Genomic DNA, 57,671 nt, shown 5'->3' on the forward strand with positions numbered 1-57,671 from the left:
GCCCGTATCTACGAAGAAGAAGCGTATTCCTCAGCCTTACGATACGCCAACGTCCATCGGCACGAAGTGGCAGATGGATGTAAAGTACGTTCCGAAGGCCTGCTATGCGGGTAGAGATGGAAAGTCAGTCTACCAGTACACAGTCATAGAAGAGGCCTCCAGAAAACGATTCCTCTATGCCTATGAAGAGCAAAGCAGCTACTCTACTTGCGATTTTATTCGCCGCGCCATCGCATTCTTCCGATATCTGCCGAAAATGATCCAGACAGATAACGGCGCGGAGTTCACCCACATCACTAAGACGGAGCGTATCCATCCCATGGATGCCCTTTGCGGAAAGCTAGGCATCGAACATAAGTTGATTCGTCCGAGAACGCCACGTCACAATGGCAAGGTGGAGCGCAGCCACAGGAATGATCAAGAGCGTTTCTACAATCATCTGCACTTCTACTCATTGGAGGATCTGAACCTGCAGATACGCCGTTATCTGACACGCTCGAACGACATTCCCTCAAAGGTCCTTGGGTGGGATTCCCCGAAAGAGCGGCAAAAAGCATTATCCCTTGTATTTCAACCGAGAAAAGCCCCCAAAAATCCAAGGCGATATTATGGATTACATCTATGGAAACGCCTCATAATTGATAACGTTTATCGGCCTCACATCATTGACAAACCTACAATTTTTGCAAACGATCTTCTAAAGCCACATAATCAGACATATCTATTATCAGCGGTGTTACCGAAATAAATCCTGCCTCAGTTGCATAAATATCAGTAGCACTTCCTTTATCGGAATCATATATTTCCCCAGCAATAGTATAATAGGTTTTTCCAGCTTTCATTTCTTTTTTGAACGCATTTATATAATCACGTTTTCCTTGCCGTCCAAAAACATACTGAGCCTGACCATCTTTAAGTCGTTTAGGAAAGTTTATGTTATAAAAGCAAAGTTTCTTATTTTCATGATCCAAAAATTTTGGCAAATCATCAGCAAAAATAGCAGCTCCAACTGTCCCTGAATATAGTATATCAGTCGCTAAATTGGCACCATGATTTATACCAGATACGACTAAATCCGGCTTAGCATCTCCAGCTAAGGCTTCTAAATATATTTTTACCGCATCTGTCGGCGTTCCTGCAATGGCTAGTGCTTTTATACCATATTTCTTCTGCAACCTCTATTGGCGCTCCTACAGTTAAAGCATGGGCCATACCACTTTGCTGATGCATTGGCGCAGCCACTATCACTTCATGATCTTTATAAAGTGCTCTTACTAAAGCCTCAATGCCCTCAGCCTCAATACCATCATCATTAGAAAGTAAAATCCGCAAATATATCTCTCCCATTAAATTAAATTTTTAGATAATGAAAAAGCTGCCGGTCAAAAACCTGACAGCTTTTTCTAACTTACGTGATTATATTATAACCAATTATTTATTCTTTGCCAATAGTCATGCTTAATTACAATTTAAATTTATTGGTTGCATTCTGAAGCTCAGACGCCATCTTAGCCAAAGAATCCGAAGACGATGCTATCTCCGCCGAAGAAGCTGATTGCTGTTCCGCTGCCGCCGAAATAGTTTCTGTATGCGAAGCTGTTTCACGGCTAACCTCATCAATCGAATCAACTGCACCAACTATTCGTTCTGCACCATTAGTAATTCGGCTCGAAGCTGCATGGAAGGCATCAATCTGCGTCTTAATATCCGATACCTTTTGCATAATATCTTTAAACTGTCTGCCAACTTCATTAATAGCCTCAGTTCCAGCCTGTACTTCAACAGTACCTTCTTGCATCGCAATAACCGCCTGATTTGTATCAACCTGAATAGAGGATATTTTCTCTTTAATCTTTTCAGCTGATGTCTGCGATTCAGCAGCCAATTTACGAACTTCTTCAGCAACTACGGCAAAACCTTTGCCGGCTTCGCCAGCTCTAGCAGCTTCAATAGCCGCATTAAGTGCTAGAAGATTTGTCTGGTCAGCGATAGCAACAATAGTTTCAACAATCGCGCCAATTTCTTTGGAATTTTCACCCAAAATACGAACCGTATCAGCTGATGACATAACGCTGCTTTCGATATGCTCCATCTTTTGCATAGCATTATTCATTAGCTGTTCACCAGTTTTAGCTGCTATTGCCGTATCATTAGAGGTATCCGCCATTAATTTTGTATTGTCAGTCATAGCCTGCATTTCAGTAAATACCGCATCGACTTCCTTCTTAGCCTCATCGATACTGTTATTCTGATTTTGCATACCTTCAGCAATTTTAGTAATAGTCTCAGCAACATTAGTCGAAGCCTCCGCTGACTGATGTGCTCCTGCCGTCAGCTCCTCCGATGCCGCTGCTACCTGCTCTGAGACACTGCTCATCTGCTTGATAAGAGCGTGCAAATGAGCTTTCATTGTATTAAAGGAATTTGTCAAATCGCCAAGCTCATCATTGCTGGTAACTTCCAAATCAGCTACGGCAAGATTTCCTTGCGAAAGCTCAACTGCATGGTTTTTTAGACGAACCACTACTGAAGTTATCTGTTTGGTAAAAATCGCACCACCTATAGTAATTAAAATCAAGCCTAACAAACACAGAACAGTATAAACTATTTTTAGCTTAGTAAGCGAAGCAAATACATAATCCTTGGGCACAAACAAACCAACAATCCAGCCAGGACGCTCCAAAGTAGTATAAGCAAACATTTCTGTCTCGCCACCGCGGCTTATTTCAAAATAACCAGTTGGCTGCGCCAGCATGGCATCATAATGCGATGTCAGCTCCTTATCATCATGAATTAAACTCATGACCTTTTCCTCGCCAGAGCTAGCAATAATCTGACCCTTTTTGTCAATTATGATACCAGTACCTTGACCTTCGTAATTGACCTTTTTTACAACATTTTCAAGCACACTAAGGTCGATGTCTTCACAAAGCGCACCAATAGTTTTCCCCGAATCAGCCTTTAAAGGTACAGCGTAGGAAATAACTATCTTGCCATCAGATGAGCCGCCTAACGATACGTATGCCTCAGTAAATAGTGCATTGCCCGTGTTTTTGGCATCTTTGTACCAGTCACGGGTACGCGCATCGAAATCATTGGTAATATCACCATCAACATAACTAAAGGAATTACCGCTATCGGAACCACTGGTCAAATCAAGAATTTCTTTATCCCCAGCAATCGCCCCTAAATACGGCAAAGTCTGCTTGGTAGTTGAAACCTCTGCTGACTGCTTAGACAGGGCATTGCCGACACCATCTAAAATTGCAGCCTTGCTTTCAATCCAGGTGTCAAGCTGGCTGCCTTGATCCTTAACTATTGCTGTCAGCTGGCTTTTTACACTGTCAGACAAAATCGACTGTGCCATGTAATAGCCTATACCGGACACTGCTGCCAGCAATAGTACCACCAGACCAATCATCACCATAAAACGCTGTTTTATCCCCATAAAACCACTTCTCCTTATTCCCATAATCTCCACATTGTCAGTCAAACCAGCACACTCCCCCTTATTTTATGCACTAATTTGTATACTGACAACACTTCAGCAAGTTTACTGTATTTACAAAGTAACACATGCTTTATAATAAGCATATCATATCAAGTTGGCTTATACAATACATTTTCCTAGGAAACAGCATATTATATTGTAGGTTTACAATATATGTGAGACTGGAGGGATATACAAAAGCGACCGAATCCCGTAGAATATTGGTTGCAACAAACTTCTACAAAAGGAGACCCGATCGCCATGTCTATCATACCACATCAGAAGCGTTATTTGCCACATGAAATTGGGACGCGCATTCACGCCGTCACCCTCTATCGCTCAGCCAAGGATATCGAGTTCGTCTGTCGTCGCTATAAAATTTCAAAAGCATCCCTCATGCGCTGGAACAAGCGTTATGATGGTACGCCAGAATCTCTCGCTGACCGATCGCATCGCCCCCATACCGTACATCCCAGAGCACATACCAACGAAGAAATCATGTGGGTATTGAACCTTGTCCGTCGAAACCCTGACATAACCCCCTGCGAACTCTACGGAAAGCTCAGGCGTAAACACGGATATACGCGCCCCCCCTCTCTTTATACCGGCTCTTCGTGCGTCTTGGATTGCGCAAGAAGCCCGTATCTACGAAGAAGCGTATTCCTCAGCAAGACGGAGCGTATCCATCCCATGGATGCCCTTTGCGGAAAGCTAGGCATCGAACATAAGTTGATTCGTCCGAGAACGCCACGTCACAATGGCAAGGTGGAGCGCAGCCACAGGAATGATCAAGAGCGTTTCTACAATCATCTGCACTTCTACTCATTGGAGGATCTGAACCTGCAGATGCACCGTTATCTGACACGCTCGAACGACATTCCCTCAAAGGTTCTTGGATGGGATTCCCCGAAAGAGAGGCAAAAAGCATTATCCCTTGTATTTCAACCGAAAAAAGCCCCAAAAATCCAAGGCGATATTATGGATTACATCTATGGGAATGCCTCATAATTGATAACTTTTATCGGTCTCACATCATTGACAAACCTACATTATCATCATTTAATCCAAAAAATCCTTGAGCTTGCGGCTGCGGCTCGGATGGCGCAGCTTGCGCAGAGCCTTGGCTTCGATCTGGCGGATGCGCTCGCGTGTGACGCCGAAGTTCTGGCCAACTTCCTCGAGCGTACGCGCACGGCCGTCGTCGAGGCCAAAGCGCAGCCGCAGTACCTTCTCCTCCCGGGGAGTCAAGGTATCCAGAACTTCTTCCAGCTGCTCTTTCAGCAGCATAAACGAAGCAGCGTCAGCCGGAGCCGGCGCATCCTGATCCTCGATGAAATCGCCGAGATGGGAATCTTCCTCTTCACCGATCGGCGTCTCAAGAGAAACCGGCTCCTGAGCAATTTTCATAATCTCGCGTACACGCTCCACGCTGATGTCCATCTCTTTGGCAATTTCTTCCGGCACCGGCTCGCGTCCCAGCTGCTGCAAAAGCTGACGGGATACGCGAATCAGCTTATTAATAGTCTCCACCATATGAACGGGGATGCGAATCGTGCGCGCCTGATCAGCGATAGCACGCGTAATCGCCTGACGGATCCACCATGTGGCATAGGTGCTGAACTTATACCCCTTCGTATAATCGAACTTTTCCACAGCCTTGATCAGGCCAAGATTACCTTCCTGAATCAAATCCAGAAACAGCATGCCGCGGCCAACATAACGTTTGGCAATGCTGACCACCAGACGAAGATTCGCTTCTGCCAGCCGTTTTTGCGCTTCTTCATCGCCATCCTGCATGCGCTTTGCCAATGCCACTTCCTCTTCGGCGGTCAGAAGAGGAACCCGGCCAATTTCCTTCAGATACATACGCACCGGATCATCGATGCTCACACCTTCAGGAACAGAAAGATCGATCTCGACTTCCTCGTCCTTATCCTCTACCTCATCATCCTGCTGATCCTCACTATTGGAATCGTCGATGATCTCGATACCCTTTCTGCTGAACGTATCATACATGCTGTCGATTTCATCAGGGGACAGATCCTGTGTCTGCAATGCCTCAACCAGTTCTCCATAAGTCAGAGTCCCGCCGTTCTTTTTCCCTTTGGACAGCAGGCTCTCCACAATTTCCGAGCTGCGGTTTTTGCTGTCAGTTTCAACCTGTTTTTTCTTAGACTCAGGCATCCAGCATCCCCCTTTCACAAAAATCCATTTCTGATATTCTATCCAATTTACAAACCATCCATTTCATTCTTTATTTTCATTACCTCATGTAGTTCTTCAACATACGCATGATTCCCTGCCTGCATATACTCATCAGCCCTTCGGGAATGTTCCAAAAACAATGCGTTGAGGTATGCTTTTCTGAGCACTTTCAGGGAGTCATTGTACGCCTCAGTGTCCACACGTCCGCCCAAATCTTCTATTAAAGCACGCGAGAGTTCTGCCGCCGCGTCCTCGCTGAGGTGTTCCGCGGCCGTTACGTCATCGGGAGCTTCTCCCCGGCTGCTCAGATCCTGCAGGAACAACAGGATCTCTCGCTGGACCGTGTCGTTTATGCCAGTAAGCGGCAGGACGGAAATCACATGCTGCAGCAGCGAAAGATCCTGCCAGACCATGTGAATGATAATGCGGCCGGCTCGTCGGACCGCTCCATCCTGCTGCTTCACTGCCTGACGAATCGGAGCATGCTCCAATACCGCCGGATCGCCCTCCGGTTTTCTGGCATAACGCTGAAGCTCATCGCGCACGACGCCCTCGTCCAGCAGCAGGGTCTGCGCCAGCTTCTTACTGTATTCACTTCGTATTGCCGGTTCACGAATGCTGCCGAGCACTGGCAGCATAGCATGAAGCGCTTTCACCTTTCCTTCCAAGGTACTGTAATCTACATGCTTCAGAACATACTGCAGACGATATTCCACCAATGGCAGTGCCTGACGGACCAGCTGCCGGAACGCGTCCGCTCCATGACGGCGGATGTATTCATCCGGATCCTTTCCATCAGGAACTACGATCACTCTGACCACAGCCCCTGTGTCCCGCAGGATGGATAAGGCCCGGATCGTGGCGTTCTGTCCAGCTTCATCGCTGTCGTAGCAGAAATAAATCTCCGACGCATACCGAAGAAGCAGCTTGCAATGATCGGTCGTAAAAGAAGTGCCAAGCGAGGCCACAACGTTGTGGATTCCAGCGCCGAATACGGAAATCGCATCCATATACCCTTCCACAACAATGGCATATCCTTGTTCTTGAATAGCCCGATGCGAGCGATCCAGTCCGAAGAGAATCCTGCGCTTATTAAATAAGATGGTTTCCGGCGTATTGAGATATTTTGGCGTACTGGCATCAAGAACACGCCCGCCAAAACCGACTACCCGGCCGCGTTCATCCGCTATAGGAATGACAACGCGATTGCGAAAACGGTCGTACAGACCGCTCCCATGACTGCGCTGCACCGTCAGACCGCTCGCCAACAAAAGCTCCTGTTTTACCCCTCGCTTTTGAAAAGCAACCGACAGTTTATCCCATGCGTTCGGAGCATAACCCAGCCGAAATTCCTTGATGGTTTCTGGGGAAATACCGCGGCCGGCAAAATAAGCGCGGCCAGTCTCGCCCATCCGTGTCATTGTCAGACAGTTATGAAAAAAATCCCGCGCCATCTCATTCACCTTGCGCAGATCGGAAATCTCTCTCTGACGGGCGATCTCCTGCGGCGACTGCTGACGTTCCGGCAGGGGAATCCCCAGCTTCTCTGCCTGAAGCTTAATCGCTTCGAAATAGGAAACGTTCTCTATCAAAGAAAGAAATTTAAAGACATTTCCGCCGGCATGGCAGCCAAAGCAATAAAAGAATCCCTTATCCGGCACTACCGAAAAAGACGGTGTATTTTCATGATGAAACGGACAGCAGCCCCAATAGCGGTTGCCCTTGCGCTTGAGCGGCACATAGCTCTGCACCACACGCAGAATATCCGACTGGGAACGAACCTGTTCCACAAATTCATCCATTCTCGCGCTGCGCATACACAAAAACCCCTTACAACACCGATCTGACAGATATCCTGCAACAAGACACCTGTATAACATTCGTCACAAAACGAATAGTTCCTGCCTTTCCCAAAAGTTTTTTCCAAAAAGGCAGCGGAACAAGTCGTTCCTGTTTATATATATTCCCCACAATTTGCTGATTCCCTTTTTTCCCTGACAAAATCTAAAAATTTTATCCATCAATGAACCATCAGTCCAACCGGAGGCATAAAAATCTCATGAAACAGCTGGACTGCATAGCTGTCTGTCAGGCCGGCCACATAATCGGTAACAATCTTTTGGCGGCCCCAGCGCTTCTCCCGGCGTACAAATTCTTCGGGCAGACGGTCAAAATGATTCATGAACCACTGATAAAGCTCCCGCAGAACAAATACAGCCTGCCGGCGCTCATGTGCCAGTGTTTCGGAATGATAAATATGTTCAAACATAAATTGACGGAACAGATCCATGACTTCCCGCACTTCTTCCGACAAAACCACATCCTCTTTTCCTTCTGAATTCAGAATCATATCTGACACCATACTGGTAATCATATGCGAGGTATCCTCTCCAAGGCGTTCGTATACCGCCGCTGGAAGATCTCCCGGCCGGAGCAAACCAGCTCTCAGACTGTCATCATAATCATGGCAGAGATACGCAATGCGGTCTGCCGTCCGCACGATACGCCCCTCCAGCGTTTTCGGCAGCACATTTCCCGTATGGTTGACAATGCCGTCCTTTACTTCAAACGTCAGATTCAAGCCCTGTCCGCTGCGTTCCAGAAACTCCACAACCCGCAGGCTCTGCTCATTATGGGTAAAATGACCGGTAAATTCGGCCATCGCCGCTTCTCCTGCATGGCCGAAAGGCGTATGCCCAACATCATGCCCAAGTGCAATCGCTTCCGTCAGATCTTCATTCAGCCGCAGCCCTCTGGCAATCGTTCTCGATATCTGAGAAACTTCCAGACTGTGCGTCATCCTCGTGCGGTAATGATCCCCGGCAACGATATAGACCTGCGTCTTATGTTTTAAGCGGCGAAACGACTTGGAATGAAGAATCCTGTCCCGGTCACGCTGGAACTTCGTCCGAAACGGGCATTCCTCCATGGGCTGCTTGCGCCGGGCTTCCCGGCTTTTCGCCGCCCAGACCGAAAGGTTCTCATATTCCTGTTCTTCTATACGCTCCCTGACATTCATCATCCTCATCCTCCCCGATCCAAGTTTCCTTTTTATTCTACAGCATTTCCCTTTGAAAATCCTCCTTTTCCTGTTTTTTGCAAATCTTTTTTTATTGCGATAAAATAAATAAGAGAAGTGCAACATGCGACAGCCAAAAATAAAAAGGAGGCACTCCATGAACAAGCATTGTTTCATAAATTGTCTGATGCTGGCTTTATCGACCATCCCCTTTATCATGCCTCCCCCTGCCTCCGCCAGCGAATATCCCGTCACCCCTCTGAAATCCGCCAGTATCATCAAAGGACAGGAACAGGTCATTGTCTCCGCCGACCAGTCCTCCTATAATGAAACCACCGGACGATACGATCTGCACGGACATGTGCGCATCCAGTCCGGTCCCCGCATCTTTCTGTCCGACTCGGCAAAAATCAGCGCGCGCACCCTCCAGCTCTGGACGGAAAGTCCGACACATCTTCAAGAAGGAGAGCTCCGCTTTTCAGGCGGCGCCGTTTATGCCGAGCTGGCCGGCATCACTGTGCTTTTTTTCGGGCCAAGCTGCAAAATGGAACGCCCCGGCCTGGCCATCCAATCCGATAACATGTCCTACAATTGGGAAACACACATTGCGACGTTTGACGGGCATGTGCTTTGTATCCGGAAAGATGAACGACGGGCTGCCGGTCATCTGGAATTTGATTTGGAAAACAACGAAATACGGTAAAAAAAGGAAGCTGCAGCAAAATAAACAGACGTTTTGCTGCAGCTTTCGTTTTTCAGCGCATTACAGAACAATTTTCGTAAAATCAGCCACGCGGCCGATCAGCAGATCCGTTGCCCTGAGCAGGCCAAGACGGTTTGCTTTGATTTTTTCATCCTTATCCATGACCATGACGCCGTCAAAAAAGGCATCAATCGGCCGGGAAAGTTCCGACAACGCATCGATGGCCCCTGTATAATCCTGCCCCGCAATCAGACTTTCCAGTGCACTTGCTGTAGAAGTATAAGCCTGATACAGACTCTTCTCCTCCTCTGCTGTGAAAAGCGATACATCCACATCGGCCGATCCAGCCTTTCTTGCCAGATTGGCAACACGTACAAAGGCCTGAATGTTAGCAGCCGCATCCTTTGTCGTCACAAAGCGGGACACAGCCTCAGCACGCAGACTGACAGCATACAGGTCATCCACGTTTTCCAGAACGGCATCCACTACATCATAGCGGACATGTTCCAACACATTTTTAAGACGCAGACGCATGAAGTCAGCCACATCGCTCTGCATTTTGGCACGAGCGTTTCCGTCCATAATGCCATAAAGATCCATCGACTTTTCTACGACCTTTGACATGCTGAGCGTCTGTCCGGCCTCGATCATCATATTCACCAGTCCCAGTGCCTGCCGGCGCAGCGCAAAAGGATCCTGAGACCCCGTCGGTATCTTGCCTCGGCTAAAGGTCCCCACAATCGTATCTATTTTGTCTGCCGCCGAAACGATGCGGCCAGCATCGCTCTGTGGCTGGCTGTCACCAGCGAAGCGCGGCATGTAATGCTCGTCAATGGCGATGGCAACCTTCTCACACTCACCGTCGAGTTTTGCATACTCACGGCCCATAATGCCCTGCAATTCCGTGAATTCCTGAACCATTCCCGTAACGAGATCTGCCTTACAGAGAAGCGCCGCACGTTTGGCATGCTTATGCGTCTTCTCATCTGCGCCGATTTCATCCGCAATGAAATCGGCCAGCTGCATCAGCCGTTCAGACTTATCATACATAGTGCCAAGTCCCTGCTGGAATACCACGGTCTTAAGCTTCTCGCGATGCTCCTCCAAACTCTTCTTGCGGTCCTCATCAAAAAAGAACTGGGCATCAGCCAGACGGGCACGGAGCACGCGCTCATTTCCGTGCTGGACGGTTTCAAGGTATTCCTTTCCGCCATTGCGTACCGTGATGAAGAGCGGCATCAGGCTTCCGTCAGCAGCCTTGACCGGAAAATACCGCTGATGATCGCGCATCGGCGTAATGACCGCTTCCGGCGGAAGCTTCAGATATTTTTCTTCGAATCTTCCGCACAGCGCTGTCGGATACTCGACAAGATACAGCACCTCTTCCAGCAAATCTTCTGTGATCTCCGCTGTCCCGCCATGTTCCCGGGCCACGGCTTCGATCTGTTCACGAATCATCGCCTTTCTTTTGTCCGGATCGACAATGACCGAATGTTCCTCACAGGCTGCTTCATAGCTGCCGGCATCGGCAATCTCAAAATCACCGCTGGACAGGAAGCGGTGTCCGCGAGATATACGGCCGGACCGCACTTCTGCCACTTCAAAGGGAACGATCTCTCCGCCGTAAAGGGCGACAATCCAGCGCAGCGGACGAATAAACTTAAAATCTAAATCAGCCCAGCGCATATTATTGGGGAAAGTCAGCCCGCAGATAAGCTCTTTCAGAATATCTCTCAACAGATCTGCCGTCTCCCGGCCCTTCTCATGAACGACGGCATAAACATAGCCGTCCTTGACCACGAGATCCTGCGGTGCAACATGCTGTCCGCGGGCAAAGCCCTGAGCCGCTTTGGTCGGATTGCCATCCGCATCAAAGGCAATCTGAACAGACGGGCCGCGGTTCTCACTGGAAACGTCTGCCTGTTTTTCCGCAAGATCTTTGACCAGCAGTGCGGTACGGCGCGGCGTACCAAGCGTACGAACGCTGCCGAACGCGATGCGGTTGTCCTGAAATGCCTGTCTGGCATTTTCCTTCAGCTGGGCAAGGATGCCCGGCATGACATGGGCCGGAACCTCCTCCGTGCCAATCTCTAGTAACAAATCCTTGCTCATGCTCACTTCTCCCCTCTATGCAACATCGGATAGCCCAGCTCTTCACGCTGCTTTAGATAACATTCGGCGCAAAGACGGGCCAGCTTGCGGACACGACCGATGAATGCAGTACGCTGCGAAACGGAAATCGCACCGCGTGCATCCAGCAGATTAAATGTATGCGAGCACTTGAGCACATAATCATAAGCCGGATGAACATATCCTTCAGCAATGACACGAACAGCCTCTGCTTCGTATTTGTCAAAGAGCTCAAACAGAAGCGCTTCATCGGAAAGTTCAAACGCGTAGACCGACTGCTCATACTCATTTTGATGGAAGACATCCCCGTACGTATAATCATCCGTCCACTGAATGTCATAGACATTTTCGACTCCCTGAATATACATCGCCAAACGCTCCAGCCCATACGTAATTTCTGAAGCAACCGGTTTGATATCCTGACTGCCGACTTGCTGAAAATACGTGAACTGCGTAATCTCCATCCCATCGAGCCAGACTTCCCAGCCAAGGCCCCAAGCCCCCAGCGTAGGAGACTCCCAGTTATCTTCCACGAAGCGGATATCATGCTGGCGGGGGTCAATACCGAGACGCTCCAGACTTTCCAGATAAAGCTCCTGAATATTATTGGGAGAAGGCTTCATGATTACCTGAAACTGATGATGCTGATACAGACGGTTCGGATTGTCGCCATAGCGCCCGTCAGCCGGTCTGCGGGACGGCTCCACATAAGCGACATGCCAGGGTTCAGGCCCCAGCACGCGCAAAAACGTAGACGGGTTCATCGTACCGGCGCCTTTTTCCACATCATACGGTTCTGCCAGAATACAGCCCTGCTCCGACCAAAATTTTTGCAGAGCCAGGATAATTTCCTGAAACTTCATGGGAACAACTCCTCTTCTGAATAAATCTGCTACGGAAACAAACAAAAAAGTCTCGTCCCGTAACGTTATCGTTACAGGGACGAGACCTGATATTCAGTATCCCGCGGTTCCACCCTGATTGGTTTCCCGTGACAGGAAGCCCACCTCATACTATCGGGTTCCGCTCCAAAGTGCCTTTTCATCTCCTTGGCGACCTCTCACTGCCGTCGCCTCGCTGAAGGGTGAGACTACTTTATCTTCTTCATCGCTGATTACGAGTTTAGCAAAACCCTGACCGCTTGTCAACCATCCTGTTTCTCATAGCTGGCGGATAAAAGCCAAAGATTTCATTGGCCGGCCGAGCAATGCCTGAAGATGCTCCAGCAAAAGCTGTTCCGCCCGCACCAAAAGTTCGGAGCGAATTTTGACAGGCTTATCCTCCTGCCAGTCAAAATCACGCAGATGTAAAATGAACTGCCTCAGATCCTCCGGAAATTCCATCGCGGCCTGTTCTCTGCATCCAGCGCAGAGAACACCGCCGGCCGAAGGAAGGAAATACGCATCCCCTTCTATGCTCTTGCCGCAATGAACGCAATGTTCATAGCGAAGCTGCATCCCCGTATATTCCATCAGCTGATAGACTGCGGCGACGGCCGTCACACGCGGATTGCGCTGCCCGAATGCCTGCAGGATGGCCAGAAGCCGATCGAATATTTCCGGTTCCGGCTGTCCTTCAGGCAGGAACTCCCGCAAAAACTCCGCTACAAAGCTGCCATAGGCCATCACCGTAAGATCTTCGCTGAGTTTGCGGTAATGATGCCGGAGTGTACACTGCCGTACCGTATCCACGCGCTTTCCCTCAGACAGCTGAAGCTCCAGTTGCGAGAACATCTGCATGCCGGCGGCCAGTGGACTGCGCGGCCTGCGGCAGCCAAACGCCGCCGCCTGTACCAGTCCGCGCTCCCGGGTAAAAAAGGTCATCATCTTATCCGCTTCGCCCCAGTTCTTCGCACCGAGCACTACCGCCGCTGTCCGATAGAGCGCCATCCCTGTCACTCCTTCTTTTTATCCGGTTTCCGGGCTGCCGCCGAGGAACGCACAGCGGCATCATCATGAACAAGACGCTTCGGCATAACCGCCCCCGCCGTCAGCATATATTGCAGCGCCGACTCACTGCTTATATCCAAATAAATCACGTCCTTTTTCAAGACAAAGAGATTCGTCCCTGATGTCATGTTAAGACTCCAGGGAACAAAAACACAGACGTAATCATCCCCCAGAGTTTCTTTCAGCATCTGCGGCACATCAGCCATAATAAACCCCAGTGCCTTGGACTGATGAAAGGGGACCAGCACGACATGGTCAAACATATTGTTCGATTCAAATACAGCGGTAGACAAATGCTTTACGCTGTTATAGATGAATTTGACCACCGGTATTTTCCCCAGCAGCGTCTCACCGACACGAATCATCCGGCGCATTACCCAATAGGAGGAAAGCCATCCGACCAAATATATGCCGAGCAGCAGCGTGACAATCCCCATTCCCGGAAAGTAGAACGGCAAATGTTTGCCTAGAACGCCTTCCGTAAAATGAAGCGTCTCCTCAATAACAAAAAAAGTAATGGCCAGAGGAACAAGCAGAATAAGCCCGTTGATGAAACGGCGTGAAATCTTCTTTGACAAGCTGCCGGACCGCTTTTTTTCGTTCATCGCTCCTCACCGAACCCAAAATTACGCAAAATTCCATCCCGATCCCGCCAGTCCTTGCGGACCTTGACCCAAAGATCCAGAAACACCTTCGAGCCGAGCAAATTCTGAATATCCGCACGGGCCAGCGCACCGATTTCCTTCAGCATCGTTCCCTTTGCCCCGATAATAATGCCCTTCTGCGAATCCCGTTCTACATAAATGGTCGCCCGGATATACACATCGTCATTCGGCCGCGTCGTCATTTCATCGACCTCCACGGCCACAGCATGCGGTATTTCATCGCGTGTCAGATGCAGCACCTTCTCGCGAACCAGCTCCGCCACGATCAGACGTTCCGGCTGATCGGTGATCATATCCTCCGGATAATACTGAGGCCCTTCCGGGAGATACTTCTTGATCTCATCCAGCAGACTGTCCAAATTTACTTGCTCCGCCGCTGAAATCGGCACGACGCCAGCAAACGAATATTTCCCCGTATAATGCGAAATGATGGGCAAAGCCTGCTCCTTATCAATGAGATCCAGCTTATTGACCACCAGAATAACCGGCTTCATCGTTGCCTGAAGGCGTTCAAGTATATAGAACTCGCCCGGCCCCATCTTTTCTGTAGCATCGACCACAAAAAGGATGGCATCCACTTCCTTCAGCGTTCCCTCTGCCGCTTTGACCATATACTCTCCGAGCTTATGCCGCGGCTTATGGATGCCGGGCGTATCCAAAAAGACGATCTGTGCATCCGGCTGGGTCAAAATACACAAGATCCGGGTCCGCGTCGTCTGTGGTTTATCGCTCATAATGGCGATTTTTTGACCGATCAGCGTATTGACCAGCGTCGATTTTCCGACATTCGGACGCCCGATCACGGCGACAAATCCGGATTTATGCTGTTCATTCTTTTCCATATCGTTTCCTCACTCTCTGGGTATCCCCAGCTTTTCCATCACAAAGCGCTGCTCTGCTTCCATCTCCCTGCGCTCATCCTCTTCCATGTGATCATAACCAAGCAGGTGCAACATACCGTGGACAGTCAAAAAAGCCATTTCCCGGCGAACGCTGTGTCCATAGTCCTCCGCCTGCTCCTCCGCTCGTTCTACCGAAATCACCAGATCTCCAAGAATATTCACATCCATTCCGCCGGTTACTTCCGGTTCCTCACTCTCATTGAGCGCAAAGGACAGCACATCGGTAGGACGGTCTATTCCTCGGTACTGCCGATTCAACTGATGAATATAGTCATTATCGGTCAGTGTAACGCTCACCTCGCCGTTTTCCACGCCATAAAGCTTTGCTGTCGTCTCTGCAGCCGTCCTGACGTTATCGATGTATGCCGGAGGAACGGTCAGTGTCTCCGGATAAATACGGATGATAGCTTCCATCACTTACTCCTGTCCTTCCTTCTTCCGTGAAGCCGGAGAAGCGGATGTCCGCTTTTTCTCCGATTCCCAGGCTCCATACGCTTCGACAATGCGCGTGACCACATCATGACGGATGACATCGAGCGGGGCCATCCGCACCACGCCAATCCCTTTAACGCCGTCGAGAATTCGGGCCGCTTCGCGCAGACCGGACACTGCGCCGCGCGGCAGATCAATCTGCCCCAGATCCCCCGTAACGACCATCCTTGAACCAAAGCCCAGACGAGTCAAAAACATCTTCATTTGGCGGCTCGTCGTATTCTGCGCTTCATCCAGAATGACAAACGCATCCTCCAGCGTGCGCCCGCGCATATAGGCCAGCGGCGCAACTTCAATGATCCCCTTGGTCATAAATTTCCGATACGTATCCTGCCCCAGAATATCCTGCAATGCATCATAAAGAGGACGCAGATACGGGTCAACCTTATCCTGCAGATCTCCGGGAAGGAATCCCAGCCGTTCCCCGGCTTCAACAGCCGGACGCGTCAGAATGATCCTCCGCACCTCCCGGTTGCGAAGCGCCGCCACGGCCATGACCACGGCCAAATAGGTTTTTCCCGTACCAGCCGGACCAATGCCGAATGTAATTTCATTACGACGTATGGCATCCAAGTACAACCGCTGTCCCAAGGTTTTGGGCCGCACATGGCGTCCGCGCGACGTTACTAAAATCGTATCCCCAAACAGCATATGCAGTGCCTCTGCCCGGCCGCCCTTCACCAAACCGATGCCATAGCGCACCTCATGCATCGTGATCAGTGTTCCCTGACGATAAAGATACTGCAGCTCTTCCAATACCTTTGCTGCTTGTTCCACCTCGGCACCATCACCTGATAGCTCAATGCGGTCGCCCCGACTGATAAACTGGCAAGCAAAACTGTCCCGCATCAGCTGAAGGAACTCATCCCGTTCCCCCAGCAGCGCATACGCTTCTTTATGATTCTCAAAGAGAATTTGTTTCTCCAATGCCTGCTGCAAAGAATGTATTCACCTGCTTCTTTCTTCCTGTACTTATAAAGTGAGACTTATTCAAAGAGGAGGTCACTCCCTCTGAATCCAGCCGAACTTATCCAAGGCTTTCGAGACGCTTATCTCCCGCCTGAAGAGTGGGAGTCTTAGCGACCCTTAGCATCGGATAAAAACCGATACAAACTCATTGTACTATGAACCATCGATAAGTCAAGAAAAAGCCTTTTCTCATTCGTCATTGTCGTCCAATAAAGTTTGCTCGGTTGACTGTAAACTTCATTCATTTTATAATGTTAACGATAAGTTTTAACCATTCTGTCTGTTCGGCAGATGTCTAAAAAAGCGAGGCTATCCTTATGAAAATCACCAACATCCGGGTTCTTACCGATAACATTCTTGCAGGCCTGCGCCTTCAGCGCGGCGATGATTTTTCTCTTTTTCTCACCGCCCCCCTGCCGGAGCTTCAGGAAGGAGCCGCCCGTCTGCAGCGGCATTTCTGCGGCAACCATATTGACTTTTGCACCATCATCAATGGACGCAGCGGACGATGCGGTGAAAACTGCAGATACTGCGCGCAGGCCTCCTGCCATCACACCGGCATTGATGAATACGATTTTCTCCCCAAAGAAGAAATCATCCGGAATGCCCGGGCCAATCAGGAAGCCGGCGCCAACCGCTTCGCGATTGTGACCTCTGGCCGCGCGCTTGCCGGAAAAGACTTTGAACAGGCCCTTGAAGCCTACAAGGAAATGCGGGACACGCTTTCCATTGATCTCTGCGCTTCCCACGGCCTGCTGACACGGGAGCAGTTCAAACGTCTCCGCTCCGCTGGCGTCACAAGCTATCATCACAATATTGAAACATCCCGCCGCTTTTTCCCTCAGATCTGTACTTCGCATACCTACGACGACCGGATCCGCACCATCCGGATCGCTCAGGAAGAGGGCTTCTGCGTCTGCTCCGGCGGAATCATCGGCATGGGCGAAACGTGGGAAGATCGGATCGACATGGCTGTGAGCCTGCATGAACTGGGCATTGAATCTATCCCGGTCAACGCACTGATGCCCATACCCGGAACAGGTCTGCAAAACCGTCCGCAGTTGTCCGGCGATGAAATACTCCGCACGATTGCGATCTTCCGCTTCATCAACCCGACCGCCAACATACGCCTGGCTGCAGGGCGAAAGCTGCTCCCGGAAAACGGCGCCACCGCATTAAAAGCCGGTGCTTCCGCATCCATTACGGGAAATATGCTGACCACGTCCGGCACCACCATCAAAGAAGACATGGAAATGTTGAAAAAGCTCGGGCTGACCAATGCCGAAGAAGGATGCACGGCAGGCATGAACACCTGCGGCAGCCGCTGACAATCCGGACAGCCGGCATGATGAATAGGAAATCACGATAAAAAATAGGCGAACCGCCGCGGCGGTTCGCCTGAATCATAAAATGAGTAAAGCTAATTAGTTCAGCTTTACTATATGATATTTCATCCGTCCTGTCAACTACTATTTTCTCCCTCCCCCATTGACTTATCACTCTTACCGTTGTAACATTGTAAACACTACAAAGGAAGGTGTTTTTCATGCAATTGTTAGAGAAATTCAGTCATTTTATCTCCAAGTATATGGCGGTTTTTGTCATCTTGGTCGCCGCGGTATCCCTGTTCCAGCCCTGGACATTCAAGTGGGCTGCTCCCAAGATTACTATCTTGCTCGGCATTGTCATGTTCGGCATGGGCATGACTCTGCGCCTGCGCGATTTTCGGCTCGTTTTCCAACGCCCCAGAGATGTATTCGTCGGAGCGCTGGCTCAGTTTACGATCATGCCGGGACTTGCCTGGCTGCTTGCCAAGGGCTTCGGGCTGCCGCCTGAGCTGGCTGCCGGTGTCATTCTGGTCGGCACCTGTCCGGGAGGAACCTCATCCAACGTCATGACCTATCTGGCGCGCGGTGATGTCGCACTCTCTGTGTCCATGACTATGACCACCACGATACTGGCGCCAGTTGTCACTCCGCTGCTGACCTGGTGGCTGGCTGGAGAATGGGTTGACATTTCTCTCTCTGCCATGATGATGTCCATTGTTCAGGTTGTCATCCTGCCGATCCTTCTCGGCATCGTCATCAATACGTTTTTCGAAAAAACCGTCCAGAAGCTGGTCAAACTCCTTCCGCTCGTATCGGTCATCGCCATTGTCCTGATCGTCGGAGGTGTCGTTTCGGTCAGCTCGCAGCGCATCATGGAAACCGGGCTGCTGATTATGCTTGTCGTCATATTGCACAATCTTCTAGGCTATTCTCTCGGTTTTGGCATTGCCAAGATGCTGCATATGGATCTGGCAAAGGTAAAAGCGATTTCCATCGAAGTCGGTATGCAGAATTCCGGTCTGGCGACCTCGCTGGCCATGCTTCATTTCGGAGCTGCAGCTGCCATTCCGGGCGCGATCTTCAGCGTGTGGCACAACATCTCCGGATCGCTTGCTGCCAACTATCTGGCCAGCCGGATGAACCGGAAAAATCAGCACCAGACCGCACCAGCAGATTGATAATCTGACTCCATACGAAAAAGAAAATCACAGTTCCATATACAAAAATACGGCTTGCAAATGCAAGCCGTATTTTTGTATATGGAGCCGCAAACAGAATTTAGAACTCCGCCTTCCAAAGTCCATGCAGATTGCAGTAAGCAAACGCCGCCACCGGCTTATCGTCATCCGTAAGGTGGAAAACAGCTTCCGGAGCGTCACCTGCCTGCAAATGTTTGACCTGACCGCCTTTTTCCGTCTGAAGATGTACCCATTCAATCCGATGCTCCGGCGTCATCGGATGAGCGGCTGTTCCGATCTGCACAGTCACTTCACAGCCACGGCGGTCAAAAGTAACCACCGGAACATGCTTTTCCTGAGCTGCATCCGTCGTATTCGGCACCAGTTCCTGCATAGGCTCACCGCAGCAGCTCAATGTCCCCCCGCCTTCAGAGATCAGCCCGACAATATTTCCGCACTTGCCGCAAAGGAAAAAACGTTTTGCCATAGTACATTCCCCACTTTCTTTTCGCACAGAAAAAACTGTGATCCTTCTTATTCTATCTTGATTATATCACACTATTTCCCTGCAATCCATGTCGCCCGCAGAAAACACGCAAAAACCCTTATATCTCAAGGTCTATTTGCATCGGGCATTAAACTTTCGAATCATTTTCTCCGGCTTATAGGATTCCTTGGCTTTGCGCAGGCCTTCATGGCCCATATCTTCTTCCCGGTTGATATAAGTCATTGCGCTCCAGTTATTCGCAACATATCCCTGATTAATTGCCGGATACGCGCCGCGAATATTCGGATCCGCTTTTTCCACATGAACCACCACCGAATCTGTGTTAAGCTGTTCGCCGAAAGTAAAGGCAATAATACGCCCATCCAGACGGATGGCTCCTCCGCGGAGTCCAAAATACTCATAATCGTCAAAGACCTCTAAGATAGCCCTGCGCTCCCAGTCGATGAAAGGATCATCCGGCTCGTCCGTCAGGCGCATCTGATACCAGCTTTCCAATTCCACCCGGCACGCCGGTATAATCTCCTCCGTGATCGCCAAATACTCCGCCTGTGGATACATCTTACGAAACGCATTAAGATGATTCTTTTTGGAATGAAGTTTCCGTCCGGACAGTGAAATCAGTTTTTCCGCCAGATAAACGTAATCGAAGTTATCGCGGTCCTCACGAATATCAAAGGAAGCCCCTTTATACTGTTCCAAAAACTCCGCATAGCCAGATTCCAACCCCACAAATAGGAGCGGGCGGCCGATTTCCTGAAAATAAGCAAGGAATCGGTCCGTCGCCTCCTGCATCTTTTCTTCCGGACCAAACGGCTGCATGGCCATCAGTGTACCTTCCCACTCACAGGTCATGTAAAGTACGCCGTTTTCCTCACACCACCGAACATGATAAGGAATCCGCCACATAAACAGATTGGTAAAATTAAAATGGGAATTCTCGTAATAACGGCTGCGGAAATAACGATCCAGCAGCGGTTTATCCTGTTTTGTCAAATCATGAAAATCTATGATGCTCATCCTCCCGATGACAGCAAGTCTCTATATGTTTCCTCTTTCTGCCCGTTCCGGCAGAAAAAGATCAGCCATCCATTCTCTTCGTGTACTCAGCTTTCATTATAGCAATCCCGTCAAGAAACGACTGTAACTCACTCACTGATCTTTTTCATCGCCCTTGCTTCTTCTGCCCGCCGGGCAACTTCTTCAGCATCAGCGCCGCCGGCAGCTGCAACTGCCGCCAGCACGGCGCCTTCAGCCAGCGGACAGTCCGCCAGAATCAGCTTTTCATCCGGATGCTCCTCAAGAACCGCCTCCACCGTCAGGACAGCGCTGCCGATATCGGCAAGAATCACTGTGCCGTCCGGCCCATGCACCGCATCAATTGCCTGCCAGATCTTGTCGTAGCTGGTACCAAGGCAGCCATCCTCCAATCCTCCCGCTATCCCGACCGGCACAGTTCCGGCCATCATACCAGCCAGTTCACGCACGCCCTCAGCCAGCTTCATACTATGCGATACAATGACAAGCCCCACCATAAAAACTCCTCCTCTTTCCTCCGCCTCATGCATCAGGCAAAAACAGCAATAAAAGGGGGCTGATGCACAAGTCAAAATCCCGAAAACTCATGCCCAACCCCATCAGGACGCCTTTCCCTTACGGAAAAGACTCAGACCTATCTTCTTTTCTGCCGGCCTTCACAAAATGAACGCTTACCGGTAATATGCCACGCCTGCCTCAAAGAGCTGCTGGTCCTTGCTCCCCGGAACATTGCGGGCCACATCAGCACCGATACGCTCCGAATGGCCCATCTTGCCCAGAACGCGACCGTCCGGGCTGGTGATTCCCTCAATCGCATTGACTGAACCATTCGGATTAAACGGAATAGCCAGCGATGGATTTCCCACCTCATCTACATACTGCGTAGCGATCTGACCGCGAATACGCATTTTTGCAATAACTTCCTGATCCGCTACAAAGCGCCCTTCGCCATGTGATACGGCAATCGTGTGAATGTCGCCCACTTTCACATTATTAAACCACGGCGACAGGTTCGATGCCACTCTCGTACGAACCATGCAGGAAACATGACGGCCAATGTTATTGTGCGTCAGCGTCGGTGACTGTACATTGAGATCACGAATCTCGCCATAAGGAACCAGCCCCAGCTTAATCAAAGCCTGAAATCCGTTACAGATTCCCAACATCAGGCCATCCCGCTGATTGAGCAATGTCATAACCTCATCGCGAATACGCGGATTGCGGAACATCGCAGCGATAAATTTACCGGATCCATCTGGTTCATCACCGCCGCTGAACCCTCCCGGCAGCATGACAATCTGCGCCTCCCGGATGCCTCTGACCAGTGCCTCCACCGTCTCCTCGACCGCGCTGGGCGTCAGATTGCGAACAATAAGTGTCTGTGGATCAGCCCCTGCCCGTTCCCATGCGCGGGCAGAATCATATTCGCAGTTTGTCCCCGGGAATACCGGGATCAGCACCTTGGGTCGAACCAAATGAAGCTGACCGGAAATGCGCGTCCCCTTATCATAAGGTGCATAAACGGCTTTCTCCTGACTCCGCGTCTTTACTTGCGTCGGGAAAATCTTCTCCAGCGGCATCGTATAAGCCCGCTCCGCGTCCGACAGCATAATAACGGAGGAATCGCAAACAATACTTGGCCCATCTGTAGTCTCGCCCAGTTCACGATATCCCGTACCGGCAAGCAGGGAAGATACATCCGTGTTTGGCGCTGCCTCCAACAGAATAGAGCCATAATCCGGCTGGAACAAGTCCTCCCGCGGGATAAAAGAAGTAAACCGGAACCCAATGCCATTGCCCAACGCCATTTTGGTAACGGCCGCCGCAATGCCTCCAACACCGATGCTCTGAGCAGCAAGCACCTTCTTGCTCGCAGTCATCGCGCTGATTTTTGCCCAGTTTCTGCGCATTTTATCGAACTGAGGCAAATCCTGTTCATCTTTCGGCGCCGGTACCAGATAAACCTTATTGCCCGGGTACTTAAACTCCGGTGATACAGCAGAATCCGCGGGCATAACATCTACAGCAAAAGCAGCCAGCGTCGGAGGAACGTGGATATGCTCAAACGTCCCGGACATCGAATCCTTGCCGCCGATTGCAGGGATTTCCATTTCATGCTGGGCCCACAGCGCACCAATCAATGCGGCAAAGGGCTTGCCCCATTTTTTCGGATCTTTGCCCAGACTCTCAAAATATTCCTGGAACGTCAGCCGGATTTTATCCGCCCGGCCGCCGAGCGCCACCATCTTTGCTGCGGCTTCAACGACCGAATACACGGCACCGTGAAAAGGACTCCACTCCATGAAATCCGGATTCAAGCCAAAAGTCATCGCCGTGGCTGTATTGGTTTCCGCTCCCATCACAGGCAGTTTGGCAACCATACCCTCAGCCGGAGTCAGCTGGCGGCGGCCGCCGAACGGCATCAGTACGGTATTGCCGCCGATCGTCGAGTCAAAACGCTCGGCCAGACCTTTCTGGCTGCAGACATTGAGATCCTGAAGGTTCACCGTCCACGCCTTCTCCAGATCGGATCCGCAGGCTTTCACTGCCTCAGGAATGCGATGGAGATACCGCTTTGTTTCGTCCGGCATCGGAATCGTCGCGGTAACATGCTGACGGACCCCGTTCGTATCGAGGAACTCGCGGTTCATCTGAACAATCGGCTTTCCCCGCCATTTCATGATCAAACGAGGCAAAGCAGTAACCTGAGCCACCTCGGTTGCTTCAAGATTCTCCGCATCAGCAAACTGGACAAAATCAGCCAAATCTTTCGGAGCAAGGACAACGGCCATACGCTCCTGCGATTCGGAAATGGCCAGCTCCGTGCCGTCCAATCCGGCATATTTTTTCTTGACGGCATCCAGATCAATAACCAACCCGTCTGCCAGTTCGCCGATAGCCACGGCAACACCGCCCGCGCCGAAATCGTTGCAGCGCTTGATCATGCGGCTGACTTTCGGATTGCGGAACAAACGCTGTATCTTCCGCTCAGTTGGCGGATTTCCCTTCTGAACCTCCGCCCCGCAGGCCGTCAGGGATTCCTCTGTATGTTCCTTGGACGACCCCGTTGCACCACCGCAGCCGTCACGGCCAGTCCGGCCGCCGACCAGTACGATGAGGTCGCCGGCTTCCGGCCGTTCGCGCACGACATTGACTTTTGGCGCCGCCGCAATCACTGCACCGATTTCCATGCGTTTTGCCAGATACCCCTCATGGTAAACCTCACGCACCTGACCGGTCGCCAGTCCGATCTGATTGCCATAAGAGCTGTATCCTGCAGCCGCCCCCAGCGTAATCTTCTTCTGCGGGAGCTTGCCCGGCAGCGTATCGCTCAAAGGTCGGCGCGGATCCGCCGCACCAGTCACACGCATCGCCTGATAAACATAGGAACGACCGGACAACGGATCGCGGATCGCGCCGCCAAGACAGGTAGCTGCACCGCCAAAGGGTTCAATCTCTGTCGGATGATTGTGTGTTTCATTCTTGAACATCACCAGCCACTCTTCCGGCTTCCCCCCGATATCCGCCTGAACAACGATACTGCAGGCATTGATTTCCTCCGACTGATCCAGATCCTCCAGCAGTCCCTGCTTCCGCAGCGCCTTCATGCCAATCACAGCAATATCCATCAGCGTCACATCGCGAAGCTTGCTGCCATAGATGTCCTTGCGGTCCTCAAGATATTTATGATAAGCCTTGGTAATGGACGGAGAAAAATAACCGTCCTCAATATCCACCATGTCGATTGCCGTCGTAAAAGTCGTATGACGGCAATGATCCGACCAATACGTATCAATAACGCGAAGCTCCGTGATCGTCGGCGCCCGCTTTTCTGTATCACGGAAATACCGCTGACAGAACCGCAGATCTTCAAAACTCATGGCAAAGCCCCGGGCATCCATAAATGCCTGAAGTTCCTCTTCGCCCATCTGATTGAATGAGTCCAGAATCTCGACATCCGCGGGTTCCTCATAATGGCGGTCCAGGGATTCCGGTTTCGCCAGCGAAGCCTCCCGGCTTTCTACCGCATTGATGCAATACGCCTTGATTTTCTCAAACACCTCGCGATCCACATCGCCCACAAGAACGATGACGCGAGCCGTCGCAATGCGCGGACGCTCCTTCTGCGTGACCAGCTGAACGCACTGCGCCGCCGAATCTGCCGTCTGATCATACTGACCGGGAAGATACTCAACGGCAAACATACGCGAATTCGCAAAATGCGGCAGCTTTTCCTCATAGACAACATCAACCGGCGGCTCGGAAAAGACCACTGACCGGACTGCATTATATTCCTCGTCCGTCAGCCCCTCTATATCATACCGATGAATCATCCGGACTGCCTTCAAGCCCTCAAGCTGAAACGTTTCTTTGATGTCGCTGCAGAGCTGCTGAGCCGGAACGTCAAAAAATCCCTGCTTTTTCTCTACAAAAATTCTTCTTACCGTCATTCGCGATCCTTTCCTCCAACCTGAAAAAACATAAAGCTTACTCGATTATAGATAAACAGGCACAGCAGTCCCCGACCACTGTGCCTATTTTATCACAAACTATCCACCGCGACCTTGACCACAACCTTAGTCACTTGTCCCGGCACATCCTCCACCGCACACTGAGGGCAATGAACGTCCTCCGGATAAAGCACGGCAAAACGACCGGGCGACAGCACCACACTGCTGTCCGGAACCAAAGATTCATAAAACGTCACATCGCGCTGTGCATCGTATTCAGAAGTGATACGCAGATCGGGACTGAGCGGGCACCAGCCCATATATTCTTCCCCCTCGACCACATACTGAATATCCACATACTTGCGATGCGTTTCCGGACGACAGTCCTCATGACTGCGCGTCATATACCGCTGAAGATTGGCCACGCAGCGATCCCCATCAATCGGATACCGGCCATCTTTCATCTGCGTGAAATCCCGGGACTGCAGATAAGCCAGTGCCTTCTGAATCTGCTCCGGATAATCCACCCGGCTCTTTTCCAGCGAATCCATGCTGCCGATAAACATGCCATATCCCTCTTCCCTGTCTATTTTCTCACTCATGGAAAATCCAGTGTTCCAGTACACCAGATTCCATTATCATTGTACCCAAAACCACTGCGTATTGCAAGTCGCGAAATCCCGCAGGGCCAGACCTCCCCGATGAAAAAAAACATCTCACAGTAAACGGCAAAATGGAAAAACACTTGCCAAAAATCGCAATTTTGTGCTATGATTACGATATATCGATAGGAAATCAGGCTATGACTGAACGAGTATCTGTCCCCTTTTCCTTCAGAGAGACGGTGTTTGGTGCGAACCGCTGGAAAAAGACAGAGAATGCTGCTCACGAGCCGCGGAGCCTCTAAAGCCCCGCCGTATGCCGCGTTAAGGCATCAAGAGCGGACCTGCGGGTCCTATTAAGGTGGTACCACGGGAATAAGCCCTCGTCCTTTACAGGACGAGGGCTTTTATTGATTTGTTAATGTTGAAAGAAAAACTGGGAGGAATCCTTATGCGCGAACTATTAGAACTGCTGGAACATGACGCCCGCCGGCCAGTCAGCGAGCTGGCATCCATGCTGCACCGCAGCGAATATGAAGTCGAAAGAGACATCAAGGAACTGGAGAAAAACAAGATCATCCTTTCCTACAATACACTGATCAACTGGGAAAAATTCGGCGACGACACGGTTACGGCAGTCATTGAAATCAATCTGACTCCGCAGCGGGAAGTCGGGTTCGATGCCATTGCGGAACGCATCTACCGCTTTGAGGAAGTCCGTACCGTCTATCTCATGAGCGGCAGCTTCGATCTCATGGTCATCATCGAAGGCAAATCCTTAAAAGATGTCGCCAATTTTGTGGCCAAGCGCCTCTCGACCATTGACGGCGTCACAGCGACGCGCAGTCACTTTATGCTGAAGCCCTACAAAAAAGACGGCATTATTATCGATAATGAAGAACGCGATCGCAGATTGGTGGTGACTCCATAATGGAAAAGAAAAACGATTGGAATGACCGGTTATCCCCCGGCGTCCGTTCCATTGCGCCATCCGGCATCCGCAAATTTTTCGATATCGCCGCACAGATGGACGATGTCATCTCACTCGGTGTCGGAGAACCTGATTTCGTGACTCCGTGGTCCATCCGTGAAAGCTGCGTCTACGGGCTCGAACAAGGCTACACCTCTTATACCGCTAACCGCGGACTTCTGGAGCTCCGCGAAGAAATCGCCCGGCGCTATCATCAGGTGTATCAGACCGATTACGATCCTCAAACGGACATTTTGGTGACGGTCGGTGTCAGCGAAGCGCTGGATATCGCTATGCGTGCCATTCTGTCTCCCGGTGACGAAGTGCTGATTCCCGAGCCATGCTATGTCTCCTATCAAGCCTGCACCATTCTGGCCGGCGGAGTACCCATAGCTGTGCCGGCAAAAATCGAAAAGGAATTCCGCATCACCCCTGAGGAGCTGGAACAGCATATCACGCCGCGCACCAAAGTGCTGCTGATCGGCTATCCCAACAACCCGACCGGTGCCATTATGACCCGCAAAGATCTACTGGCTATCGCCGATTTTGCAGAAAAACACGATCTCATTGTGATCTCTGATGAAATCTACGGTGACCTGACCTATGGAGAAGAAGAACACGTCTGCTTTTCTTCCCTGCCGAACATGCAGGAGCGCACCATCCTGCTCAATGGATTTTCCAAAGCCTATGCCATGACAGGCTGGCGTATCGGCTACGCGCTCGGCAACCCCGACATCATCGCCGCCATGACCAAGATTCATCAGTATACCATGCTGTGCGCTCCGATCACAGCTCAGATCGCAGCAGTAGAAGCCCTGCGCCATGGGGAAAAATACATGAAAAATATGGTCAGCGAATACGACCGGCGTCGCCGTCTGATCTATGACGGTCTGACAAAAATGGGACTGGAATGTTTTGAACCAAAAGGAGCTTTTTATATCTTCCCCAGCATCGCATCGACCGGATACACGTCCAATGAATTTGCCGAAGCGTTGCTGAAAGCCGAACATGTGGCCCTCGTCCCGGGCAGCGCCTTCGGCAGCTGCGGAGAAGGACACGTGCGCTGTTCCTATGCGACTTCAATCGACAAAATTTCCGAAGCATTGAACCGCATGGAAAACTTTCTGCGGAACCACCGCCGCTGACCGGCGAGACAAAAAGCAGTCCTCCTGCACAAAACATCAAAAACGACATGATCCGGTTCACTCCACGTTCCGGACATGTCGTTTTGTTTTATTCTGATACACCATCAGCCGCCTCATGACGCGGATGCTTGCTGACGCTTTCCACGGCTCTGGCAATCGCCTGAATCACTTCGACCTCATACTGTGTACTCATCTCGGCAATACGCGCATAAACGTTTCCCTTGGAAGAAGATATGTAAAGCGGCGGCAAATGGTTCAACGCCAAGGATGCAATGTCCCGCCGGCATTGCTCACAAGTACAGCAGCCCGGATATTTGGACAGTACCGCATCCAATTTCCCAAGCACCACTTCTTCCATATAATTCTTTAGTTCCATAATAATACCTCCTCTCCTTTCCATCCTTTTTCATTATACCATGATTCACTCCCAAAACCCCGAATGATAAAAAATTTATTCATTTGACAAGACAAGCCTGTTATGATATAGTATTTATTGTTGTTAAAGATTATGTGCGCTCGTAGTCCAGTGGATAGGACGTTGGCCTCCGGAGCCGAAAGCGGCAGTTCGACTCTGCCCGAGCGCACCAATATGTGTCCAGTGACATTGACGCGTCTATATTCGCGTGAATGTATCCGATAGAAAAAGCCCTGTAAGACAGATTTTACTCTGTTTTACAGGGCTTTTTCGCATACAGGCAGAAGTATTTCAGCAGAAAAACAGCAGCCGGACTTTGCTCAAAGCATCCGTGACAGGGACAGTCCCAGCCAGGCGGCCAGAAGTCCCAATATCACATTCATACCGATATTCGCCAGTGCGTAAAAAAAACTCCCGCCGCGCAGGAGCGTAAGCGTTTCCATACTGAACGAGGAAAACGTAGTAAAGCCTCCAAGAAACCCGACTGTCAGCAAAAGACGGGCAGCTTCTCCCAGACCTGATCCAGTCCGCTCCGTCAGCAAGAGAATGAGCCCCAGGATCCAGCCCATCAAAAGGCTGCCAAGCAAGTTGACAGACAGCGTTCCCCACGGAAACATCGTACCGAACCGGGCACCGATCTGCGTCGTTACCAGATAGCGGCACACGGCGCCAAGCCCGCCGCCAAAAAAGACCAGTCCTGCATTCTGCATCATGCGACCCCCTCATATTCTTTCAAGCTGCCGCCACTCACCGGATAAACCGCGGCTTCAGCAGCATGGTAACAAAAAAAATGGCCGCTGCGATCGCAACGATTGTCGCTCCTGCAGCCATATTAAAGTAATAAGCAACGATCAACCCACTGACCCCGGACAGCATCGCCACCAAAACGGAAACAGCATGGTATTGTTTGACGTTATTGGTCACATTTCGCGCCGCGGCTGCGGGAAGAACCAGCAACGCATTGATAATCAGAATCCCCACCCACTGGATGCTGATCGAGACAAGGAGCGCCAAAAGAGACGCAAAGATGCCGTCCACCCATAAAGCGGGAATCCCCCGGCTGCGCGCAAAGGAAGGATTGATCGACAGGATCAGCAATCGGTTGAATAAAGCCCCCCAGCCGACCAGCACAAACAGGGCGACAAGGAGCAGTGTCTGCAGATCCTCCGGTGTAATGCTCAGTACATCACCGATCAGATAAGTGGAAAATTTATTGAACCCGCCCCCCCGGCTCATAAGCATCAGGCCAAGTGCAATGGCCGTAGAAGAAAACACACCGATAATCGTATCGGTAGAAGCCGTGCTTTTCGTTTTAATATAGGTAATGAACAAGGCAAATCCGACGGAAAATACCATGAGGGACGTAAGCGGCGAGGCAAAGCCAAGCAATACGCCGATCGCAATCCCCGTAAAGGCTCCGTGTCCAAGGGAATCCGAAAAAAATGCCATGCGATTGGAAACGACCATGGTACTGAGCAGTCCGAATAAAGGCGTCACGAGCAAAATCGCCAGAAACGCATTCTTCATAAAGGTATGCTCCGCCCATTCAAACGGAAGCAGCATATTCATGATGTCATAAAGGATTTCCACAGTCATCCCCCCTCCCTTTCCACTGTCCAAAGGAACCGCCGGTCAACATGCCAAACATTTCTCTGGTGCGTCCATCATCAAACACTTCTTCCGGAGTTCCACTGGTAATTACACCATGATTCAGCAAAACCACCTGATCAGCATGCCGCGCCACCATGTTCAGATCATGCGAAATCAGAATAATCGCCATATCTTCTTTCGCGCGAAGCTCTGATAAAATCTCGTAAAAAAGCTCCAGTCCGTTTTGATCCACACCGGATACCGGCTCATCCAGAAGCAAAAGATCCGGCATCGGATCAAGGGCCAGCGCCAGCAATATACGCTGAAGTTCGCCGCCTGAAAGCGCCCCCAGACGGCGGTCGATCAAATGGTCGGCATGTACACGCGCCAGACTGCGAAGCACACGGCGGCGAAGCGGCCTGGTCGGAAAAATCCATACCGGCCGATTGGATAGACAAGCCATAAAAATATCCATCACGCTGATCGGCGCACTGACATCAAAACGAAGGTACTGCGGCACATAGCCAATAACCGGATGCCCGGTATGCTTTCCCTTGGCGTCAACATAATGCAGGGTTCCCTGATGAGGAATTTCACCCAGAACAGCTTTCAGCAAAGTGCTTTTCCCTGCCCCGTTCGGACCGATTACCGCCGTCAGCTGGCCGCAGTGAATATGAAGATTCACCTGGTCCAGGATCGTCATTCGTCCGATTTTTACTGAAAAATTCTCGATTTTCGTACAGCACAGCTTCGCGCAATCCTCACTGGATGCGGCATGATGATGCATGATTGTTCTAAACAAAAGTTTCTCCTTATCTATCGATTCCAGCAGCAATTACCGGGTCAGCCTGCGGAAGGAACGGCTGCCCAGCCACAAACCAGCCGCCGCATAAACAAAAAGCACGGCAACGGAATACAAAGACGGCACAGCTCCGCTTCCAATGCTGCGAAGCAAAAAGCTCGTATGAGTCAGCGGCAAAAGTTCAATAAAGCAGCGGACCAGTTCCGGAAGAGCCTGCGTCGAAAAGAAGGTCCCGCACAGAAAGGACATGGGCAGCAAAATATACGTATTCACCTGACCCATTTCCTCATACGTTCTGATTTTCATCGCGGCCAGAAATCCGATTTCGGCAAAAATCATACCATTGAGAATCAGCACAAAAACAAAAAGCGGCGTGATAAAGAAATGCGCGCCAAAGGCCAGCGATAAAAGAATGATGATGGCCGACGAAATCAGTCCCCGCAACACCGCTGCCAGGACTTTTCCCAACACAAAGGCATCCGGACAAATCGGCGCCAAAATATATTCCTCAAGACTCTTATGATAAATACGTTCCGCATGAACCGGCGTAATGCTGTTAAAACTGATGTTCATGGAGTTGAGCGCCAGAATGCCCGGCACGAGAAAATCCAGATACGTTCCCGAATCCACCTGAATACTGCGTCCCAGCCCCCAGCCAAAGGCAATCAGATAAAGCATCGGCGCGACCATGCGGGATAAGATGAACTTCGTCATCCGCCGTTTCAGTACAATCCAATCGCGCCAAAAGACCGTCCAGATATCATAAAGCATCAGAGCCCCTCCTTCCGTCCAGTCAAATCGATGAAGGCATCCTCCAAATTGGTTGGACGGATCTGCAGGCCGCCTTCTGCTTCCTGCTCCGCGGCAAACGCTGCGGCACACTGCCGGTTCGGGAAAAAACGATACGAACGCCCTTCATCCGTTTCCCATTCCACCGTAAAGCGCCCCAGTTTCTCACAAAGCGCCTTCGGCGCCCCCAGCGCAATCCGCCGCCCCTGATTGAGAATTGCCACCCGGTCACACAGGATCTCCGCCTCTTCAATATAATGTGTGGTCAAAAAAACAGTCACGCCTTCACGGGCCAAACGCCGTATCATCTCCCAAATCCGGCGCCGGACCTGTGGATCCAGCGCTACCGTCGGCTCATCAAGAAAAAGAATGCGCGGACGGTGTATCAATGCACGAGCGATCAGAAGTCTGCGCTTCATCCCGCCGGACAAACGTCTTACGCCGTCATTGACAACCTCAGAAAGTTCCACATAGTCCAGCAGCTCCCGGATTCTTGCACTGCGTTCTGCACGGGACAGATGATGAAGACGGGCATGCAGCTCCAAATTCTCACCAACGGTCAGATCCTGATCGAAATTCACATGCTGCGGCACCACACCGATAAGGCTCTTCAACTCTTGGGCATGGGTCTTCAGCTCTTTACCGTCATAAAAAATTCTGCCGCTTGTCGGCCGTATCTGCATAGTAAGCATGCGGATGGTCGTCGTCTTGCCTGCGCCGTTTGGCCCGAGCAGGCCAAAGATCTCCCCCGCATGAATGTCCAGCGAAAGATGATCTACCGCCGTCTTTTCTCCTTTTTTCCCCGCCTTTGTCCGATGGGGAAAGGTTTTTACCAACTGATCAATTGTTATCATGCTGCCTCCTGCAGGCATATGCTCCCGCTTTCCCGCCTTTCTGCCTGGCATCGTCTTTATTGTAGCAAAGTCGTCAAGCCCTTGGACTTTCCGACAAAATTCCGCTACAATAGATTCTATCAGAATTGATAAGGAGATGTAAACATGTCGAAGGAACAAATCCCACCCGCTCCGTCCGAATCCATCAAAACACGCCGGGAACTTGCCGCGCTGCAGAAACGGATTCACCGCATTCACACGCTGCGTAATGTAATCAATCAGGGCTTGTCCCGCATCCGCGAATCCAATCTCAGCCTTGCCCTGACGCAGAAAAAAAACCTGCGTGACCTGAGAAACGAGTACGATAAACTGACTGGTGAGGTGCATTGCCTGCCGCCGCTTGATGCAGCATCCATTCTCGAAGAAGAATACAACTATATCCTGACGATCGGCAATATCATGGAAACCACACGGGAACTCAAAAAAGGCGTCAAAATCGGTGAAAACAACCGTCGGGCGATTATCAGCGGACTGGTACAGTTTTACGATGGTCTGCGCCGCGAAATGGATGAAGCCGCAGCCAATCCGCAAGGAGGTATCCGTCCCTGATGAACACGCATAACCCTTCTTTTGGCCGCCTTCTGATTCTGTTGTTTCTGCTTCTCGTCACCAGCGGATGCAGCAGCGGGATGACTCCGTCCTCTGCCGATTCGGACGGCAGCACAGCAAAATCCGCGGAGGAACCACCCGGATACGTGCTGGCCGACGATACGCTGTCGAATCTTCAGCTGGACGATCCCACTGTCCCTGTTTATGACGCGCTTACAATCGAAGAACGGCGCGAGCGCAGTCTCCCGACCAGGATGCCTGCACTCACGCCGTTCCATGAGGGAAAAATTGCCTACCTGACATTTGACGATGGCCCGGACGACAAGAATACGCCCGCCATTCTTGATATTCTCCGGGAAAACCATGTACCGGCTACCTTCTATGTGACCGGGCAGCATGCCCAGCTTCATCCGGAAGTTCTCCGGCGCATCTTTGAAGAACATCATGCCATCGGCAATCACAGCTTCAGTCATAACTACAAAACACTGTATGCCTCTCCCGCTGCGTTCCTCTCGGATATGCAGAAGACCGATGCGGTCATCCGGGAAATCATCGGCGTCCGCCCCTTGATTCTCCGTGCTCCCGGCGGAGTCCCCGGGCATTTTACCGCATCCTATCCGCCGGCGCTTGCCGATGCCGGCTACTCCGAGCATGACTGGAATGTCAGCTCGGCCGATGCCGCGCCCGGTCATCCAACTGCACAGGATTTTATCGACAACATCGACGGCCAGACCAATCAAAAGGATTTTGTCATCATCCTCATGCACTGCTCCGAAGGACATGAAGAAACCGTCAAGGCGCTGCCGGAGATTCTGCACATTCTCAAGGAAAAAGGCTTCACCTTTGGCGTTATCACGCCGATGACGCCTCAGCCCTGATAACCCTTCAGCCGGATCATCGCTCCATCAGCATGATTTCATCGGCCGGAAATCGCAGGAACAATTCCGCAGAAACCGATGGTTCCCACTCCTCCTTGGGTACCTCCCAGCAAATCATTCGCCCCTGCATTCCTTTTCTCCGAACCATAATCAGATAAGAAAACGTATCTTCGATAACTCGTATCACATCCATGGGAAACACATTCGGCTCCATCTCCCGACTGCGATGGAGAAAATGCGCTCGTACCCCGGCATAACGAACATTCGCCGGAACCTCCTGCTCCGTCTCCAGCACCATATTCCAATCAGCCGCATAAATATGGTGCATATCCAGGCGCCTGGCTTGCGTGATATTCTTGCAGCCGGTCAGGATCGTCGCAGCCAGCGTATCCGGCTGGCGGAAGAGCCCGTGCTTTGTATGCACGGGCTCCATTTTTCCCCGGTGAATGACCGCCGCCTTATCCGCCAGACGAAAAACTTCCCCCCGGTCATGCGAAACCAACAGGGCAGCCCCATCATAGGACTTCAGCACCTCAGAAAGCTCCATCTCCAATTGCCATTTCATATACCCGTCCAGTGCGGAAAAAGGCTCATCAAGCAATAAAAGCTCTGCCGGCGAGACCAGAATACGGGCAAAAGCGACGCGCTGCTGCTGCCCGCCTGAAAGTTCCGCCGGATACGCATCCTGCAATTCATCAAGAGAAAACCGAACCAGATTCTCCTTTACCTTCTTTTCCTGCTCTTCACGGCTGCCGGAAGCGGCAAACCGGATGTTCTCGGCTACGGTCATATTCGGAAACAGCGCATAATTTTGGAACAAATAGCCCACCCGCCGCTGCTGCGGTTTAAGACAGATCCCCTGAGCACTGTCATAAAGCGTCCTGCCATTCAGCACGATACGCCCGCAGTCCGGCGTCTCAATTCCCGCGATACAACGGAGCGTCATACTCTTGCCGCAGCCCGAAGCCCCAAGCAGGGCAAACACTTCACTTCCTGTCTCAAAGGCAACATCCAGTTCAAAATCGCGGAGTTTTTTACGAATTTGCACACTCAGTTCCATTTGACCGCCCTCCTGCTGTTTCGCGATATCCACCAGTTCATCAGCACAACAAAAAACAGGGAAAACACGACAATAACAATCGCCCAATGAAAGGCCAGATCATAATCATTCGCCTGAACCGCTGCATATATTGCCGTACTCATGGTCTGTGTCACACCGGGAATGTTGCCGGCAAACATAATCGTCGCGCCAAATTCCCCTAAAGCCCGGGTAAAAGAAAGGACAAGCCCGGCCAAAAGGCCGGATCTGGCATTCGGAATCAAAAGGCGCCAGAATATGCGCCACTCTGAAATCCCCAGCGTTCTGGCCGCATCGATGAAATCCGAGGCAACCTGCTCAAACGCCCCCCGGGCTGTACGGTACATAAGCGGCAGAGAAACGACAACCGCCGCGATAACGGCCGCCTTCCAGGTAAAGACCAGCGTAATATCCCATTGAAGCAGCCACTTGCCCATGACGCTGCGCCGGCCCAGCAACAGGAGAAGGAAAAAACCGACAACAGTAGGCGGGAGAACCATTGGCAGCGTAAGGACCGCATCAGCCAGCCCTTGAAAACGCTTCATACGGATCACTGCCAGCGCCAAACCGATACCGGCAAAGAACGTAACCAGCGTTGCAGCACCAGCTGTCTCTAACGTAATAATCAGCGGGGAAAGTTCCATCATTCGACCTCAAATCCAAATCTTGCGAAAATCCGAAGCCCTGCATCACTGCCGGCAAATGCTAGGAAATCATTCGCCAAAGCCGCCTGCTTTGCGTCACGGAGGACCGCAGCCGGATAAACAATCGGCTTATGCGAGCCATCGGGAGCCTTTGCTGCTACCCGGACCTGATCCGACACCGCAGCATCCGTGGCATAAACCATGCCACAGTCCGCCTCTCCCGCTTCCACCCAGGAAAGAACCTGCCGTACATCCGAACCATAAACCGCTTTTGCCTTTACGGCATCGAGAAGCCCCAGATTTTTCAGCACTTCTTCGGAATACTGACCAGCCGGCACCCCTTTCGGTTCCCCGAGCGCAATATGCTTTATCCCTGTTTCCGTCAGCTGACGAAAGTCACGGACAACTGCACCGCCGTCCCCGGGTACAATCAGAACCACTTCATTGCGAAGCAAATCCCGGCGCGTACCATCGGCAATCAAACCGTCTTTGGCCAGTGCATCCATCTGTTTCTGGGCCGCTGAGAAAAAAAGATCGCTCTCGCCCCCATTCTGAATGGCTTGCTGCAGCGCGCCCGAACTGCCAAAATTGAATACAATTTTTACCTCTGGATGCGCTTTTTCATACTCCGCAGCCAGTTCCTTCATCGCATCGGTCAGACTCGCTGCCGCCGAGACATGGAGTTCAGTCTGTCCGACCGGAGAAGAATACGAATCCGCCTCCTGCTGACCGCCGCAGCCTGCTGCCAGCAAAGCCGCTGCCAGCAGAATCACGATTCCTGCTCTCACCCATATCGTTTTCATAAGCTCCCCTTTCCTAAACACAAAAAACGGCTGTCTCCCTGTACTTTGCACAAAAAAACAGCCGTTCAACGGGCGCACTTCCTCCACCCATAACGCGCTTGATATATCGTGCTCCTTTTCAATAAGGAAGGTGCCAGAATTTCTTCTGCCGCCCAGTGCATCGCAAAAAAGGATACAGGCTCAACCGCATAGCAGATGAAGATGCCGTAGCGGCTTTCGCTCGGAGACATTATTATTATAAACGATAGGCTGTCTCTGCCGCAACCTCACAGACAAAAAAGAGACGCCTGTGCGTCTCTCAATGACTCAGCCCATCGTCGTCCCTCACGCCTCTCAGCCGACGGTTGATGGAGCTAAGACCGCGGTAAACGGTATTAATATCCAGCTCATCCCCACGGTTTTCCATATACTTTTCCAGTTTTCGCTTGACACGCTGCAGCGCATTGTCGATGGATTTGACATGACGATGGAGCTCTTCCGCAATTTCCTGATAGGATTTTCCGTCCAGATAACTCATGAGTACCTTCCACTCCAAGTCAGAAAGGATCTCCTCCATCTTCTTCTCAATATCTACAAACTCTTCCCTGCTGATGACCAGTTCCTCAGGATCCGCCGCTTTTGCTCCGGACAAAACATCCAGCAGGGTACGATCCGAATCCTCATCATAAATCGGCTTGTTCAAGGAAATATAGGAATTCAGCGGTATGTGTTTCTGGCGCGTCGCTGTCTTGATGGCTGTAATAATCTGCCGCGTGACACACAGCTCCGCGAAGGCCCGGAACGAAGAAAGCTTATCGTTGCGAAAATCGCGGATGGCCTTATAAAATCCGATCATTCCTTCCTGAATGATGTCCTCGCGGTCCGCACCTATCAAAAAATAAGAACGCGCCTTGGCACGCACGAAATTGCGATATTTATTGATCAGATAGTCGAGAGCAACTTTATCGTTTTTGTCCTTGATCCGCAGAAGAATTTCCTCGTCGTTAAGCTTATCAAAATCCCCATACAGTTCATCGTGTAAACTCTCTGTAGTTGGTTCTGCATCCATTGCACTTTCCCCTTTGTTGAAAACGCCTGTTTCTCCGTCTGTTGCTTCTCTCAATAAAAAAATTATACTCCCTCTTTGTTGTTATCGTCAAGGAACCAACTAGGACCATTTTCCCATCAAAGAGCAAAGGATTAAAAAATCTTCCCAAAAAGCGATCGTCGCATCGCCTCAAGCGGGAATACCTTACGATCTGGATCCATTCCGCTTCAACAGACGCTGCCGCATCACTTCGTACATCAGAATCGATCCCGCCACAGATGCATTGAGAGAATTAATCCGGCCGGCCATCGGCATTCGGACAACGAAATCACATTGCTCCCGCGTCAGACGTGACATGCCATGTCCTTCGCTGCCAATCACCAAAACCAGCGGGCCTGTAAGATCCGCCTCATAATAAGTCTGCTCTCCGCCCATGTCTGCGCCGGCCACCCACATTCCCTTTTGCTTGAGCTCGCGCAGGGTCTGTGAAATATTGCCGATCCGGGCAACCGGAACGTACTCCACGGCTCCGGCAGAAGTTTTGGCCACCGTCGCGTTCAGCGGTACACTGCGCCGCTTCGGTATCAAAACACCATGAACGCCAGCAGCATCAGCCGTACGCAGCAGCGCACCAAGATTATGCGGATCTTCCAATTCATCCAGCAGTAAAAGAAAAGGCGGCTCTTCCTTTTCTGCAGCCCGTTTCAGAATATCCTCCAGCTCCGCATACGCAACAGGCGATACATACGCCAGAACGCCCTGATGCCGCATCCCCCCCGCCAAAGCTTCCAGTTTTGACCGGTTGACCGACTGCACCACGATGCCTCGCTCTCTGGCCAGCGAAAGAATCTCCTTTACGCTCCCCGCCCGATCGCCCTCGGCCAGCAAAATCTTATTGATGCCCCGTTCTGACCGCAGCGCCTCAATCACTGCATTGCGTCCAATAAGTACATCCTCCGGGAGTTTTTTCCCTTCCGTACGAGATAAATCATGTTTTTCTATCGGTTTGTTCCGATTGTTTCGTTTTTGCTTTTTCTTTTCTTCCCATTCGCCTTTTTTTGAGTTACGCTGCATGTACGCCTCCCGAATCACTCGACCATTCTGCCGGCTCTCGTCGTCCGGCCCGTCTGTTACTTTTCCTGCAGCAAATCCGATGAAGCTTCGGCCTCCCGCCGCTTCATCATCTCAGAAAACCGTCCGCAAGTCAGCTCTCCCTCCGGGCAGGAGCCCGTCTGAATACAAGTCGCACCAGCACGGAAAAAGAGCGCCGGCGCTACCTTCTTAACCTCCGCCAGCATCTTATAGGCCATTTCCCGAATTTCCCACTGTGCCCGATTACAACAGCGCAGGTTGAAAAAATGAAGCAGACTGCGCGCGTTCATCGTGACAAGAATCTTCGTCTCTGTCGCATTCGCCAAGACATACCGTGCATCTTCCTTCGGGATGCCCATATCCGTCAGCACATCATAAGTGTTGCGAATCTCCGCAATGATCCGCTCAAAGCATGCCCTGGCCTCCGGCTTTGCTGCAATCGACGGCGGCACGATATATTCAAATCCATGGGCGGCCACATAGCGCTGCGACTGCTGGTCATAACTCGCGATACGGTGGCGCACCAACTGATGGGTAAGTACACGGCTCACGCCTTCAATGCCGAAGGTGAAAGAAACATGCTCCAGCGTCGATCCATGCCCGATCGTTACCATCTTGCGAACCATTTTTTTTACCACGGCATCATCCATACGGTCGGCCAGTTCCTCTGCTCCACTGGCCGAATAGCACAAACGGGCCGCCATGGCAACAACGCGTTCCGGATCCGGTGTATATTCCAGAAGTTTAACCTTCATCGTTTGTTCTCCTTATGTTTCCCAATTTTCTTCATCATGGCACGGGCAATCACTTGAAACGATGCTTCGCCGATTTCCCGCAGCCTTTTTTCCTGTCCGGACAAATAGAGGCTGCCGAGAACCGCCTCAAATCCTGTGCTGGAGTGATACTCTGCTACGCTGGCGCTGCGTGGTGCGTGGCTTTTGGCATTGCGCCCGCGGCGGTAAATCCCTTTTTCATCTTCTGTAAGCATCGTCTCAATGCCGAGATACGCCCGATGCTGCCACACAGCCGAGACGATCTGCATGCTGAACATATGCAAAGCCCGTACCTGAGCCTGCTCATAAGAAAGCAGCCGCGTACGTACAAAAAGATGGAACCAGGCATCGCCGATATAAGCCAAAACCAATGGATTCATCTGCCGCACTTCTGCCGCATCATAACGCTCGCGAATGCCGCCCTCGCCGTCCGGCTCGAACATCATCGCAACCAGACGCTGTAATTGTCCAAACTTCATATGCGTTTCCACCGTACCCCGTTCGGCGTATCTTCAAGAACAATACCAAGATCTTTGAGATCATCGCGGATGCGGTCGGCCAGCGCCCAGTTCTTATTTTGCCGCGCTTCCTGCCGGATCGCTGCGATCAGCGACATAAGTTTTTCCGTCAGGCCGTCGTCCTCTGCACCTTTTTTCTGTTCGAAAAGGCCGAGAATATCAGCCATATCATCCCAAATGCCTTTTACCTCCGCAAAAGCTTCCGCATCAAATCCCTTACCGGAATTTGCCACTTCCTGATAATAGATATTGATTTCTTTGGAAAGCGCAAACATCTGGCTGATTGCCAGCGCCGTATTGAAATCATCCTCCATCGCCTCGTCAAAGGCAGCCCGGCACTCTGCCGCTTTCCGGACGAGTTCCGACTCACGCTCTTTGGCGGACGGCCAGGTCTTATCTGCCAATTCCTGAATGTACTCCTGTGTATTGGCCAGACGTCCCAAACTGGTCTGCGCTTCTTTCAAGCGTTCGTCACTGAAATCCAGCGGACTGCGGTAATGCGTCTGGAGGATAAAGAACCGGACCACTTCTCCAGAATACTCTTGCAAAATGTCTTTAACGGTAAAGAAATTATTCCGGGATTTTGACATTTTTTCATTGTGAATGGTAATAAAGCCATTATGCAGCCAATATCTGGCAAAACTGTGATCATCGCCAATGCATGCCTGCGACTGAGCGATTTCATTCTCATGATGCGGAAAAATAAGATCACTTCCGCCGCCATGGAAATCAAACGTTTCCCCCAGATACTTGAGAGACATCGCCGAACATTCAATATGCCAGCCCGGGCGTCCATTTCCCCACGGGCTCTCCCAGCTCGGCTCTCCCGGCTTGGCAGCTTTCCAAAGCGCAAAATCCATGGGATGATGCTTACGCTCATCCACCTCGATGCGCGCACCGGCCTGCATATCCTCCAGCTTGCGCCCGCTGAGTTTCCCATACCCCGCAAATTTTTCCACGCTGTAGAACACATCCCCATTTTCCACAGCATAAGCATATCCTTTATCCACCAGAGTCTGAACCATACGAATGATATCCGGAATGGTTTCGCTGACACGCGGGTACACATCGGCATGCCGAACGTTGAGCGCATCCATGGCTTCAAAATAGGCCTTGATATAACGGCCGGATATGTCACTCCACGAAAGGCCTTCCTCCTTCGCCGTCCGGATGATTTTATCATCAACATCCGTAAAATTCTGGATATAGCGAACCTGATACCCCTTGGACGAAAAATACCGGCGGATTACGTCCCATGTGACGAACGGGCGGGCATTGCCGATATGCGGATGATTGTACGGCGTTACTCCGCAGCAATAAATGCTGACCTTCCCTTCCTCCAGCGGCTTGAACGGTTCTTTTTGACGTGACATCGTATTGTAAACTTTCAGCATAATTTCTCCTCGCAATCCATGGATTTCCAATGGTTCTCAAACCTTCTCAATCCCTGCTACCGCATAAGCGGAAATTCCCTGCTCCGAACCGGTAAATCCCAGCTTTTCTTCTGTCGTAGCCTTGACATTGACCTGTTCCAAAGCCAGTCCAAGCACTCTGGCAATATTTTGGTTCATCTGCGGAATATAATCCTTCAGTTTTGGGCGCTGTGCCACAACCGTCGCGTCGACATTGCCGATCACATACCCTTTTCCCTCCAGCAGAACACGAACCCGCGCCAAGAGATCCATACTGTCTGCCCCCTCATAGCGCGGGTCTGTATCAGGAAAATGACGGCCGATATCCCCCAGTGCCGCAGCACCAAGCAATGCGTCTGAAATCGCATGAAGCAGCACATCCGCATCCGAATGTCCCAGCAGTCCCAGCGAATGAGGAACCGTGACACCGCCGAGTATCAAGCGCCGTCCTTCCGTCAACCGATGGACATCATATCCCATGCCAAATCTCGTCATATTTTCTCCTCCTCGTCGCCGACGGCACCCGGATGCCTTTTTCCCCAGACGTTCCGGGCCTGTCGCGCCGCAGCGCGTACCAATCCTCCCGCACCGCTCTGCGCCTGACGCAGAAAGGCTTCCGCGATCAAAAGATCTTCCGGCGTCGTCACCTTGATATTGCTGTATTCGCTCATAACCACATGAACCGGCCAGCCGAGCCGCTCCACCAGGCTGGCATCATCAGTTCCCAGGAAGCCGTCTGCCTCGGCCTTTTGATTGGCTTCCAACAGCAGATCACGACGGAACCCCTGCGGTGTCTGCACTGCCCATAGCGACGACCGGGGCGGCGTAGAGCGAACTATGCCCTCCTGAGAAACCGCTTTAATGGTATTCTTTTCCGGCACAGCCGCAACGGCCGCACCATGAACGCGGGCAGCCGCAATAACTGCTTCAATGGTTCGGGGCGTAACCAAAGGACGTGCTGCATCATGGACCAGCACGATATCATTTTGCGCAGAAACGGCATCCAGTCCGTTCCGAACAGAATACTGACGCTCCGAACCGCCTGCCACCACCCGGCAGGGTTTGAGTCCCGGTGTTTCAGCCAGAATCGCCGACAAACGCTTGACTTCTTCTGCTCCCGTCACAACAATCAACTCGTCGACAGCGGAAACCGAAGAAAACGTACGGAGCGTCCTTTCCAGCATCGGCGTTCCGGCCAAATCCAGAAAGACTTTGTTGATTCCCGCCTTCATGCGTTTTCCCTGACCTGCCGCAGGAAAAATAACACTAACCAAGCTCCATACCTCCTAAGATAGCCTTCCCCATGTCGGAGAAGGCTATATCCTTCATTGTTTTGGTTTTGCAAAGATCATTCTGCCAGCTGCCGTCTGCAGCGCAGAAGTGACCTCGACATCAATGATTTCGTTCATATAGCGATGTCCGTTCTCAATAACGATCATTGTACCATCATCCAGATAAGCTACGCCCTGCCCCGGCTCTTTTCCAGACTTGACTACAGAAACCCGCATCGTCTCTCCCGGAATGACCACGGGCTTGACCGCATTGGACAGCTCATTGATATTCAGCACCTCAACGCCGCGCAGCTGTGCGACTTTATTCAAATTGAAATCATTGGTGATGATTTTTCCGCCCACCTGCTGGCCCAAACGAACCAGTTTGGAATCCACCTCGGCAATATCATCAAAATCCGTATTGCTGATCTTGACCTGCACACGGGTTCCCTTGCGGATCCGCTGCAGAATGTCCAGCCCCCGGCGGCCGCGTGTACGCTTTAGTGAATCCGATGAATCGGCAATATGCTGTAATTCCTCCAAAACGAAAACCGGAATCAGCAGCGTCCCCTCAATGAAGCCTGTTTCACAGATGTCCGCAATGCGTCCATCAATAATCACACTCGTATCCAACAGCTTATAGCCTGCCCCGGACGATTCAGATGATGACGCACTGGCCGACTGGCCTTCCGATTGCAGACGGGAACGATCCCTTGCTATCTCCCTCATAAACTTCGGGATAAAATCAAACAGGCCGACCAGCTCTTTTCGCTTTTTTATGGTGACATGTATCCCGAGATAGCCAAAGACAATACTGAAAATAACCGGAATATACTCTCCGACAATCGGAATTCTGGAAAAAGCATATCCCAACAGATTTGCTATAATAAGTCCGATAAAAAGCCCGACAGCCCCCGCGATCACATCATGAATCGGCATCTTGCTCAGCTGGATTTCCACCCAGACCGAAAAGCGCTTCAGCTGACGGATCAAATAGGACGACAAGGCAAAACCGATAGCACCGCCCAGCACAGCTCCGAATAAAAGACAAACCATACCGGCAAACGTGAGTTTAAAAATCCCCATATCCGCCTTGAGAACCTCGGTACTGATAAATGCAGTGAGTACGGGACTGGCCAGACTCAGCAAAGCCCCTCCGGCAATCGCCATAAAAAAGGAAATAAAAAATCGCAGCACTCTATCCAGCATGCTTTTTCACCCCCTTACCAAATAAAATAAAAAATACATACAGACTCAGTATAGACAATTCCGCCCTTTTATGTCAACCCGACTCTCCTCCTTGCCGGAATCCACAAAAAGAATACGGGCCTTCCTCAAACGGAACGGTCCGTATTTTCCCTCGCTGCCTTTAATGTTTCTTATGACTGCGCGTCAAAACATCCTCCATCCAGTCCTCTACCTCTTCCGGAGTTTTATCACAGGCAAACACCAGCTCGCTGATCAGAATCTGCCGGGCCAGATCCATCAGGCGACGCTCCCCGGATGAAATTTTATGCTGGCGGTCCTGCAGAATCAGATTGCGGGCGACAGCTGCCACATCACGGATATCCCCGCTCTTCATGCGCTCCAAATTGGCATGAAAGCGCTTATTCCAACTGCCTGCAGCCCGCTCAGGCTTATCCTCAAGCACATCCTGCACTTCACCGATCCGGTTTTCCGGTATCACATCACGCAGTCCGGCATTCTCGACATTGTCTGTCGGGATCATCACCTTCATGTTCCCCAGCGGCATCTGGAGTACATAATACGACTTTCCCTCGCCCAATACCTCACAAGTCTCGATTCCAGAGATCACTCCTGCGCCATGCATCGGATAGACCACCTTATCCCCTACCTGCAGCAAACACACACCCCCTCATAACGACAAAACTACCTGCGTTTAGTATAACATAATTCTTTTGTTTTTTAAAGATAAAATTAATTATTTTAGCATATAACACTTTTATAGTCAATACATAAAATCGGTCTTGTGATTGCAATTTTTCAGAGTTCCGGGATATTTTTTAAAAGCGCTTAACATACATAAAATCGGGGATCTTTGCCTAAAGAAAAGAAGCATCTGTAGCAGCCGAGATCAGCCGCCACAGATGCTTCTTTCTTTAGGGGGTCATCATAAAGGGAAATAGGAGGTAATAAGGGGTATATTATTACAACCGTTCGTATTCAGCCGCAGCTAGGATAAATGGTCCCAGCCCCTTCGGCTCATTGGTAACGATCGGTTCACTGATGTAATAGGCAAACGAGCCATCCCGTTCGCCGTACGCCTTGGTCGGCTTTCCGCCGAGTCCGGCTACAAAACAAATCTTATTGAGATTGATGGTTCCCATCGGCGTTTCGCAAATGAATTCATCCAACAGGCCCTGATAACTGAGTTTGGCAAATTCTCTCATCTTCTCCGGCAAATATCCCAGACGTACGCCCTTAAAGAGAGCATAGGCAATCATACAGGAACCGGATGCCTCGACGTAATTGCCCTTGCGGTCACCGCAGTCCAAAACCTGATACCATACATGGGAATCCGGACTGGCTACCTTCATTAAGGCTTCCATTGTCTCATTGAGAATCTGAATGATCTCCGGCTTATACTTATTGTCTTCCGGAAGCTGTTCCAGCGTATCAACCAGCGCCATGCAGTACCAGCCCATCGAACGGCTCCAGAAATGCTTGGACAATCCGGTCACCGGATCTGCCCAGGGCTGCCTGCGCGCATCATCATAAGCATGATACAGCAGCCCGCTTTTCGGGTCCAGCGTATGTTTGCGGGCAATAATGAACTGGCGGGCAATATCATCGTATTCCTTCTCATCCTGAGTAAACTCGCTGACGTATTTCGCATAGAATGTCGCACCCATGTACAAACCATCCAGCCAGATCTGTTCCGGATAAATCTCCTTATGCCAGAATACGCCTTCTTTGGTGCGCGGATGATGTTCGATCTGACTCCGCAGAAGGTCCAGCGCTTTCCGGTAACGCTCATCCTTTGTCTCCTGATAAACCGTCAAAAGAATCTTACCGTTATTCAGATGATCGATATTATACTCATCGACGCGATAGCCGCGAATGGAACCGTCAGGCTGAACGAATGTGTCCGTACAGGATTTAACATAATCAAAATATTTCCGGTCACCCGTCTGCTTCCACACCTCGGCGATACCATCCAAGGTCAGGCCGAATTCATAAGCCCAGTAGCTCGTCAGATCTGTCTTGCGGGCCATGACGGAATCCGCCATCCATTTCGAATAACTTTTCATATTTGCTCATCCTTTATTTTTCCATCGTTACGAAAACAATTGAAACCGATTTATAAAACGCCCCGGAATGAGGACACGGCAGGAGCCGTGTCCTCATTTCTCATCGTATAAATACTTACTGATGAGCCGGTTCCGTAGCATTTTCTGCCTGACGATGCATTACATTGTTATGGCCAAAGCATTGCTCATACTTCCACCCCGTCAAAGCCTCCACCGCAGCACGTGTCTCCGGCGTGACATCCGCCATACTTCCGCCTGCCTTGATGCGATGCACCTCATCCACCAAAAGCTTATGCGTCTCTTTCGTCAGCTTGAGATTGCGGGAAATGAAGTAGATAATGACACAAAGTACAATCGGCACAACGATGGTCATGAAGAGAACACCATTGATCGCACTGGCCGTCTGAGTGCCGGCACCTTTTTCAAAGCCGAATGCCGCCAGACCGACACCGAGCAGAAAGCCCTCCATAGCGGATGCCACCTTGGACAACAGGCCGTTGACACCAGTGAAGATGCCTTCGCGGCGCTCCATGGTAACCGCTTCATCGATATCAGCCATAAAGGGGAGCTGGAATACCGGAATGTAGTCTGCACCGGCCTTGCCGATATTGTTGACGATGGCTAAAATGGTGAGCCAAACGATCACCATATGCTCTTCCATGCCGAACTGACCCACATAAAGTGCATAATACCCAACCAGTGAAACAGTGACAATAACACCGACAATCTTAAAAGCGAACGGCCCGCCGTAGCGATAGCAGAGCGTGATAAAAATGGCGAGGGCTACAAAAGCGACCAGAGTAGAGACTGACGTAATAATAGACGTCGCACTCTTCGTCAGAGACAAGGCATAAATGACATAATAGGTAAATACGCCAGCAGCCAGATTTTTATAAATGCCGATAAACAACATCATGCCGGCATGAAGGCGGAATGCACGGATACGCATAGAAGCAAATACATCGTTAACCAGTTTCAGCAAAACATGATGAACCGATCCCATTTTATCCGTATAATGGATATCCTCCGGCGCACGCTCATACGTCAGTGCATAGACAACAAGCAGGGAAACCGCCGTAACGATGGCATAAGACAAGCCCGTATAGAAATAGGCATCCACATTGCCCTCACCAAGGCGCTGGAAGAAGAATGCCGGGAACAGCAGCGCAATCGTCGATGCAAACGTTCCGCAATACTGTTTAGCCGAAACCAGTTTTGTCTTTTCGGAAGCAACCTGCGTCATCTCTGCCGGAAGCGTCGGCCCCGGCACCATGACGGTCGTGAATACCATTTCATAAATCATATTGGCGACCAAATAGAACGTAAAGGTATGTCCCGGCGTCCAAAGGATTGGATACGTCACCAGGACCAGCGGCGCTCCCATCAGAATGAAGAAACGCCGACGGCCGAAGCGGCGGCCAATGGCATTGCGCCCAAAGTTATCGCTTATAAATCCCATAACCGGGTTGCCGACCGCATCAATCAGGCGGGCAACCGTAAAAATAAGACCTGCCTGAACAGCCGGTATATCACAGGCTGCCGTATAGAAAAACATCAAAAAGGCTGACGACAGTGCCTGTGTACCGCCGCCCAGGAAGTTCAGGCAGGCATAGCCCAGAACATTCCACCAAGTAACTTTACGCTGTTTCATGGTTCATTCTCCTCCTAAAACCACTCGTCATGTTAACCGATACCTGTCACAAGGCAGGCCCAGATTTTTCTTCGCCGACATCCACACTGCGGTCCGGCTGACGAATCCCGTTAATGTTCACATTATCATAGCGAAGATTGCGGATATTTGCTAAAACGGCATGTCCATGCACCCCGTCAAGATACATGTTCCGAAACGTGACGTTTCGAATCGGCGCATCCGCAAATCCCTTGAGATAAAAGGGGTATTTCGCATCAATGCACCCCCCTGCTCTGGTCAAAAAGCCATCGATCACAATATTGTGCAAGTCTGGCAGGTGACTGCCGTTACGGCCTTCTTCATAGAAAAAGTCCGCATGGACAATAGCCACTCTTGATTTGTTTACCACACTGTTGCGCACATAGATATTGTCCAGAGAACCGCCTCGCTTTGCATTTGTCTTGAATCGTATCGGATAGTCGAGGTTCGGACTGTCAAAGCTGTTTTCATCGGCAAAAACGTGATGAACACCTCCCGATATCTCGCTTCCAATCGTAATTCCGCCATGCCCATTACTAAAATGGTTACGGCGTATGACAACATTTTCGGTGGGAACGCCGACCCTCCGACCGTCCTGATTGCGGCCGGATTTGATTGCAATGCAGTCATCGCCTGTCTGGAAATAGCAATCTTCGATCAGGACATTGCGCGAACATTCGGGATCGACGCCGTCATTATTGTAGAGGTTTGTTTCGACATGTATCCCCCGAATCAGCACATTGTCACACAACACCGGATTGACTTCCCAAAACGGCGAATTCGCAATCCGCACATCCCGGATCAGAACATTCCTGCAGCGATAAAACTGGATGAACGGCGGCCGGAGCGTCGAAACAGTATCATCAAAAATTCTTTGCTCCGGATCCGTCCGCTCTGCGTTGAAGGCAAACAGTCGCTCCCGCTGTATCTGCTGATCCTTTTCCCCAAAATAGCCGAACTTCCACGGCATCCAGTTGAACTCATCAGCAGCACCGTCCAGCGTTCCTGTCCCCGTCACTGCGATATCTTCCGCACCGTCCGCATAAATGAACGGTGAGAAATTCATACATTCCACGCCTTCCCAGCGACTGAAACGAACCGGATAATACGTATTGCTCTTATTGCGCATGAACCGCAGGGTAGCGCCATCCGACAGGTTAAGTTCCACTCCGCTTTTCAGGACCAAAGCCCCTGTATAATACGTCCCCTCCGGGATCCGGACGATTCCGCCGCCCATAGCGGCCGCATCATCGATCGCTGCCTGAATCGCATGTCCGGAGTAGGGGACCTTTCTATAGTTCTGAATTAATTTTTTTCTCAGATAATTCTCGTCATGCTTCATCTCATCGCGGGTTCCCGGATAAGGCCCATCAGGATGGGTGAGAAATTCTTCTTCAGCTACCGTCACCAGCGCCTCATATTTCTCCGAGCCGATATCAAGAATATGTTTCATATCCCTCTTTTTCTCCAGACTTTCCGCCCGATTCACGATATCCTCGTAGAGTGCCTGATTCCAGGTAAAGTCCATGCCATTCTCCCCACTTTCTTTCCGTGGATTTAATCCTGTTTCTTTTTCTTTACAAACATATATTATCATTTTATCGTGTTTTATCCCATAGAATATCTTTAGACAATTCTTTAACTTTTATAGAAAAAGAAGACGAAGGAATCGGGCTTTTGCCTGATTCCTTCGTCTTCTTGGGCAGAATTTATGATTGGACTTAAACATTGATTTGGCTTGTATCAAGCCTGTTCCGACTTCGTCGTCCGCAGGAACAGCTGCATCAGCTGTTCTTTGGGGTCTTTATGATGCCGTACAATTTCATAGACCGTTGCACAGATCGGCAGCTCGACCTGATAAGAAGAGGACAGATCCATTAAAGCTTCTACGGTATAAACCCCCTCGGCCAGCTTGGCAAAAGGCCGGCCGGCAATCAAGTCTTCTCCAAAGCGGCGGTTATTACTGTGCGGCGAGAACAATGTCGCCTCATAATCGCCTAGATGAGACAATCCGTAAACGGTCATCTTGTTGCCGCCCATCTTCTCGATCAGGCGCGATAATTCCCGGGTCCCCCGAGCCATCAGCGCGCCTTTCAGACTGCTGTAGCCAAATCCATCCAGCATCCCTGCCGCCAAACCGATGACATTTTTAGCTGCCGCGCCGATTTCCGTCCCCAAAAGATCTTCTCCATAATAAAAACGGATCAGCGGGCTCGAAAAAATATCGACCAAATCCCGGGTCAAAGATAGATCCGCCGAAGCAATAACCATGCAGTTCGGAAGCCCCCGGATAAAATCCTGCACATGCCCCGGACCGACCCATACAGCCGTCTGCACTCCATCGAGTTCTTCCTGCATCACAGTAGTCAGTCGCTTTCCTGTGCCAGTTTCCAGCCCTTTCATGCAAAGGACAAAACGCTTGCCGGACCATCCGCCCAGATCCCTCAGCTGAGCACAAAAGCTGCGCAGCTGCTGTGAAGCAATCGACACTACGATAACCTCCGCAAAGGACAAAGCCCGCGCTAAATCATCAGTCAGGGCTACTTCACCAGGCAGCGTCAGATACTCATTTTTTCGCGTATCGCGAAGCGCTCTAAGATGTGCCGACCCGGGCCGTCCCCAAAGCATCACCTGATGGCCGATATGATTTGCATACCAGGCATGGAAGGTTCCCCATCGCCCGCATCCAAGAACTGTAATATTCATACCGAAGCCTCCGTCCTGATCCCCGTAAGATCGCGCACCACTTCCCCCGCCATGATCAGTCCGACGACTGACGGGACAAAAGAAATACTCCCCGGTACGGCCCGCCGGCGGTCACAATTGCGGGCGCTTCCCGGCGGACAGATACAGTCAGCCCCGCAGCCGCTCTGACGGACCGGAAGCGGCTTTTCCGTGGAACAGACAACCTTAAGACGGCGTATGCCCTTTTCTTTCAGCTTTTTGCGCATCACGCGGGCAATCGGATCTACGCGGGTCTTGAAAAGATCCATGACCTCGAATTTCGCGGGATCCAGCTTATTTCCCGCTCCCATGCTGCACAAGATAGGAATTCGGCGATTATGGCACTGCATCACCAGATCAATCTTCCCTGTAACCGTATCGATCGCATCCACCACGTAATCATACGGCATAACGAAAAACGAATCGGCCTTATCCGGCAGATAAAACGACTCCATCGTATCCACGACCGCATCCGGATTGATATCCAGAATACGCTGTTTCATCGCTTCCGTTTTCAACTGCCCTACCGTCCGGGAAGTCGCATGAATTTGGCGGTTGACATTGGTCAGGCATACCCTGTCGTTATCGATCAAAACCAAATGACCGACGCCTGCTCTGGCGAGCCCCTCCGCCACAAAAGACCCGACGCCGCCGATACCGAAAACAGCGACCGTGCTCCCGGCCAGCTTCTCCATGCCGCTTTCTCCCAAAAGCAGTTCTGTCCGAGAAAATCTGCCTAATTTATTCACCATTTCCTGTCCTTTCTCCACTTATTGTTCCAAACACTCAGCCCAAATCATTTCATAATGCACAGCACCATGCCGAAAACCCGGCGGCATCCTCCCGCAGAGTTATTTGCATAGAACCATCTGTCCCCGCATTCATTTCTCATGATTTCTATCGGGCCTGGTCAGACGAAAAGCCGGAATGGCAAAAGCACGGGAGCCAGCCGGTTCAGATCTTTCAGCGTCGGACATAGATGGTTTAGCGCCGGACATAAAAGACGGTGCTTCCAAACTGAACGACTTGTCCGTTGAACGGCGTCCTTCTCCTTGCCCGGCTGGCGTCTGAAACGCATCGCGGTCGGCAAAATCTGTCGCGATAATCGTCGCCTGAATCTCTCCATCCATCGCCTCGCTGATGACGGTTCCCAATATAATATTGACCTCCGGATCGGTATGCTCCGCAATGTAACGGGACGCTTCATCCACATCAAAAAGGCTCAGTGTTTCATCACCGGTAAGATTCAGGATAACACCGCGCGCGCCCTTTAATCCCTTGTCGATCAGGGGACTTTCCGCCGCCTGCTGAACCGCCTCAAGCGCGCTGCGGCGGCTGCGGCCGATCCCCAAAAGCGCATCGCTGTTTTCGCTCTGCCGGAAAATCGTCGTAACATCAGCAAAATCCACATTGATGACCCCCGTCGTCAGAATCAGCTCCGCTACACAGCTGATTGCCTGATTCAGGATCTTATCCGCACATTGAAATGCTGTAACCAGCGACATCCGACGGTTTTCAGGCAATTTCTGCAGATTATCATTCTTCACGGCGATCAGCGCATCCATTTCCGAGCGCATCCTCTCAACGCCCTCCATGGCCGTACGTTTTTTGCGTGCTCCTTCAAAACCAAACGGAACCGTGACAACGCCTACCGACAGCACGCCCATATCCCGGGCCAGTTTCGCTACAACCGGAGCGGCTCCCGTACCGGTTCCTCCGCCCATGCCGGCCGTAATGAAAATCATATCCGCGCCATTCATAGCCGCTCTGAGTTGCTTCTCATCGTTTTTAGCCGCCTGCTCGCCCAAAGCGACATTTCCGCCAGTACCGCGACCATGTGTCAGCGTTTCTCCAACCTGTACACACAGAATGCCTGACTGCCCGGCCAGCTGAAGCTGACGCGCATCCGTATTGACCGCGATCAGCTCCATATCGAGATCATTATGCTGCCCCATGCGCATCAGCACACTGTTCCCACCGCCGCCGATACCGAAAACTTTAATCTTTACCTTGGGCTTTATGATCGATGTTTCCCTTGCTGTCATGAAACATCCCCCTCTCGCATTACCTCTGTTTATTGATATGATTCGCCAAAAGCTGTTCCGTTCCTGCCGAAACGCCCTGATGGACGCAAAAAGAAAAAAACGGGGCCGCAATCAAGCAGCCCCGTCCTCTCTCCTCCCGCTGGTCTGTCCACGAACTCAGTGAAAGAGGAATACCGCCAAACACGCCAGAACAATCTTCAAGCTGTCAAGCTTCACACCAAACACTTCCTCACTCTGCATCCAGCATATTCTCCGCGTCCAGCAATACATGCTAATGTTTATCCTGATTATACACTCGTAGGCAGAAAATTTCAATACAGAAGTTGTATGGACGCGAAGTCGTTGAACATGCTATGCTATTCACAGAAAACACCCATTCATCCGATAAGGAGGCGATCATCCTATGCTCGATTATCGCGTTACCACATTTCTCGCTGTCTGTGACACCATGAATTTCACCAAAGCCGCCCAAAGGCTCAATATTACCCAGCCAGCCGTTTCCCAACATATCCGCTATCTAGAAGAAGCTTATCACACCCATCTTTTCCTTTATCAAAACAAGCAGCTCACGCTGACAAAAGCAGGCCTTCTTCTCCGGCATCGTTTCACCGCTATGGAAAACGATGAACGGGCGCTGACCTCCGAGCTAAACAGTCTGTCGGAAGGCCTTGAAGAAATTGCCATGGGCGTAACCATGACCATCGGCGAATATGCCATCCTCACGCCGCTGGCCCGGCTGCTCCGCCATCACCCCCGTCTGAACCTCCGCCTTCATTTCGGCAATACCGCTGAACTCCTGCGGCAAATCGATACCGGCCGAATACAAATCGCCCTTGTGGAAGGCTTTTATCCCAAAGAACGCTATATTCACCGGCGATTCGGCGAAGAGTCCTTTATCGGAGTTTGCGCGTCCAGACACCAGTTTCGCTCTGCCCCGCCGCAATCCTTTGCCGACCTGCTGTCTGAACGACTTCTCGTAAGGGAAAAAGGTTCAGGCACAAGAGAAATACTCGCCCGCAGTCTTGCTCTGTCCGGAATGAAAATCTCAGATTTTCGTCATTTTCTGGAAATCGGCAATATGCATTCCATCTTATCCCTGCTTCAGGAAGACGGCGGTATCTCCTTCCTTTATCGAATTGCTGCGGAAAAAGGGCTTCAAAATGGATCTTTGACGGAAATCCCTCTTCCCGGATTCCCCATCCGTCATGATTTCGATTTTCTCTGGGAAAAGAACAGCATCTATCAGGAAAAATATCAGGCACTCTGCACGGAATTATCCTCTTATCGATAAAATTATCTTATCGATAGAAAAGGATTTATTATTTTACATTTTATATCATTCTCCGTATAATGACCATATCGTTACAAGGAGGAAGATATAGAATGAAATCAAACGACTATCTCTGTCACGCACGCCGCCTCAGCACCGGATTTGCGCTCACGCTCGGCTGCTCGATTGCCGGCTGGCAGCTTGCGTCTTTTCCGGGCTTTTCTCTGGTCGGTTCTTTGGTCATCGCACTGCTGCTCGGCATGATGTTTCAGATCATCCGTCCGCTTTCGCTGGCTGCACAAGAAAGCACGCCTTTCATCGCCAACCGCTTTCTCCGGGCAGGAATCATCCTGCTCGGCTTTAAGCTCAATCTTGTCCTGCTCATGGGAGCCGGGCTCAAAAGTCTCGCAGCCGCTGCCCTGATCGTCACCGTTATGATCCTGCTGAACTACGGCACAGCCCGCTTATTCCGGGTCAATCACACATTGGCTCTGCTCTCCGCCTGCGGCTGCAGCATCTGCGGCGCAGCCGCAGTCATGGGTGTTTCCAGCGCAGTCCGGGCAAAAACGGATGAGTCCGTACTTGCCGTGGCCATTGTAGCCATTCTCGGTACCGTATTTACACTCATCGAAGTCGGGCTTCAACCCTTTCTGGGATTCTCCCCGGAACAGTTCGGCGTCATGGCCGGCCTGAGCCTCCACGAGATCGCTCATGCCGTCGCCGCAGGCGGAAGCGCAGGCGCAGCCGGCACAGACAGCGCGATCATTGCCAAGCTATCCCGTGTGCTGCTGCTTGCTCCGGTCGCCGTCCTCATCGGGCTTCTGGAGGCTCGCCGGAATCGCCGTCAGGACAGTTCATTTACCGTTCCTATTCCATACTTCATGGGCGGATTCATCCTGGCCAGTGCGATAGGAAGTTATATCCCGCTGCCGGACGGCACCGTTTCGTTTCTCGTACAGCTCGCCTATCTTTTGCTCGGCATGGCCATGGCCGCTCTCGGTCTGAACGTCCGATTCAGCGTCATCCTGCATCAGGGCGTGCGCCCGCTGACAGCCGCTTTCCTGTGTTCCATCGTAATCACCGGACTTGCCTGGTCTATCGTAAGCATCTGGTTTTGAACTGCCCCGCTTCGGCGGGGTTTTTTCTATACTGCCGGGGAGAGCTCCTGACCAAAGCGCATAGTATGCGCCCTCCCTTTCCAGCAGTTCTTCATGACTTCCCTGCTCGACAATATGTCCTTGATCCATAACAATGATTTCATCGGCATCGCGTATGGTCGAAAGACGATGCGCAACAATCAGGCAGGTTCGTCCGCGCATTAACCGCAGCATAGCATCCTGAATGCTCGCCTCGGTGCGGGTATCCACATGTGAAGTAGCTTCATCCAAAATAAGGATCCGCGGCGCTGCCAGACAAGCCCGCCCGATGGCCAGCAATTGACGCTCCCCCTCCGAAAGATTTTGTCCTGCACCGGAAAGGACCGTCTCATACTGCTGCGGCAGATACGAAATAAAAGATGCTGCATTGGCCAGACCAGCAGCACGCTGCACTGCATCCAGCGAAGCATTTTCATCTGCATAAGCAAGATTATAACGGACCGATTCGGAAAAAAGCACAGTATCCTGAAGAACGATACCGACAAGACGACGCAGACTGCCCAGCGAATACGTACGGATATCCCGCCCGTCCAGCAGGATTTGCCCTTCATCCACTTCGTAAAAGCGCATCAGCAGATTGACAATCGTCGTTTTCCCGGAACCTGTCGCACCGACCAGCGCCACCTTTCGTCCCGGCCGGATGATCAGGTTAAAATCGTCAATGACGCGCTTCCCCGGCACATAAGAAAAACTCACATGGCGAAATTCGATCACACCGCAGAAATCAGACGGAACCTCCTGCCCGCCCTGAGCTTCTCCCACTTCGTCCAATACATGAAAAATCCGCTCAGCGCCGGCCAGCGCTGCTTCAATCTGCCCATAAAGCTGGGCCATCTCATGAATAGGCCGGGTAAACTGCTTCGTATAAATGATGAACGCAGAAATAACGCCGACGGTAATCCATCCTTTGAGGACAAGGTAGGCGCCAAACACCGAAACCATGACAAAGGCGCCATTTGAAATCGTATTCATCAGCGGCCCCATGGCCGAACCCACGCTTTCCGCACGAATTCCTATACCAGTCAGGTTGTCCGCTGTCTGCTCAAATTCCTGAAACGTGCGCTCTTCCCGGGCATAGGCCTTAACCGTGCGGACCGCCGTAATCCTTTCCTCCGTCATGCCGTTCAGACGGCCCAGCAGTTCCTGACGCTCCTGAAAATATTGTCCCAGTTTTCCCGCGACCGCCTTCGTTGTCGCCAAAGTCGCCGCAACCGTCACTCCGATCAGCATCGTCAGCGGAACACTAAAGGAAAGCATGACCACCGTCGTGCCGCAGATACTCAAAACGCCGGACAGCATCGTACCCATCGAGGTCGAAATCACGGTAGTAATATTGTCCGCATCATTGGTCATACGGCTCATGAGATCCCCATGCGAGTGGCGATCCAGATAAGACAGCGGCAGACTGTTGATTTTCTCAAAGAGATCTTTCCGCAAACGGAGGATGATACGCTGACTCAGCACGGCGCTCAGGCGCCCCTGAACGAACAGCATCGCCGCATAAGCCGCACAGACAGTCATCATCCAGAACAGGATAGGCGGTACATCGCTGTAGCGGGAATCCGTCACCGCATCAATTGCCCGGCTCATAAACACCGGTGCAGCGATTCCGATGCCTGTACTCACGGTCACAATCAGAACCAAAAGCAACAGCCGCCAGCGTTCCGTCCGAAAATAAGCCAGCAAACGCCGGCAAGTTTCTTTGCGGTGAACGGCTTTTTCCGCCGGGCCATCGTAGCGATGCCAATGGCGCAGCAGTCCGGATGTTTCTTTTTTCTCAGCCATGCGGAATCACCGCCTCCTCCGTCTGGCTCTGCGACGCACAGATTTCCTGATAAAGCGGACAATCCGTCAGCAATTCTTCATGCGTACCGCATCCGATCAGCCTTCCATGATCCAGCACCGCAATGCGTTCCGCATGACGAGCCGTTGCGATACGCTGCGCGACAACAATCCGCGTCAGCGGATGCCCCTCCGCCTGCCTCCTTTGTGCATAACCATCCAGATCCCGGAACAGAGCGGCTTCCGTCCGCATATCCAGCGCACTCGTGCTGTCGTCAAAAACCAGAATATCCGGCCGGCGCACAATGGCGCGGGCGATAGCCAATCGCTGACGCTGTCCGCCGGAAAGGCTCATTCCGCCCTCCGACACCATGGTATCGTATCCTTCAGGCTGGCGCAGAATAAACGCTTCCGCCTGCGCGATACGGGCAGCCTCCCGGACAGATCGCTCAGAGAAATCGTCGCAGCCCCAGACGATATTATCGCGAATCGTCAAAGAAAACAAATCCGTCCGCTGCAAAACAACCGTGATTTTGCGCCGGAGTTCATGAACAGAATAATCTCGTATATCCGTATCGAAAACGCGAATCGATCCGGATGTTGCGGGGTAGAACCGAAGGAGAAGCCGGATCAGCGTACTTTTTCCGGCCCCCGTCGCCCCAACAACAGCCAGCATTTCACCGGGCCGCACTGAAAGCGAAATATCACTCAGCACGTCCTCCTGCTGTCCCGGATAATGAAAAAAAACATGCCGCAACTCCACAGCATACGCCGCGTTGTTCCGGCCTGCCGGCAGAGCGCAGCCATCACCATCCACGTCGTTTCCCTGATCGAGAATCTCCTGCAGCCGGCGTTTGGACGTCAGACCGCGGGCAAAGAGCTGCAGAATCATGGCAAACATCAGCAATCCGTTCAAAATCTGCACAATATAAGTTAACGCTGCCATAATCGTACCCGGCATAATACGCCCCGACGCAGCATCCAGCGCGCCGACATAAATCACAGCCGCAATCGCAGCGTTCATCACAATATTCGCCAAAGGAAGCATACAGGATATGATCATCAGTACACGCAGCTGTGTATCAGCCAAATCCTCATTGGCCACGCCAAAGCGCAGATTTTCCCGTTTTTCCTGATGATATCCCTTAATGACCCGCGCCCCCCGGATATCCTCCTGCATGATTTGATTCAATCCGTCAATTTTCTGCTGCCAAAGCCGAAAAAGCGGATTACTTTTCCAGACAATAACAGACACCTCCAGCAGGATAACCGGAATGGCCAGCATCGTCACCAGACTGAAATGAATATCCAGCGTCAGAAGCGCCGCCGTGCCGACGCACAAAAAGGTCAGACTGCGCACCACACCACGCAAAGCAGTCGAAACCATCGTCTGAACCTGCGCGGTATCGCTCGTCATACGCGTGATCAATCCGCCTGTATGAAAAAAGTCAACCTGTTCCATCGAAAAAGATAAAAT

Annotated in this window: 50 protein-coding genes, 1 tRNA gene, 4 pseudogenes, 1 riboswitch and 1 other annotated feature (1 of these 57 running past the window's edge); of the genes and pseudogenes, 12 read left to right on the top strand and 43 right to left on the bottom strand. The window is 51.2% G+C overall.

The features are described 5' to 3' along the window. Positions 1–559, top strand: a pseudogene (locus FYJ78_RS07790) (DDE-type integrase/transposase/recombinase); the annotation flags it as partial. Between the two features lie 115 nt (positions 560–674). On the opposite strand, the pseudogene surE reads toward FYJ78_RS07790, so the two are convergent. After that, positions 675–1,332 (bottom strand): annotated as a pseudogene (gene surE / locus FYJ78_RS07795) (5'/3'-nucleotidase SurE). Between the two features lie 130 nt (positions 1,333–1,462). Further along, positions 1,463–3,493 (bottom strand): methyl-accepting chemotaxis protein, encoded by a 2,031-nt coding sequence (locus tag FYJ78_RS07800; RefSeq protein ID WP_154620858.1) that lies wholly within the window; start codon positions 3,491–3,493, stop codon positions 1,463–1,465. Positions 3,494–3,751: 258 nt separating this feature from the next. Here FYJ78_RS07800 and FYJ78_RS07805 point away from each other — a divergent pair. Continuing rightward, positions 3,752–4,420 (top strand): annotated as a pseudogene (locus FYJ78_RS07805) (integrase core domain-containing protein); the annotation flags it as partial. 129 nt (positions 4,421–4,549) lie between these two features. Here FYJ78_RS07805 and rpoD read toward each other — a convergent pair. The 3 genes from rpoD to FYJ78_RS07820 all read right to left on the bottom strand — a co-directional run bounded on the left by rpoD (position 4,550) and on the right by FYJ78_RS07820 (position 8,714). Continuing rightward, entirely contained in the window at positions 4,550–5,674 is a 1,125-nt protein-coding gene (gene rpoD / locus FYJ78_RS07810; RefSeq protein WP_154620859.1) for an RNA polymerase sigma factor RpoD, read from the bottom strand. 47 nt (positions 5,675–5,721) lie between these two features. Next, positions 5,722–7,512 (bottom strand): DNA primase, encoded by a 1,791-nt coding sequence (gene dnaG, locus FYJ78_RS07815; RefSeq protein ID WP_154620860.1) that lies wholly within the window; start codon positions 7,510–7,512, stop codon positions 5,722–5,724. A 203-nt stretch (positions 7,513–7,715) separates the two neighbouring features. Then, on the bottom strand, positions 7,716–8,714 hold the full coding sequence (locus FYJ78_RS07820) for a deoxyguanosinetriphosphate triphosphohydrolase (RefSeq protein ID WP_154620993.1): 999 nt from the start codon (positions 8,712–8,714) through the stop codon (positions 7,716–7,718). A 157-nt stretch (positions 8,715–8,871) separates the two neighbouring features. Between FYJ78_RS07820 and FYJ78_RS07825 the strand changes: the two genes are divergently transcribed. After that, positions 8,872–9,417 carry a hypothetical protein gene (locus FYJ78_RS07825; protein ID WP_154620861.1) on the top strand — a complete coding sequence of 182 codons (546 nt, stop codon included), beginning with the start codon at positions 8,872–8,874 and terminating at the stop codon, positions 9,415–9,417. A gap of 60 nt (positions 9,418–9,477) precedes the next feature. On the opposite strand, the gene glyS is transcribed toward FYJ78_RS07825, so the two are convergent. The 7 genes from glyS to FYJ78_RS07860 form a co-directional block, all read right to left on the bottom strand. Beyond that, positions 9,478–11,529 (bottom strand): glycine--tRNA ligase subunit beta, encoded by a 2,052-nt coding sequence (gene glyS, locus FYJ78_RS07830; protein WP_154620862.1) that lies wholly within the window; start codon positions 11,527–11,529, stop codon positions 9,478–9,480. 2 nt (positions 11,530–11,531) lie between these two features. Continuing rightward, the gene (gene glyQ / locus FYJ78_RS07835) at positions 11,532–12,410 is read right to left on the bottom strand and encodes a glycine--tRNA ligase subunit alpha (protein ID WP_154620863.1); all 879 of its coding nucleotides are present in this window, start codon (positions 12,408–12,410) and stop codon (positions 11,532–11,534) included. A 297-nt stretch (positions 12,411–12,707) separates the two neighbouring features. Next, positions 12,708–13,436 (bottom strand): DNA repair protein RecO, encoded by a 729-nt coding sequence (recO, locus tag FYJ78_RS07840; RefSeq protein ID WP_154620864.1) that lies wholly within the window; start codon positions 13,434–13,436, stop codon positions 12,708–12,710. Positions 13,437–13,441: 5 nt separating this feature from the next. Then, positions 13,442–14,101 (bottom strand): DUF502 domain-containing protein, encoded by a 660-nt coding sequence (locus tag FYJ78_RS07845; protein WP_154620865.1) that lies wholly within the window; start codon positions 14,099–14,101, stop codon positions 13,442–13,444. After that, positions 14,098–15,003, bottom strand: coding sequence for a GTPase Era (gene era, locus FYJ78_RS07850; RefSeq protein WP_154620866.1), 906 nt, complete (start codon positions 15,001–15,003; stop codon positions 14,098–14,100). The genes FYJ78_RS07845 and era overlap by 4 nt, the downstream gene beginning before the upstream one ends. 9 nt (positions 15,004–15,012) lie before the next feature. Next, entirely contained in the window at positions 15,013–15,477 is a 465-nt protein-coding gene (gene ybeY / locus FYJ78_RS07855; protein WP_154620867.1) for an rRNA maturation RNase YbeY, read from the bottom strand. A 3-nt stretch (positions 15,478–15,480) separates the two neighbouring features. Further along, the gene (locus FYJ78_RS07860) at positions 15,481–16,494 is read right to left on the bottom strand and encodes a PhoH family protein (RefSeq protein ID WP_154620868.1); all 1,014 of its coding nucleotides are present in this window, start codon (positions 16,492–16,494) and stop codon (positions 15,481–15,483) included. 347 nt (positions 16,495–16,841) lie between these two features. On the opposite strand from FYJ78_RS07860, the gene bioB reads away from it, so the two are divergent. After that, positions 16,842–17,852 carry a biotin synthase BioB gene (gene bioB / locus FYJ78_RS07865; protein ID WP_154620869.1) on the top strand — a complete coding sequence of 337 codons (1,011 nt, stop codon included), beginning with the start codon at positions 16,842–16,844 and terminating at the stop codon, positions 17,850–17,852. Positions 17,853–18,070: 218 nt separating this feature from the next. Then, positions 18,071–19,030 (top strand): bile acid:sodium symporter family protein, encoded by a 960-nt coding sequence (locus tag FYJ78_RS07870; RefSeq protein WP_154620870.1) that lies wholly within the window; start codon positions 18,071–18,073, stop codon positions 19,028–19,030. Positions 19,031–19,130: 100 nt separating this feature from the next. On the opposite strand, the gene FYJ78_RS07875 is transcribed toward FYJ78_RS07870, so the two are convergent. The 5 genes from FYJ78_RS07875 to FYJ78_RS07895 form a co-directional block, all read right to left on the bottom strand. Continuing rightward, positions 19,131–19,517 carry a desulfoferrodoxin family protein gene (locus FYJ78_RS07875; protein WP_154620871.1) on the bottom strand — a complete coding sequence of 129 codons (387 nt, stop codon included), beginning with the start codon at positions 19,515–19,517 and terminating at the stop codon, positions 19,131–19,133. Positions 19,518–19,649: 132 nt separating this feature from the next. Further along, positions 19,650–20,555: a DUF2156 domain-containing protein gene (locus FYJ78_RS07880; protein ID WP_154620872.1), complete on the bottom strand. Its 906-nt coding sequence runs from the start codon at positions 20,553–20,555 to the stop codon at positions 19,650–19,652. Positions 20,556–20,683: 128 nt separating this feature from the next. Continuing rightward, the gene (gene dhaM, locus FYJ78_RS07885; RefSeq protein WP_154620873.1) at positions 20,684–21,070 is read right to left on the bottom strand and encodes a dihydroxyacetone kinase phosphoryl donor subunit DhaM; all 387 of its coding nucleotides are present in this window, start codon (positions 21,068–21,070) and stop codon (positions 20,684–20,686) included. Positions 21,071–21,244: 174 nt separating this feature from the next. Further along, positions 21,245–25,024, bottom strand: a complete 3,780-nt coding sequence (locus tag FYJ78_RS07890) for a phosphoribosylformylglycinamidine synthase (RefSeq protein WP_154620874.1) — start codon at positions 25,022–25,024, stop codon at positions 21,245–21,247. A 92-nt stretch (positions 25,025–25,116) separates the two neighbouring features. Further along, positions 25,117–25,626: a NanQ anomerase/TabA/YiaL family protein gene (locus FYJ78_RS07895; protein WP_235899947.1), complete on the bottom strand. Its 510-nt coding sequence runs from the start codon at positions 25,624–25,626 to the stop codon at positions 25,117–25,119. Between the two features lie 191 nt (positions 25,627–25,817). After that, positions 25,818–26,020, top strand: a binding site (T-box leader). A gap of 57 nt (positions 26,021–26,077) precedes the next feature. On the opposite strand from FYJ78_RS07895, the gene FYJ78_RS07900 reads away from it, so the two are divergent. Both FYJ78_RS07900 and FYJ78_RS07905 read left to right on the top strand, forming a co-directional pair. After that, entirely contained in the window at positions 26,078–26,557 is a 480-nt protein-coding gene (locus FYJ78_RS07900; protein ID WP_154620876.1) for an Lrp/AsnC family transcriptional regulator, read from the top strand. Further along, positions 26,557–27,741, top strand: coding sequence for an aminotransferase class I/II-fold pyridoxal phosphate-dependent enzyme (locus FYJ78_RS07905; RefSeq protein WP_154620877.1), 1,185 nt, complete (start codon positions 26,557–26,559; stop codon positions 27,739–27,741). The genes FYJ78_RS07900 and FYJ78_RS07905 overlap by 1 nt, the downstream gene beginning before the upstream one ends. Positions 27,742–27,829: 88 nt before the next feature. On the opposite strand, the gene FYJ78_RS07910 is transcribed toward FYJ78_RS07905, so the two are convergent. Further along, positions 27,830–28,117, bottom strand: coding sequence for a late competence development ComFB family protein (locus FYJ78_RS07910; protein WP_154620878.1), 288 nt, complete (start codon positions 28,115–28,117; stop codon positions 27,830–27,832). Between the two features lie 136 nt (positions 28,118–28,253). Between FYJ78_RS07910 and FYJ78_RS07915 the strand changes: the two genes are divergently transcribed. After that, positions 28,254–28,328: transfer RNA gene (locus tag FYJ78_RS07915), tRNA-Arg, on the top strand. Between the two features lie 148 nt (positions 28,329–28,476). Here FYJ78_RS07915 and crcB read toward each other — a convergent pair. From crcB to FYJ78_RS07940, 5 genes are read right to left on the bottom strand one after another with little or no spacing between them, the layout of a single operon-like run. Continuing rightward, complete coding sequence (gene crcB, locus FYJ78_RS07920) at positions 28,477–28,869, bottom strand: fluoride efflux transporter CrcB (RefSeq protein ID WP_328597680.1); 393 nt, start codon at positions 28,867–28,869, stop codon at positions 28,477–28,479. 34 nt (positions 28,870–28,903) lie between these two features. Beyond that, positions 28,904–29,746 (bottom strand): metal ABC transporter permease, encoded by an 843-nt coding sequence (locus FYJ78_RS07925; RefSeq protein WP_328597681.1) that lies wholly within the window; start codon positions 29,744–29,746, stop codon positions 28,904–28,906. Beyond that, positions 29,730–30,548, bottom strand: coding sequence for a metal ABC transporter ATP-binding protein (locus tag FYJ78_RS07930; RefSeq protein ID WP_154620880.1), 819 nt, complete (start codon positions 30,546–30,548; stop codon positions 29,730–29,732). Before FYJ78_RS07930 ends, FYJ78_RS07925 begins: the two co-directional genes overlap by 17 nt. A gap of 33 nt (positions 30,549–30,581) precedes the next feature. Beyond that, positions 30,582–31,319 carry an ABC transporter permease gene (locus tag FYJ78_RS07935; protein WP_154620881.1) on the bottom strand — a complete coding sequence of 246 codons (738 nt, stop codon included), beginning with the start codon at positions 31,317–31,319 and terminating at the stop codon, positions 30,582–30,584. Then, the gene (locus FYJ78_RS07940) at positions 31,319–32,191 is read right to left on the bottom strand and encodes an ABC transporter ATP-binding protein (protein WP_154620882.1); all 873 of its coding nucleotides are present in this window, start codon (positions 32,189–32,191) and stop codon (positions 31,319–31,321) included. Before FYJ78_RS07940 ends, FYJ78_RS07935 begins: the two co-directional genes overlap by 1 nt. Before the next feature lie 144 nt (positions 32,192–32,335). Here FYJ78_RS07940 and FYJ78_RS07945 point away from each other — a divergent pair, with 144 nt between their 5' ends. Both FYJ78_RS07945 and FYJ78_RS07950 read left to right on the top strand, forming a co-directional pair. Beyond that, entirely contained in the window at positions 32,336–32,779 is a 444-nt protein-coding gene (locus FYJ78_RS07945) for a sporulation-specific protein 15 (protein WP_154620883.1), read from the top strand. Next, positions 32,779–33,657 (top strand): polysaccharide deacetylase family protein, encoded by an 879-nt coding sequence (locus FYJ78_RS07950; protein WP_154620884.1) that lies wholly within the window; start codon positions 32,779–32,781, stop codon positions 33,655–33,657. The genes FYJ78_RS07945 and FYJ78_RS07950 overlap by 1 nt, the downstream gene beginning before the upstream one ends. A gap of 16 nt (positions 33,658–33,673) precedes the next feature. Here FYJ78_RS07950 and FYJ78_RS07955 read toward each other — a convergent pair whose 3' ends face one another. From FYJ78_RS07955 to ftsZ, 18 genes are all read right to left on the bottom strand, one after another. Further along, positions 33,674–34,717: a sulfate/molybdate ABC transporter ATP-binding protein gene (locus FYJ78_RS07955; protein ID WP_154620885.1), complete on the bottom strand. Its 1,044-nt coding sequence runs from the start codon at positions 34,715–34,717 to the stop codon at positions 33,674–33,676. Beyond that, the gene (modB, locus tag FYJ78_RS07960) at positions 34,708–35,379 is read right to left on the bottom strand and encodes a molybdate ABC transporter permease subunit (RefSeq protein WP_408014437.1); all 672 of its coding nucleotides are present in this window, start codon (positions 35,377–35,379) and stop codon (positions 34,708–34,710) included. Before modB ends, FYJ78_RS07955 begins: the two co-directional genes overlap by 10 nt. Continuing rightward, on the bottom strand, positions 35,379–36,182 hold the full coding sequence (gene modA / locus FYJ78_RS07965; RefSeq protein WP_154620887.1) for a molybdate ABC transporter substrate-binding protein: 804 nt from the start codon (positions 36,180–36,182) through the stop codon (positions 35,379–35,381). Before modA ends, modB begins: the two co-directional genes overlap by 1 nt. 95 nt (positions 36,183–36,277) lie before the next feature. Beyond that, positions 36,278–36,420, bottom strand: a riboswitch (molybdenum cofactor riboswitch). A 60-nt stretch (positions 36,421–36,480) separates the two neighbouring features. Then, positions 36,481–37,230, bottom strand: coding sequence for an RNA polymerase sporulation sigma factor SigH (gene sigH, locus FYJ78_RS07970; RefSeq protein ID WP_154620888.1), 750 nt, complete (start codon positions 37,228–37,230; stop codon positions 36,481–36,483). A 183-nt stretch (positions 37,231–37,413) separates the two neighbouring features. Further along, positions 37,414–38,283, bottom strand: a complete 870-nt coding sequence (gene rlmB / locus FYJ78_RS07975; protein ID WP_154620889.1) for a 23S rRNA (guanosine(2251)-2'-O)-methyltransferase RlmB — start codon at positions 38,281–38,283, stop codon at positions 37,414–37,416. A 56-nt stretch (positions 38,284–38,339) separates the two neighbouring features. Further along, positions 38,340–39,056 (bottom strand): FAD-dependent thymidylate synthase, encoded by a 717-nt coding sequence (gene thyX, locus FYJ78_RS07980; protein WP_154620890.1) that lies wholly within the window; start codon positions 39,054–39,056, stop codon positions 38,340–38,342. Next, positions 39,053–39,553, bottom strand: coding sequence for a Mini-ribonuclease 3 (locus FYJ78_RS07985; protein ID WP_154620891.1), 501 nt, complete (start codon positions 39,551–39,553; stop codon positions 39,053–39,055). Before FYJ78_RS07985 ends, thyX begins: the two co-directional genes overlap by 4 nt. Further along, positions 39,550–40,986, bottom strand: coding sequence for a cysteine--tRNA ligase (gene cysS, locus FYJ78_RS07990; protein WP_154620892.1), 1,437 nt, complete (start codon positions 40,984–40,986; stop codon positions 39,550–39,552). Before cysS ends, FYJ78_RS07985 begins: the two co-directional genes overlap by 4 nt. 36 nt (positions 40,987–41,022) lie before the next feature. Then, a complete protein-coding gene (gene ispF, locus FYJ78_RS07995; RefSeq protein ID WP_154620893.1) occupies positions 41,023–41,499 on the bottom strand; it encodes a 2-C-methyl-D-erythritol 2,4-cyclodiphosphate synthase in 477 nt (158 codons plus the stop codon). Further along, the gene (gene ispD / locus FYJ78_RS08000; protein WP_154620894.1) at positions 41,496–42,278 is read right to left on the bottom strand and encodes a 2-C-methyl-D-erythritol 4-phosphate cytidylyltransferase; all 783 of its coding nucleotides are present in this window, start codon (positions 42,276–42,278) and stop codon (positions 41,496–41,498) included. The genes ispF and ispD overlap by 4 nt, the downstream gene beginning before the upstream one ends. A gap of 51 nt (positions 42,279–42,329) precedes the next feature. Continuing rightward, complete coding sequence (locus FYJ78_RS08005; RefSeq protein ID WP_154620895.1) at positions 42,330–43,484, bottom strand: PIN/TRAM domain-containing protein; 1,155 nt, start codon at positions 43,482–43,484, stop codon at positions 42,330–42,332. Between the two features lie 160 nt (positions 43,485–43,644). After that, complete coding sequence (locus FYJ78_RS08010) at positions 43,645–44,139, bottom strand: CarD family transcriptional regulator (protein WP_154620896.1); 495 nt, start codon at positions 44,137–44,139, stop codon at positions 43,645–43,647. A 304-nt stretch (positions 44,140–44,443) separates the two neighbouring features. After that, positions 44,444–45,547, bottom strand: coding sequence for a glycoside hydrolase family 88/105 protein (locus FYJ78_RS08015; RefSeq protein WP_154620897.1), 1,104 nt, complete (start codon positions 45,545–45,547; stop codon positions 44,444–44,446). A 115-nt stretch (positions 45,548–45,662) separates the two neighbouring features. Next, positions 45,663–47,198: an MFS transporter gene (locus tag FYJ78_RS08020; RefSeq protein WP_154620898.1), complete on the bottom strand. Its 1,536-nt coding sequence runs from the start codon at positions 47,196–47,198 to the stop codon at positions 45,663–45,665. A gap of 46 nt (positions 47,199–47,244) precedes the next feature. Next, the gene (locus FYJ78_RS08025; RefSeq protein ID WP_154620899.1) at positions 47,245–48,744 is read right to left on the bottom strand and encodes a glycoside hydrolase family 28 protein; all 1,500 of its coding nucleotides are present in this window, start codon (positions 48,742–48,744) and stop codon (positions 47,245–47,247) included. 215 nt (positions 48,745–48,959) lie between these two features. Further along, positions 48,960–49,922 carry an NAD(P)H-dependent glycerol-3-phosphate dehydrogenase gene (locus tag FYJ78_RS08030; protein WP_154620900.1) on the bottom strand — a complete coding sequence of 321 codons (963 nt, stop codon included), beginning with the start codon at positions 49,920–49,922 and terminating at the stop codon, positions 48,960–48,962. Then, positions 49,919–50,692: a tRNA threonylcarbamoyladenosine dehydratase gene (locus tag FYJ78_RS08035; RefSeq protein ID WP_154620901.1), complete on the bottom strand. Its 774-nt coding sequence runs from the start codon at positions 50,690–50,692 to the stop codon at positions 49,919–49,921. The genes FYJ78_RS08030 and FYJ78_RS08035 overlap by 4 nt, the downstream gene beginning before the upstream one ends. A gap of 129 nt (positions 50,693–50,821) precedes the next feature. Beyond that, the gene (gene ftsZ, locus FYJ78_RS08040) at positions 50,822–51,985 is read right to left on the bottom strand and encodes a cell division protein FtsZ (RefSeq protein WP_154620902.1); all 1,164 of its coding nucleotides are present in this window, start codon (positions 51,983–51,985) and stop codon (positions 50,822–50,824) included. Between the two features lie 403 nt (positions 51,986–52,388). Here ftsZ and FYJ78_RS08045 point away from each other — a divergent pair, with 403 nt between their 5' ends. Together FYJ78_RS08045 and FYJ78_RS08050 are read left to right on the top strand one after the other, a co-directional pair. Beyond that, positions 52,389–53,276, top strand: coding sequence for a LysR family transcriptional regulator (locus tag FYJ78_RS08045; RefSeq protein ID WP_154620903.1), 888 nt, complete (start codon positions 52,389–52,391; stop codon positions 53,274–53,276). Positions 53,277–53,368: 92 nt separating this feature from the next. Beyond that, a complete protein-coding gene (locus tag FYJ78_RS08050; protein ID WP_154620904.1) occupies positions 53,369–54,373 on the top strand; it encodes a YeiH family protein in 1,005 nt (334 codons plus the stop codon). A gap of 264 nt (positions 54,374–54,637) precedes the next feature. Here the strand turns inward: FYJ78_RS08050 and FYJ78_RS08055 are convergent. Beyond that, a pseudogene (locus FYJ78_RS08055) lies at positions 54,638–56,197 on the bottom strand (ABC transporter ATP-binding protein); the annotation flags it as partial. Next, positions 56,190–57,671, bottom strand: partial view of an ABC transporter ATP-binding protein gene (locus tag FYJ78_RS08060; RefSeq protein ID WP_195847927.1) — the 3' portion only. 294 nt of this gene lie beyond the right edge of the window; only the last 1,482 of its 1,776 coding nucleotides appear in the window; its start codon lies beyond the right edge, outside the window; its stop codon occupies positions 56,190–56,192. The gene FYJ78_RS08060 and the pseudogene FYJ78_RS08055, both read right to left, overlap by 8 nt.

Source organism: Wylensekiella montiformis (assembly GCF_009697385.1).
GTDB lineage: Bacteria > Bacillota > Negativicutes > Selenomonadales > Selenomonadaceae > Selenomonas_A > Selenomonas_A montiformis.

Bases quoted from the DNA above. Each gene is read 5' to 3' on its own strand.
- rpoD (WP_154620859.1), bottom strand. From the start codon at position 5,674: ATGCCTGAGTCTAAGAAAAAACAGGTTGAAACTGACAGCAAAAACCGC.
- dnaG (WP_154620860.1), bottom strand. From the start codon at position 7,512: ATGCGCAGCGCGAGAATGGATGAATTTGTGGAACAGGTTCGTTCCCAG.
- FYJ78_RS07820 (WP_154620993.1), bottom strand. From the start codon at position 8,714: ATGAATGTCAGGGAGCGTATAGAAGAACAGGAATATGAGAACCTTTCG.
- FYJ78_RS07825 (WP_154620861.1), top strand. From the start codon at position 8,872: ATGAACAAGCATTGTTTCATAAATTGTCTGATGCTGGCTTTATCGACC.
- glyS (WP_154620862.1), bottom strand. From the start codon at position 11,529: ATGAGCAAGGATTTGTTACTAGAGATTGGCACGGAGGAGGTTCCGGCC.
- glyQ (WP_154620863.1), bottom strand. From the start codon at position 12,410: ATGAAGTTTCAGGAAATTATCCTGGCTCTGCAAAAATTTTGGTCGGAG.
- recO (WP_154620864.1), bottom strand. From the start codon at position 13,436: ATGGCGCTCTATCGGACAGCGGCGGTAGTGCTCGGTGCGAAGAACTGG.
- FYJ78_RS07845 (WP_154620865.1), bottom strand. From the start codon at position 14,101: ATGAACGAAAAAAAGCGGTCCGGCAGCTTGTCAAAGAAGATTTCACGC.
- era (WP_154620866.1), bottom strand. From the start codon at position 15,003: ATGGAAAAGAATGAACAGCATAAATCCGGATTTGTCGCCGTGATCGGG.
- ybeY (WP_154620867.1), bottom strand. From the start codon at position 15,477: ATGGAAGCTATCATCCGTATTTATCCGGAGACACTGACCGTTCCTCCG.
- bioB (WP_154620869.1), top strand. From the start codon at position 16,842: ATGAAAATCACCAACATCCGGGTTCTTACCGATAACATTCTTGCAGGC.
- FYJ78_RS07870 (WP_154620870.1), top strand. From the start codon at position 18,071: ATGCAATTGTTAGAGAAATTCAGTCATTTTATCTCCAAGTATATGGCG.
- FYJ78_RS07875 (WP_154620871.1), bottom strand. From the start codon at position 19,517: ATGGCAAAACGTTTTTTCCTTTGCGGCAAGTGCGGAAATATTGTCGGG.
- FYJ78_RS07880 (WP_154620872.1), bottom strand. From the start codon at position 20,555: ATGAGCATCATAGATTTTCATGATTTGACAAAACAGGATAAACCGCTG.
- dhaM (WP_154620873.1), bottom strand. From the start codon at position 21,070: ATGGTGGGGCTTGTCATTGTATCGCATAGTATGAAGCTGGCTGAGGGC.
- FYJ78_RS07890 (WP_154620874.1), bottom strand. From the start codon at position 25,024: ATGACGGTAAGAAGAATTTTTGTAGAGAAAAAGCAGGGATTTTTTGAC.
- FYJ78_RS07895 (WP_235899947.1), bottom strand. From the start codon at position 25,626: ATGAGTGAGAAAATAGACAGGGAAGAGGGATATGGCATGTTTATCGGC.
- FYJ78_RS07900 (WP_154620876.1), top strand. From the start codon at position 26,078: ATGCGCGAACTATTAGAACTGCTGGAACATGACGCCCGCCGGCCAGTC.
- FYJ78_RS07905 (WP_154620877.1), top strand. From the start codon at position 26,557: ATGGAAAAGAAAAACGATTGGAATGACCGGTTATCCCCCGGCGTCCGT.
- FYJ78_RS07910 (WP_154620878.1), bottom strand. From the start codon at position 28,117: ATGGAACTAAAGAATTATATGGAAGAAGTGGTGCTTGGGAAATTGGAT.
- crcB (WP_328597680.1), bottom strand. From the start codon at position 28,869: ATGATGCAGAATGCAGGACTGGTCTTTTTTGGCGGCGGGCTTGGCGCC.
- FYJ78_RS07935 (WP_154620881.1), bottom strand. From the start codon at position 31,319: ATGCTTTATGATATCTGGACGGTCTTTTGGCGCGATTGGATTGTACTG.
- FYJ78_RS07940 (WP_154620882.1), bottom strand. From the start codon at position 32,191: ATGATAACAATTGATCAGTTGGTAAAAACCTTTCCCCATCGGACAAAG.
- FYJ78_RS07945 (WP_154620883.1), top strand. From the start codon at position 32,336: ATGTCGAAGGAACAAATCCCACCCGCTCCGTCCGAATCCATCAAAACA.
- FYJ78_RS07950 (WP_154620884.1), top strand. From the start codon at position 32,779: ATGAACACGCATAACCCTTCTTTTGGCCGCCTTCTGATTCTGTTGTTT.
- FYJ78_RS07955 (WP_154620885.1), bottom strand. From the start codon at position 34,717: ATGGAACTGAGTGTGCAAATTCGTAAAAAACTCCGCGATTTTGAACTG.
- modB (WP_408014437.1), bottom strand. From the start codon at position 35,379: ATGGAACTTTCCCCGCTGATTATTACGTTAGAGACAGCTGGTGCTGCA.
- modA (WP_154620887.1), bottom strand. From the start codon at position 36,182: ATGAAAACGATATGGGTGAGAGCAGGAATCGTGATTCTGCTGGCAGCG.
- sigH (WP_154620888.1), bottom strand. From the start codon at position 37,230: ATGGATGCAGAACCAACTACAGAGAGTTTACACGATGAACTGTATGGG.
- rlmB (WP_154620889.1), bottom strand. From the start codon at position 38,283: ATGCAGCGTAACTCAAAAAAAGGCGAATGGGAAGAAAAGAAAAAGCAA.
- thyX (WP_154620890.1), bottom strand. From the start codon at position 39,056: ATGAAGGTTAAACTTCTGGAATATACACCGGATCCGGAACGCGTTGTT.
- FYJ78_RS07985 (WP_154620891.1), bottom strand. From the start codon at position 39,553: ATGAAGTTTGGACAATTACAGCGTCTGGTTGCGATGATGTTCGAGCCG.
- cysS (WP_154620892.1), bottom strand. From the start codon at position 40,986: ATGCTGAAAGTTTACAATACGATGTCACGTCAAAAAGAACCGTTCAAG.
- ispF (WP_154620893.1), bottom strand. From the start codon at position 41,499: ATGACGAGATTTGGCATGGGATATGATGTCCATCGGTTGACGGAAGGA.
- FYJ78_RS08005 (WP_154620895.1), bottom strand. From the start codon at position 43,484: ATGCTGGATAGAGTGCTGCGATTTTTTATTTCCTTTTTTATGGCGATT.
- FYJ78_RS08015 (WP_154620897.1), bottom strand. From the start codon at position 45,547: ATGAAAAGTTATTCGAAATGGATGGCGGATTCCGTCATGGCCCGCAAG.
- FYJ78_RS08020 (WP_154620898.1), bottom strand. From the start codon at position 47,198: ATGAAACAGCGTAAAGTTACTTGGTGGAATGTTCTGGGCTATGCCTGC.
- FYJ78_RS08025 (WP_154620899.1), bottom strand. From the start codon at position 48,744: ATGGACTTTACCTGGAATCAGGCACTCTACGAGGATATCGTGAATCGG.
- FYJ78_RS08030 (WP_154620900.1), bottom strand. From the start codon at position 49,922: ATGAATATTACAGTTCTTGGATGCGGGCGATGGGGAACCTTCCATGCC.
- FYJ78_RS08035 (WP_154620901.1), bottom strand. From the start codon at position 50,692: ATGGTGAATAAATTAGGCAGATTTTCTCGGACAGAACTGCTTTTGGGA.
- ftsZ (WP_154620902.1), bottom strand. From the start codon at position 51,985: ATGACAGCAAGGGAAACATCGATCATAAAGCCCAAGGTAAAGATTAAA.
- FYJ78_RS08045 (WP_154620903.1), top strand. From the start codon at position 52,389: ATGCTCGATTATCGCGTTACCACATTTCTCGCTGTCTGTGACACCATG.
- FYJ78_RS08050 (WP_154620904.1), top strand. From the start codon at position 53,369: ATGAAATCAAACGACTATCTCTGTCACGCACGCCGCCTCAGCACCGGA.